Raw genomic sequence first — 57407 nt, forward strand, 5'->3', positions numbered from 1 at the left:
CTGGAAGCAGCGTCACCTGCTTGCGATCTTCGCCTTCTATGAATCGCTTCATCCGGTCACCCATGCTGAATGAGTTAATCCAGTCTAGGCGATCAACGCGTTTTCACACAAGCTCGACCCGAAGCGGACCATGGGCGTTGCGGAAAGCGGCCGTTCGAAGAGCATGGCTAGGAGCATATTTTCAACGTGATATCCGCCCCGGCAACGATGCGTCCGTTATCTGTCGCAAACGCATTTCTAACCGTCTGACCCGTAGCCCGCTCGACTAAAGAGACCCGCTTGCTCGATGACTGCAGATATGTTTGCCCCCAGTCCAATAGCATCAGCAACACTGGGCCAAGGCTCTCGCCCCTTTCTGTAAGAACGTATTCGTTACGTTCTCGCTCGCCCGGCTCTCGATACGGCCGTGCAAGCAAAATGCCGGAATTCGTCAATAGTTCCAGCCGACTGCTCAGGGCATGTTTTGAAGCGCCTATGTCTTCACGTATCTCCTCGAAGCGCGTCACTCCATAAAACGCTTCGCGAAGAATCAACAAGACCCAGCGATCGCCGACTAGGCTGGCCGCATGCGCAAGACCGCACTCGTTTATTGCAACGAGTGGGCGATTTCGTTTTCTCTCGGTGTTTCGCGATATTTGCTTTGACACAGGTTGCCTCGCAATGTTAGCGTGAGTCTGATTTTCAGACTCAGATGGATCTTAAACAACTTTTCTGGAGTGGTGTATGCCTTTTGTTCACGTGCAGACGATCGACGGCATTCTCTCGGATGACCAGAAGGCCGAGATGCTCAGGAGAATCACTGATTTGATGGTCGAAATTGAAGGGCGCGGTGATCCATCGTTTCGTTCTTCTGTGTGGGTGAGGATCGATGAACAGCGCCGTCTCATTGGAGCATTGGAGGAACAATTCCAACGCCTGAAATGATCGCTTTAAAATTTCCTCGGGTCGGTTAGGCGACTATTCTCGCTCTGGCTCGATTGTCCGTAGATGGCCGACTACAGCCTGTCCGCCAGCGTCCTTCCTGGAAATCCGCGAAAAACCATAAAGTAGCTGCCAGGAAGTTCCGCCTGGCGATGTAGGACGCAGGAGTACGGTAGCGGGACAACAACCCGGTTGGACGCTCAACGATCGGTCTGTACCGCCGCGAGTCCATCGAGCAGCGCCTTATGAAACGCGTCCGGATCTTGCATCTGCGGCGCGTGCCCAAGCTCTGCGAACTCGACGAGCGTCGCATGCGGAATCGCCTTCGCGGCCGCGCGGCCCAGTTCAGGATAATGGCCGAGCTTCTCTCGCACCTCGGGCGGCGCCGCATCCTTGCCGATCGCAGTGGTGTCCTTCTGACCGATCAACAGCAACGTCGGCATGCTGAGCTGCCCCAATTCATAAAAAACCGGCTGCGTGTAAATCATGTCATCCAGCAGCGCGGAATTCCACGCGACGATCTGCTTACCCGGCCCGCGATACATGCCCGCGAGCATCTGCACCCACGGCTCATAGTCCGCGCGCCATTGCCCCGCGTAATAAGTCGCCTGTTCGTAGCGGCGAATACCGTCGGCGCTGGTCTTCAGCTCACGCTGATACCACTGGTCGACCGATAGCGACGGCACGCCCTTCGCCTTCCAGTCCTCGAGTCCAATCGGGTTCACCAGCACCAGCTGCTGCGTTTCACGCGGATACATCAGCGCATAGCGAACCGCGAGCATGCCGCCCGTCGAATGGCCGACCACCGTCACGTAGCTGATGCCGAGCGACTCGAGCAGCGCATGCGTATTGCGCGCGAGCTGCTGGAAGCTGTACTGGTAATGCTCGGGCTTGCTCGATTTGCAAAACCCGATCTGATCCGGTGCGATCACGCGATAGCCGGCGCCACTCAGCCGGCGAATCGTCGTATCCCATGTTGCAGAACAGAAATTCTTTCCATGCAGCAACACCACGGTGCGGCCGTTCGCATGCGCGGGCTTCACGTCCATGTAGGCCATCTGCAAAGGCACCCCCTGCGACGTGAATTCGAAGCGCTCGACCGGCGCCGGATAGCTGAAGCCCTGCAGTTCCGGACCGTAGGCCGGGCTGGAATCGTCGAGTGAAGACGCGGCCGCGGCGCTCGCGGCGCCCGGGCTCTCCTCGCTCGCCCGCGTGGCGGCCACGGCAACAGACGCCGCGCCCAGCACGGCACAGGCGCAGACACTCGACAGGGCAAGCAGGAATGGATGGCGAAGATTCATCGGCATGGTCTGGAAGAAACGCAACAGGGATGCACGAGGCGTGAAGCGCACGATTCTACGATGCACCGCCGAACTCTGGCGCCAGTCGCGCAGCGCGGACACGGCGCGCGGCAGCACCGACGTGGCATGCATATTGCGCCCGACACGCTCGAGCATCGTCCGGACACGACCTCGTGGCCAATGTGCTGCGCCGCACCGAAAAATGCGCCATAGCAGGCGATCGTTACGGGATGGTCGGCCACGCGGCCCCCGCAACAAACATTTATTCACCCGAGTCCAATCGGTGCTAGAACTGACAAACCGACTCGCGAAAACAGGCAGCAAAGAACGGCAATGCGGTACGACTGCCAGGCAGCCCAAATCATCAGCGGAGAGGACGCGGCCAGATCATTCCGGGGGTATACCAATCAGGCAACCATCTTGCATGAGGTCGGCGTGAGTGCTGAAGGGCTCGCGCCGATCGACAGGAGACAAATATGAATACTCCGGCACGGCTGAACGACTTACAGCGCACTACTCTAGCGATCGTCCTCGCCGGCGGGCGCGGCACCCGGCTCGGGCCGCTGACGAACAAGCGTGTGAAGCCGGCGGTGCACTTCGGCGGCAAATACCGGATCATCGACTTTGCGCTTTCCAATTGCCTGAATTCCGGCATCCGACGCATCGCGGTGGTCACACAGTACAAGGCGCATTCGCTGCTGCGGCATCTCCAGCGCGGCTGGAGCTTCCTGCGCGGCGAGATGGGCGAGTTCATCGATCTGTGGCCCGCGCAGCAGCGCGTCGAAGGCGCGCACTGGTATCGCGGCACCGCCGACGCGGTGTTCCAGAACCTCGACATCATCCGCTCGATCCGTCCGAAGTATGTGGTCGTGCTCGCGGGCGACCACATCTACAAGATGGACTACACGCGCATGATCGCCGATCACGCGGACAGCGGCGCCGACTGCACGGTCGGCTGCATCGAGGTGCCGCGCATGGACGCGGTCGCGTTCGGCGTGATGGCGGTCGACGAAAACCGCCGCGTGACCGGCTTCGTCGAAAAACCGGCCGACCCGCCCGCGATACCCGGCCGTCCCGACACGGCGCTCGCGAGCATGGGCATCTACGTGTTCAACGCCGACTACCTGTACAAGCAGCTTGAAGAGAACATCGCCGCGATCGATACCGACCACGACTTCGGCAAGGACATCCTGCCGCGCGTGGTCACCCAGGGCGTGGCGATCGCGCATCCGTTCAGCATGTCGTGTGTGTCGTCGGACCCGAGCGTCGAGCCGTACTGGCGCGACGTCGGCACGATCGACGCGTACTGGGCCGCGAACCTCGACCTCGCCTCGACGATCCCGACCCTCGACCTGTACGACGAGTCGTGGCCGATCTGGACGTACCAGGAGCAGTTGCCGCCCGCGAAGTTCGTACGCGACATGAAGGGGCTGCAGGGTTCGGGCAACAACCTGCTCGTCTGCGGCGGCTGCGTGATCTCGGGCTCGCAGATTTCGCGCTCGGTGCTGTCGTCGAACGTGAAAGTGAGTTCGTTCTGTAATATCAATGAGGCAGTCTTGCTGCCGCAGGTCACGGTCGGCGCGAGTTGCCGCCTGCAGAAGGTGGTGATCGACCGCGGCTGCACGATTCCGGAAGGCACCGTGATCGGCGAAGACCCGGCGCGCGACGCCGAGCGCTTCTATCGCACCGACGATGGCGTCGTGCTGGTCACGCAGGAAGCGCTGCGCAAGCATCCGAAGTAGCGCGCCCGCCGCATGCATGCACCGGCGGCCACGGCGCCGCCGGCCATGCCTTTCCTCGCTTCATCCGGCTTCACCCGCGACACCGCTGACCTTTTACCAACCCGAGCAACCCTGCCAACCCGACAGAGACCCGGCCTATGACGATTCGCGCCCTGCACGTCGCAAGCGAGCTGTATCCCCTTCTCAAAACGGGCGGTCTCGCCGACGTCGCGGGCGCGCTGCCGTCCGCGCTGATCGAGCGCGGCGCCGACGTGCGCGTGCTGCTGCCCGGCTTTCCGGCGGTACTCGCCGGCTTGCACGATCTTCAGCCGCTCGCGCAACTGGGCAACCGCTTCGGCGCGCCGAACGTGACGCTCGAACGCGGCACGCTGCCCACCAACGGGCTCGCGGTCTACGTGATCCGGGCCGCGTCGCTGTACGACCGCCCCGGCAACCCGTATCTGAACGACGAACACGTGCCGTACGGCGACAACGCGCAGCGTTTCGCGCTGCTCGGCTGGGTCGCCGCCCAACTCGCGCAGCAAATGGACCCGACGTGGTCGCCGCAGATCGTCCACGCGCACGATTGGCACGCTGGGCTCGCGCCTGCCTACCTGAAAGCCGCCGAACGCGAGCACGGCCGCGCGCCGGCGCACAGCGTGTTCACGATCCACAACCTCGCGTACCAAGGGATCTTTCCCGCGCATCAGTTCGGCCTGCTCGGCCTGCCGCACGATTTCTTCAACATGCACGGCGTCGAATTCTACGGACAGCTGTCGTTCCTGAAGGCGGGGCTCTATTACGCCGACCGCATCACGACCGTCAGCCCGAACTATGCGCGCGAAATCCAGACGCTCGCGCACGGCGGCGGGCTCGATGCGCTGCTGCGCCATCGCGCGCACGATCTGAGCGGGATTCTGAACGGCGTCGACTACACGGTGTGGAATCCCGCCAGCGATACCCTGCTCGCAACGCGCTTCAGCTCGTCGCGGCTGGCCGGCAAGCTCGCCTGCAAGGAAGCGCTGCAAAAGCGCTTCGGCCTCGCGCAACGAAGCGACGCGCTGCTGTTCGGCGTGGTGAGCCGGCTGACCGAACAGAAAGGCCTCGATCTGCTGCTCGGCGCGGTGCCCGAGATCGTCAAGCGCGGAGGCCAACTGGTCGTATTCGGCACCGGCGATCCGGCGCTCGAGAATGGCCTGAGGATGGTCGCGCAGGCGCATCCCGAATCGGTCGCGGTCGAACTCGGTTTCGACGAAGCGCTCGCGCATACGATCATCGCCGGCAGCGACGTGGTCGCGGTGCCGTCACGCTTCGAGCCGTGCGGGCTCACGCAACTCTATGCACTCGCCTACGGGTCGCTGCCGCTCGTGCACAGCGTCGGCGGTCTCGCCGATACGGTCGCCGACGCATCGCTCGAAAACCTCGCCGACGATCTCGCCACCGGCTTCGTGTTCGACCGCTTCGATCCGACCGGACTCGCCGCAGCGATCCGCCGCGCATTTGCGCTGTACGGACGCCGCACCGAATGGAAAGCCGCGCAGCGGCGCGCAATGCGCCAGGACTTCGGCTGGGGCGCCTCGGCCGACCGCTATCTGGCTTTGTATCGCGAACTCGTCTGAAGCATCGGGCATGGGGGAAACTGTCAGATTTCGTTAATGTTCAGGCGCGTTTGATGGTTTGGCGCAACAGCACGGGGACGGATCAACTCGCGGCGGTCAAACTCCTGTATCGTTTGCTGACTTGCCGGCTATGCAGTTTGTGCGTTTTTCCTGCACCATCTGTATCAGGCATGTCTGCCGCGCGGCGCCGGGGCCATCTGCCCGCCCGCGCGAGACTCCCTTCCCGCTTTGTTGATCGCGCATGACCGGTTGCGCGAGCCTTACCATGACGAAAAACGTTCTGAGCATCCAGTCCCATGTCGTGTTCGGTCACGCCGGCAACAGCGCGGCCGTGTTTCCGATGTGCCGGCTCGGCGTCAACGTGTGGCCGCTGAATACGGTGCAGCTATCGAATCACACGCAATACGGGCACTGGAGCGGCAGCGCGATCGACGCATCGAAGATGGAAGATCTCGTCGACAGCATCGGCGCGATCGGCATGCTGCCGCGCTGCGACGCGGTGCTCTCCGGCTATCTCGGCACGACGGAACAGGCGCAGGCGGTGATCGACATCGTCAAGGCCGTGAAGGCGGCCAATCCCCGCGCCTGGTACTTTTGCGATCCGGTGATGGGCGCCATGGGCGGCTACAAGGTCGATCCCGGCATCCAGGAATTCCTCGTCAACGAAATGCCGCAGGTCGCCGACGGGATCGCGCCGAATCACATCGAATTGCAGCGCCTCGTCGGCCGCGAGATCGAGACGCTCGAGGAAGCCGTCACCGCGTGCCGCGAGGTGCTCGCGCGAGGGCCGAAGCTCGTGCTCGTCAAGCATCTGCTCGATCGCAACAGTCCCGCCGACCGCTTCAACATGCTCGTCGTCAGCGAACGCGAAGCGTGGATGGGACAGCGCCCGCTCTATCCGTTCGCGCGCCAGCCGGTCGGCGTCGGCGATCTGACGAGCGCGGTCTTCGTCGCGCGCACGCTGCTTGGCGATTCGATCCGCTCGGCCTTCGAGCACACGCTCGCCGCGGTCAACGCGGTGGTCAAGGCGACCTGGCAGGCCGGGCGCTATGAACTCGAACTCGTGGCGATGCAAAATGAAATCGCCCAGCCGCGCGAGTGGTTCGATGCGTGGGTTGCGGAGACGGCTTAGGTCGAGCTCAGGTCACTGACGGGAGTCACCCGTTGCTGGACGCCGCCACCAGCGTCGCGCCAGCAGCCGTCCTATAATGCGTGCCGCGTGGAACGGGGCTTGCGCCCGCATTCCACGGGATTTTTCAGCATTCCGCATTCAGCAGACGAGGCATTCGATGGACGGTCATATCCGCAGCGAGCGGGAAGAATTTTTTGAGCAGTTGTGCATCAGCGTCGACGCGGACGAAGCGCACGAACAGGAAGCGATCGAGTACTTCGAGAACCAGTTCGACCAGCCCGACTTCGATCCCGCGCAATGGCTCGATATCGCGCTGTACTACTCGCCTGCCGTCGCGCGCGGCATCGTCGAGATGGTGACGGCCGACGACAAGGCACGCAGCAACATCGCCGAAATCATCGCCGACAATCTCGACATCTCATACGGCGAGGACGAGTGCCAGCAATTCGCCGAAACGATCGAATTCGCACTGAACAACGGCGTGCCGGTCGATCTGGACGTGGTGCTCGACGGCTGCCAGCGCGCAATCGACGATCTCGACACGTGGGCCGACGAAGACACGAAGGCGCCGCTCCTGCGTCTGCGTGAGGAATTGCTGCGTCAGCAAGGCGAGCGCTAGGCGAAAGGCTCGAATCTCTCCGCGCCAACGCTAACTCCGCAACACCGCAACACCGGCCGGCGCGCTCGCGCCGGTTTCTTAAGCGTATGCCGCAATCCGCAGCCGCAGCGGAACTTCTCGCGGCCAGCCAGCCTGGATGCCTCACGCACGCTCCTTGTGGACGTGATGCGCACACGGCCCGCTATGCCGAAATGCTCATCCAAAACGCCACGAATTGCCAAGACGACGGCAATTTGGCTTTCTATATTCGCCCCAGATTGACCCGCGAACACGCTGCGAAGCGCAACGCCACTGCGTGTATTCCAGCATTGTGAGCGGCGACCGATCCTTCGTAGCCTTGCGATGCGCGAGGGCTTGCCTCGGCCTCACGTGTCGTACCGCTTTCGTCGCACCGCTTTCATAACAACCGTCGATGCAAGGAGAGACCATGAGTCTTCGCAACACGCTGAAACCGCTGGCCATGCTCGTGGGTGCGATGTTTGCCGTCGCGCCTGTTGCCAGTTTCGCCGACGACCTACCGGTCAAGATCGGTTTTGCCGCGCCGCTGACGGGCGCCAATGCCGGCTACGGCAAGGATCTGGAAAACGGTGTGCGGCTCGCGATCGACGAGGCCAACGCGCAGAAGATCAAGATCGGCGACAAGGTCGCACACTTCGAGATCGTCTCGCAGGACGACCAGGCCGACCCCCGCGTCGGCGTGCAGGCCGCGCAGAAGCTGGTCGACTCGGGCGTCGCGGTGGTGGTCGGCCACTTCAACTCGGGCACGACGATCCCGGCCTCGCAGGTCTACGAGCAGGCCGGCATTCCGGTGCTCGATCCCGCCGCGACGAATCCGATCATCACGGGCCGCGGCTTCGCGAACACCTTCATGGTGATTTCGACCGATGCGCAGAACGCCGGGAACGCAGGGATTTATGCGGTCGAGGTAACGAAGGCCAAGCGCATCGCGATCATCGACGATCGCACCGCGTTCGGCCAGGGCGAAGCCGACGAGTTCGAGAAGGCCGTGAAGGCGCACGGCGGCACGATCGTCGCGCGCGACTACACCGACAACCACGCGGTCGACTTCAGCACGCAGATCACCAAGTTCAAGGGCGCCAATGCGGACCTCGTGTTCTTCGCCGGCCTCGACAGCCAGGCGGCGGGCTTCGCGCGGCGCATGAAGCAGCTCGGCCTGAACGCGCAACTGGTCGGCGGCGGCGGCGTGATGGACGAAGACTTCATCAAGCTCGCGGGCGATGCGTCCGACGGCGCGATGGCCTGGGAATACGGCCGCCCGCTCGCGCAACTGCCGGGTGGCAAGGACTTCAACGCGAAGTTCAAGAAGCGCTTCGGCGCGGATGTGCTGTCGTATGCGCCGTTCGGTTATGACGGCGCATGGGTCGCGATCAAGGCGATGCAGCAGGCAAAATCCGACTCGCCGAACGTGTACCGCCCGGTGCTCAAGTCGATCGACTACGACGGCGTGACCGGCAAGATCTCGTTCGACAATACCGGCGCGTTGAAGAGCGGCGCCTCGACGCTGTATCAGGTGAAGAACGGCGCATGGGTGCCGGTCGTCACGAAGAGCGGCACCTGAGTTCGCCGTCCAGTGAATCGTAGCGGCCCTGCCCGGCTTACGGCCGGCGCGGGGCGCGCTACTGCGTCGCGGCCGCCGCCCTGACGATCACCTCGGCATCCAGATCGCGCTCGATGCGCACGAGGTCGTCGCGAATCGCCGCGAACTCGTTAGCCGTACACATCTGGTGGCCGAACGCGGCGCGCAGATGCCGGTTGACCTGCAACGTGCGCGTCGCCGCATCGAACACGTAGCGCGACGCAAACGAGAGCAACGGGTCCTCGACCGTGCTGTCGGTCGGCAGGTCCGTCACGCGCACGAAGCGCGGCAAACTCATTTCCAGCGTTTCATCGAACTCCCCGCCGATGCATGCCCACGGCTGCGTTCTGACGGGTTCCGCGAGCCACGCCTCGACCTGTGAGTTCATGCCGCCGGCGAGACTCGTCAGCGCCGGCACGGCGGTCGTGCCGTCTGGCCAGATCAGATGCGGCACGCTGCCCTGCATCGACGTCGCGAACGGTCCGCCGGTCACGGCGACGTCGTCGGTCTGCAACTGCGCGGTGCCATGCAAGCCCGTTTTCAGCAGACGGCTCGCGGCAATCTGCTGCGCGCCCTCGCGCGTCGCGCGTCGGAACGTGTTGCGTTCGATCTCCGCAGGATAGCCCCGGTCTTCGACGCGGTACGCGTAATGCGCGGTGCCGTTTTCATCGATGTCGATCTGCACGCGCGCGTTGCGTTCGTGCCGTTGAGTGGCGGGCGTGCGCGCGAGCACGCCGGCGTCGACGAGCAGCACCGGCCGGTCCATCACGCCGCCAGGCAGATAGCCGAACGCGGTGCCGCCCGCCGTCGTGTCCGCGAATTGCGCCAACTCGGGAATCCAGATGATCGCGTGATTGATCGCGCTCGCGCCGTAGCCCAGCACCTCGGGCAACGTGTAGTACGGGCCGAGATTCAGCAGCACCGGCTCGCTGCGAATGCCGACCGCCGCGAGCAACGCACCGTATAGCGCGACGTGGTCCTTGCAGTCGCCATAACGGTTGCGCAGGATATCGGCCGCCTTGTGCGGAATCGCCGCCGTCTCGCCGAGGAAAAGCGCGACGTAGCGGATATTCAGACGCATCCAGTCGTATAACACGCGGGCTTTGTCGCGCGGATCGCTGAGGCCGGCCGTCAGTTGCTGAGCAAGACTGACGATCGCGGGATCGTCGCGGGTCGCGTCGTTGTCGGCGGGACCGCGATAGCGCGCGGCGAAGCTCGCGAAGTCCGGCACCGTCGACACCATCAGCCGGTCGCCCCAGTTCGCATAGCCAACCGCGCCCGCTTCGACGCGCGGATACGGGCCGTGCCGATAGTCGAACTCGTAGCGGGTGCGGCCATTCGCGGTGACGGGCGGCACCGCGACGTAGCCGCGCGCGTCAGCGTAGAGCGGCACGTCGGCGGGCAGATCGAAGATCAGACGCTGCTCGTCGACGGGTTCGAGCGACGGCTCGACCAGATAACCGAAAGTGCCCGCCTGCAGCGGCTTCGCGCGGGTCTTGCGAAACGCCAGATGCACGCGCGAGCCGCTCGTGACGCCGGGGAAGATCACGGTGCGCAACACTCCGTCCTCGAAGCTCGGCGCACCGGACGAACGCGGCTCCTGCACGTCGCGGATCGCCTCGGGACCGACGGCATGCGCGGTGCCGTCGGGGTCGATCGTTTCGGCGGCCAGCAGTTGCACCTGCTCGATGTCCTTGTTGAACCACACGTAGCGTTGCGCGATTGCGTCGACACCGCTGGCCGTGTCCGCGCGCATCACCGTGTCGTCGTGTTCCTCGATGGAGCCGTCTTTCTGGATCACGAACAAATGGACGTCACGCTCGATCGTCGCAGGGGCGCGCTCGTTGGGGGAGGTAGCGATTTCGGCGGCGCTCGCGCGAAGGGGGAAAGCGATGCCGCTCGCGGCAGTTAGCGCCGCAAGCAGCGCCGCGGCGCGCACGCACCGCGCGAGCGACGCGTGCGCCAACCTGACGACGATGTTCCCCAAGATCCACCTCGGCAAGATTCGTGTCGTCGTTGTAGCACATCGCCGGCCCGCGCGTTTCGGACCGGGCCGCCGTCAGTCGCGATCACTCGCCGTCGTCGAGCTGGCTCAGCAGCGCCTGCAGTTTTTCCACGTGCCGCAGCAGCATGTGCCGGTGCTTGTCGATCTGTTCGAGCCGGCCCTCGAGATCGGCCTGAATGCGGTCGTCGAGTTCGGCCGCGGCCATCACGTCCTCGACCTTCGCACGCATCGACGCGAGTTCGACCGGCGCATGCAGCAGATGCCGCTCGAAGCGCCGCACTTCCTGCGTCGCGACATCGCGTACCTTGCGAAAATGCACATGCCGGCGGTGCGCTTCGACATCGAGCGTTTCTTCCTCGACGCGACGCGCGGGCCCCGGTTGTCCAAAAATCGGCTCGGGCCGCAGCACCGTCTTCTTGCGCACCGGATGCGCGGTGCCGCGAAAGCGCGCGAGCGGCTGTTCGTTGTCGATCGCCTCGCGCGCATTCGGCGGAATCTCGTGACCGCTGTGCGGCACGTTCATCCAGCCGCCCGGCAAACCAGTGACCGCCTCGACGCCGCGCACGAATTCCTCGCTGAATTCGCGTTGGCCGGACAGCATCAGCTTCAGGTAGCTCGCGGAAAACGTCATCATGCGCGCGAGCCGGGTCGCGGCGCCAACCTCGCTGGTCAGCAACACCAGGTTCGCGCGCCAGACTGGCAGCAGCAATTCGTCGGAATCTTCCATCGCTGGGTCTTCCATCTTTTCGCCTGATGAATCGATGACCGCGTCGCGCAGGTCATCGTTTTGAAAGGGTAGTCGTCTCGCGGTGTCGCGTGCAATGCAGCTATGCCGCCCTGCGTGCGGTGGGGCCCAGATGCCGAAGGTACACGCATGACATGGTACGCACCGGCCAATTCAGCGCAAAGCGCGCTAAAACAGGGCTTTCAACACATCGCGTGTTGCATTGACACACGTATTTGCGCACCGTTCCTATTCGCGGGCGCTCGATGTGGCATCCTTACACGCCGATGCGGCACGGGTCGTGCTGCATGGGTCGCTCCACAACATTGACTTAAGGTTTTGTAATGAAGAAAATCGTTCTCGCCATCGCCGCAGCCGTCGCCACCCTGAGCGCGATCGCTCCCGCTCAAGCTTATGAACGTCACCACGAGTGCCATAAGGTGAAGGTTCATCATCATTGGGAAAAGCGCTGCCACTAATGGCGGTGAGACCGTGTCCAACGGACGCGGTGCACATAAAAAGCCCCGCTTTCGCGGGGCTTTTTTTCATGGCGCGCCGCATCGTGAACCAACCGGCGCACGATACGCAGTGCGCGATCGACGCCCAAACCATTCCATATGATCGCGCCGATATGCAATCACGGACACATGCTGTTACACCTTCGCGATCCGCTAACCGATGCACGCCGACGCCGTCCTCGAGGCACCCGTCGGGTCACCTCGACGTCAGGCTGCTTTCACGCGAGCGAGAGCCGTCGTCACCAGCGCTTCGAGCAACGGCGCGACCTTCGCGGCGAGATCTTCATCGTATGCATAAGGCAAGCGCTCTTCCATATAAGTGATCTGCGACAGTTCGAGTTGCACCGCATGCACGCCCTGCTCCGGCTGACCATATTGGCGCGTGATATAGCCGCCCTTGAAGCGGCCATTCGCGACCGCCGTATAGCCACCGTGGCGCTCGACCAGCGCGGCCAGTTCGTCGCCTAGTCCCGGCGCCGCGCTCGCACCGTTCGACGTGCCGAAGTTGAAGTCCGGCAGACGTCCGTCGAAAAATCGCGGCACGCGCGAGCGGATCGAATGCGCTTCCCACAGCAGCACTTTGCCGTGCTTCGCCTTCAGCGCCGCGATCTCGCCGGTGAGCGCGTCGTGATACGGCTTCCAGTACGCGTCGCGCCGGCGCGCGACTTCGGCGTCGTCGGGCAGATGGCCGTCGCGATAGAGCGGTTCCTTGTCGAACGTATCGACCGGCAAGAGACCCGTGGTGTCCTGCCCCGGGTACAGGTTCGCGCCGTCGGGCGGACGGTTGAGGTCGATCACGTAGCGCGCGTAGGTCGGCGTCAGGAACGACGCGCCGAGAACCTTCGCGAATGCGTACAGCCGATCGAGATGCCAGTCGCAATCGTCGGTGCGTTGCGCGACCGGCGTCATCGTCGCGGCGATGTCGGCGGGGATTTGCGTGCCCAGATGCGGGATCGAGATCAGCAGCGGCAGGCTTCCCTGATGCAGCGAGAAAACCGGCGTGAGGTTCGAAGCAGTCATGTCAGTCCGGAATCAGTGGGATCGGAGAATCGGTTCGGCGCTCATCGCCGTTATTTGAGCAGTTCCGCGAGCGCCGCGCGATAGCGCGCATATGCGCGCTCTTCGTCGCGATGCCGGCGATCGTCGACGACCTTGATGCCGCCCGCATAGACGTCGCGGATCGGCGTATCGCCGTGCTCGCAGAATACAACGCCCGACAGCCACGCTTCTCGCTCGTGCTCCGCGATGCTCGAATGAGCGGCGTCGAGCACGAGCCAGTCCGCGCGATGGCCGGGCTGCAACGCGCCGACCGCGCGGCCGGTCGCGCGCGCGCCGCCGTCGAGCGCGGCCGCATACAGGCGATCCGCGACATGCGGAGCCTGCGCCGACGCCAGCACGTTGCGCTGCCGGCGCGTCAGACGCTGGCCGTATTCGAGCAGACGCAACTCGGCGCGCCAGTCGACGCCGATATGGCTATCCGAGCCGACGCCGATGCGGCCGTGCGCGTCCAGATAGTCGTGCGCGGGGAAAATGCCGTCGCCAAGATTGGCCTCGGTGGTCAGACACAGACCCGCGACCGCGCCGCTTTTCGCGAGCGCGAGCGTTTCATGCGGATCGACATGGGTCGCGTGCACGAGACACCAGCGGCTATCCACCTCGAAACGATCGAGCAGCCATTGCACCGGCCGCGCGCCTTCGGTTTCGAGGCACGCGTCCACCTCGGCGGTTTGCTCGGCGATATGGATATGCACGGGCGCGCTCGCATCGATGCCGCCAAGCAGCGCGCGCAACGATGCCTCCGATACCGCGCGCAGCGAATGCGGCGCCACACCGTAACGCAGTGCCGCATGTTCGGGGCGCGCGGCGCGCAGCGTGCCGAGCAGATCGAGCAGGCTCTCCGGCGTATTGATGAAGCGCCGTTGATCCTCGCGCGGCGCGCGCGCGCCGAATCCGCTGTACTGATACAGCACCGGCAGCATCGTGATGCCGATCCCGCTCGCCGCCGCCGCATCGACCACGCGCTCAGCAAGCTCGGCCTGATTCGCGTAGCGCTGGCCGTCCTGCGCGTGATGCACGTAGTGGAACTCGCACACCGACGTATAGCCCGCCTTCAGCATTTCGATGTAGAGCCACTGCGCGACGCTCGCGAGGCCTTCCGGCGTGATGCGCGCGGCGAAGCGATACATCAGGTCGCGCCAGGACCAGAAGTTATCGGTCGCGTTGGCGCGATATTCGGTGAGCCCCGCCATCGCGCGCTGAAACGCGTGCGAGTGAAGGTTGGGCATGCCAGGTATCAGCGGGCCAGCCGCTTTCGGCACACCGGCCGGCGCTTCGGGTCGATCCGGCGTGACGGCGCTCAGCGTGCCGCGCGCGTCCCATTCGAGCAGCACGTTGCGGCGCCAGCCCTCAGGCAGATACGCGTTGGCGGCGAACAGCGATTGATTGGATTGCGTCATCTGTCAGGTTCCGGTTCGGTTCAGGTCACACTCGACCCGCGCCGCGTATAAACGGTTTCGCCCGCGCGCACGACGCGCGCGCACAGCGGCCGGCCAATCCAGTAAGCGAGCTCGGCCAGCGAATCGACCGACCACACCGCGAAGTCGGCTGCGCGACCCACCTGCAGCGCGCCGTGCTCTCCGGCTTTGCCGAGCGCGCGCGCCGCATGCGTGGTCACGCCCTGCAGCACCTCGGGCACGGTCATGCGAAACAGCGTGCTCGCCATGTTCATCATCAGCAGCAACGAAGTCGCCGGCGACGTGCCCGGGTTGCTGTCGGTCGAGATCGCGATCGGCACCTCGTAGCGCCGCAGCAGTTCGAGCGGCGGCAACTGCGTCTCGCGGATGAAGTAGTACGCGCCCGGCAGCAGCACCGCGACGGTGCCCGCTTCCTTCATCGCGGCGACGCCGGCTTCGTCGAGAAACTCCAGGTGGTCCGCCGACAGCGCGCGGTGCCGCGCCGCGAGCGCGGCGCCGCCGCCGTTCGACAACTGCTCGGCGTGCATTTTGACCGGCAGCTTGTAGCGCGCGGCTGCGTTGAACACTCGCTCGCTTTGCGCCAGCGAAAAACCGATGCGCTCGCAAAACACGTCAACCGCATCGACGAGGCCTTCGTCCGCTAACGCGGGCAGCATCGTGTTGCAGACTTCGTCGATATACGCGTCGGCGCGGCCCGCGAATTCGGGCGGCAGCGCGTGCGCGCCGAGAAACGTCGTATAGACCGTGACCGGATAGCGCTCGCCGAGTTGTCTCGCGACGCGCAGCATCTTGCGCTCGCTCGCGAGATCGAGACCGTAGCCCGATTTGATTTCGATCGCCGTCACGCCTTCGGCGAGCAGCGGTTCGAGCCGCGCCGCCGCCTGCGTGAACAGCGACGCTTCGTCCGCCGCGCGCGTCGAGCGCACCGTCGATACGATCCCGCCGCCCTGTCGCGCGATTTCTTCGTAGCTGACGCCTGCTAGCCGCTGTGCGAATTCGTCGGCGCGCTGGCCGCCATACACGAGGTGCGTATGGCAATCGATCAGGCCCGGCGTCACCCACGCGCCGCGCAGATCTTCGCGCGGCCATCCGGCGAATTGCGCGGGTAACTCGGCGAACCCGCCGAGCCAGGCGATGCGGCCGTCTTCGACCGCGATCGCGGCATCGGCGTGCGTGTGGCGAGGATCGCCCTGCGGGCACAAATTCAGGTGATGCCAGACGGTTTGCTTCATCGCGTGCTCTTTGCCGCTCGTTGCGTGTCTGTGGATGGGTTGGCCGTGATGCAGCGCATGCAAAGCCCGATCATGATTGAATCGTCATCGCGTGTAGCGGATCGTGATTGCGAGCACCGCGCCGTCGCCCGTTAGCGTGCATGCGAGCGCGTTCGGCCCGTCGACGCGCAACGTATCGCCGGTGTCGAGCCGCACGGCTTGCGCGTGGTCCGCCGCCAGCGCGACCGTGACCGCGCCGCCCGCGCAAAACAGCAGCGCCACGTCGCCGTCGAGCACGCGCGGCGCGTCCTGCTTCGCGCCGGCACGCCACACGTCCAGCTCGCCCTGCGCCACGTCGCGCCGCACCATCAGGTTGAAGTCGCGCGTCGCGCCAGCGACGAGACGCGCGTCGATGCGCGTCTCGCCGTCAAAGCGCGCGACGTCGAGCGGCTGCCGCAACACATGCGTCGCGACGACGCCCGCGTCGCCGAGTTCATCGAGCAGCATGCCGGCGCCAGACAGCAGCACGAGCGTCCGGTCGACGCCGTCGAAGCGCGAGAACGGCCCGGCCTGCGCGACATCGGCGACGCTCACACGCCACACGAAGTCGGCGCCCGCGCCCTGCCCACCGACCGGCGACGGAAACGCCGCGACTTCGCGCGTAACGCCGCCGCCGTTTTTCCACGGCGCCGCCACGAGCTCGGCGCCGCGAATCAGCGTGACGCTTGCCATGTCGCCCGCGTGGTCGGCCCGGGTCACGATCAGCGGCCCAGCATCGGCAGATTGAGACCCGCCTCGCGTGCGGTCTGCTGCGCGAGTTCATAGCCCGCATCCGCGTGACGCATCACGCCGGTGGCCGGATCGTTCAGCAGCACACGGCCGAGGCGCTGGTGCGCGGCTTCGGTGCCGTCCGCGACGATCACGACGCCCGAGTGCTGCGAGAAGCCCATGCCGACGCCGCCGCCGTGATGCAGCGACACCCACGACGCGCCGCCCGCGGTATTGAGCAGCGCGTTCAGCAACGGCCAGTCGCTGACCGCGTCCGAGCCGTCCTTCATCGATTCGGTTTCGCGGTTCGGGCTCGCGACCGAACCGGTGTCGAGATGATCGCGGCCGATCACGATCGGCGCCTTCAGCTCGCCGTTCCTGACCATTTCGTTGAACGCCTGGCCGAGACGATAGCGATCCTTCACGCCGACCCAGCAGATCCGCGCCGGCAGACCCTGGAACGCGATGCGTTCGCGCGCCATGTCGAGCCAGTTGTGCAGATGCGGATCGTCGGGGATCAGCTCCTTGACCTTCGCATCGGTCTTGTAGATGTCCTCGGGGTCTCCGGACAGCGCGACCCAGCGGAACGGGCCCTTGCCTTCGCAGAACAGCGGGCGGATATACGCCGGCACGAAACCGGGGAAATCGAACGCGTTTTCCACGCCCATTTCGAGCGCCATCTGACGGATGTTGTTGCCGTAGTCGAGCGTGGCCGCGCCGCGTTCCTGCAGCGTCAGCATCGCCTGCACTTGCCTCGCCATCGACTGTTTGGCCGGCGTGACGATGCTGTCCGGCGCGGTCTTCTGACGCTCGCGCCAGTCTTCCACCGTCCAGCCCTGCGGCAGGTAGCCGTGGATCGGATCGTGCGCGCTGGTCTGGTCGGTCACGCAATCCGGCGTGATGCCGCGCGCGACGCACTCGGCGAACACGTCGGCGGCATTGCCGAGCAGGCCGACCGAGATCGGCTTGCCGGCCTTCTTCGCTTCGTCGAGCATCGCGAGCGCTTCATCGAGCGTCTTCGCTTTCCTGTCGACGTAGCGCGTCTTCAGACGGAAGTCGATGCGCGTCTCGTCGCATTCCACCGCGATCATCGAGAAACCCGCCATCGTCGCCGCGAGCGGCTGCGCGCCGCCCATGCCGCCGAGGCCGCCGGTCAGAATCCAGCGGCCCGCAGGCTCCCCTTCGAAGTGCTGGTTCGCGACCGCGAAGAAGGTCTCGTAGGTGCCCTGCACGATGCCTTGGCTGCCGATATAGATCCAGCTGCCCGCGGTCATCTGGCCGTACATCATCAGGCCCTTGCGGTCGAGTTCGTGGAAGTGTTCCCAGGTCGCCCAATGCGGCACGAGATTCGAATTCGCGAGCAGCACGCGCGGCGCGTCCGCATGGGTGCGAAACACGCCGACCGGCTTGCCCGATTGAATCAGCAGCGTTTCGTCTTCGTTCAGGTCCTTCAGCGACGCGAGGATCTGGTCGAAGCAATCCCAGTTGCGCGCGGCGCGGCCGATGCCGCCGTACACGACGAGCGCGTGCGGGTGCTCGGCGACCTCGGGGTCCAGATTGTTCTGGATCATCCGGTACGCGGCTTCCGCGATCCAGGTCTTGCAGGTCTTTTCCGCGCCGCGCGGTGCGCGGATCGTGCGAGTCGGATCAAGACGCGGATCGATGTGTTTCGGATTGTTCATGGTGTCCCTCGGAATGCGTGACGATGTTCGATAAAGATTCGGCGAAGACGAAAAAGCGCGAAAAAGCGCGAGAAGGCGCGAAAAAGCGAATTCAGAAATGCCCAGTGAAGCGGTAACGGGTGCCCGGATGCCACAGATTCGCGATCGAGGCGACCTCGCCTTGCGACCATGTACGCCGGTGCAGCACCAGACACGGCTCGCGTTCACTCATGTTCAACAGCTCGCGCGTGATGTCGTCGGCGGCGAGCGCCTCGATGCGGTACTCGACGCGCTGCAGCGGCGCGACGCGCACGAGGTACTGGTTCGGCGTGGTGTTCGTGAAGTCCTGCAGCCCGTATTCGGGCGCGACGGCCGGATTGACCCAGCGTTCCTCCAACTGCACCGGCTCGTCGTTTTCGAAATGCAGCAGACGCGAATGAAACACGGGGCTGCCCGCGCTCACCTGCATCTCTTCGGCGAGCGCCGCATCGGCGATGCTGGCGCCGATGTTCAGCACCTTCGCCTGATAGCGGTGACCGCGCGCGACGATCTCATCGGAGATGCTGCGGATCGCCACCAGGGTCGACTCGTACTTGGGCCGGGCGACGAACGTGCCCGAGCCTTGTACGCGTGTGAGCACCTGCTCCGAGGTCAGCTCGCGCAACGCGCGGTTGACCGTCATGCGCGCGACGCTGAACTCGCGCGCAAGCTCGTTCTCGGAGGGCACCTGGTCGCCTTCGGCCCACTCGCCCGCATGAATGCGCGCGAGGATGAAGTCCTTGATGCCCTGATAAGCGGGTGCGTTCATTGTCGTGATCCGCGCTCTCGACGACTCATTGTTCCGACACGAACGAGAACGGGCTCAGCTTCGCGACCGCGCCGGCTTGCACGAGCTTCGTGACCGCCGCGATATCCGGTGCGAAGTAGTGATCGAGCTCGTAGTGCGCGACGTCCTTGCGCACGAGGTCCATCACCTTCTGCAAGCTCGGGCTGGTCTTGTGCGGCGCGCGCAGATCGACGCCCTGGGCGGCGGCGAGCAATTCGATCGACAGGATGTTCGCGGTGTTCTCGGCGATATCGCCGAGCTTGCGTGCGGCGAACGTCGCCATCGACACATGGTCTTCCTGGTTCGCCGATGTCGGCAGCGAATCGACGGAGGCCGGATGCGCGAGCGTCTTGTTCTCCGACGCGAGCGCGGCAGCCGTCACGTGCGCGATCATGAAGCCGGAGTTCACGCCGCCATCCTTGACGAGGAACGGCGGCAGGCCCGACAGCGTCGCGTCGATCAGGAGCGCGATGCGGCGCTCGGCGAGCGCGCCGATTTCCGCCGCGGCGAGCGCGAGGTTGTCCGCCGCGAACGCGACCGGCTCGGCGTGGAAGTTGCCGCCCGACAGCACTTCGCCGGTGTCCGGGAAAATCAGCGGATTGTCGGAAACCGCGTTCGCTTCCCTCAGCAGCGTTTCGGCGGCCTGACGCATCTGGTCGAGACATGCGCCCATCACCTGCGGCTGGCAGCGCAGGCTGTACGGGTCCTGCACCTTGTCGCAATCGGCGTGCGACACGTTGATCGCCGAGCCTTGCAGCAGCGACCGATATGCGGCCGCCGCGTCGATCTGGCCTTGATGGCCGCGCAGTTCGTGGATGCGCGCATCGAACGGCTTGACAGAGCCCATCGCCGCATCGACCGACAGCGCGCCGGCGACGAGCGCGGTGCGGAACAGGTCTTCGATCGCGAACATGTTGTAGAGCGCGAGCGCGGCCGACGCCTGGGTGCCGTTCAGCAGCGCGAGACCTTCCTTCGCTTGCAGCGTGAGCGGCTTCAGGCCGACGAGCGCGAGGCCTTCGGTGGCCGGCATGCGCTCGCCCTTCGCGAACACTTCGCCGACGCCGAGCAGGATCGCCGACATATGCGCGAGCGGCGCGAGGTCGCCCGATGCGCCGACCGAACCCTTGACCGGGATCACCGGCAGCACGTCGGCGTTGAACAGCGCGATCAGCGCTTCCATCACTTCACGGCGGATGCCCGAGTGGCCGCGGCCGAGGCTCGAGAGCTTCAGCGCCATCAGCAGACGCACGACCGGGCGCGACATCGGCTCGCCGACGCCGACGGCGTGCGACAGCACCAGATTGCGTTGCAGCAATTCGAGCTGATCCCGCGGAATGTGGGTGCTGGCGAGGCGGCCAAAGCCCGTGTTGATGCCATAAGCCGGCTCGCCCTTGGCGGTGATGTCGGCGACGGCCTGCGCACACGCGTCGATGGCGGCGTGGCTCGCGGGATCGAGTTGCAGGGTGACCTGCTCGCGTGCGATCTGGCGCAGTTGCGGGAGGGTCAGGTAGCCGGGCTTCAGAATCATGGTTGTCGTCCTGTCTATACAAGTTCAAATAAGTCTAGCCCGCGGGCCTTGTATATACAACTTCTTTTTCGAGATTCCGTGCCTGGGGATTTCCATTATTTGCCGCAGGATTCCGCGCAAGATCGGCAGGTTTGGCCGCGCGTCGGCATGCGGCGGATGCAGGACCCATGGGTCGGCGCGGGCTCTGCGGCTTAAACCACAGTTGTATATACACCTTTGCGGCGCGGCTCGGCCGATATCTGAGTTATAGGAGAGAAGGCGCCGCGACGCGGATCAGAGCTCGACCCGCGCCGCGATGAAATCGAGGAAGCACTGCACGCGCCCCGCGAGCGATGCGCTCTGGTAGTACACCGCATGCACGGGTTGCCGTTCGTCGACGAGCATCACGGTGACGAACACCAGCAATTCGTCGGTGGAGGTTTTCATTGTTGATTTCAAATCAAGATTGATTTGAGACTAACACGCTTTTTGCGAGAATCCGCGCGAGCGATACTGCGCACTTGTCCCAGCATTTCCCTCAGGAGAAGGTCTTGAAGATTTTCGTTACTGGCGCAAGCGGTTTTATCGGCGGCTCCATCGCGGCGCATCTGGCGCGCGCCGGCCATCAGGTGCGCGGGCTGATCCGCAAGCCCGAACACAGCGCCGAGTTGAAGCGGCTCGGGATCGAGCCGGTCATCGGCACGCTCGACGACCGCGCGTTGCTGATCGCCGAAGCGCAAGCGGCCGACGCCGTGATCAACGCCGCGAGCAGCGATCACGAAGGCGCGGTGCGCGCGCTGATCGACGGACTCGCGGGTTCGGGCAATGTGTTCCTGCACACGAGCGGGTCGAGCATCGTCGGCGATGCGTCGGGCGGCGAAGCCGGTGAAGCACGCATCTATCACGAAGACGCGCTGCCCACCCCGAGCGCCGACAAGGCCGCGCGCGTCGCAATCGATCAGCTGGTGCTCGACGCCGCGCAACGCAACGTGCGCTCGGCCGTGCTGTGCAACACGCTGATCTACGGTCACGGCGCGGTGGCCGGCAGCGCGAGCGTGCAGTTGCCGCGGCTCGTGCGCCAGGCGCAAAAGAGCGGCGTCGTGCGTCATGTGGGCAGCGGCGGCAACATCTGGTCGAACGTGCATATCGACGACGTCGCCGAGCTGTATCGTCTCGCGCTCGATAAAACCCCTGCCGGCACGTTCTATTTCGTCGAAAGCGGCGAAGCGTCGTTTAGCGACATGAGCACCGCAATTGCTCGCGCGATGAAGCTCGGCGCGCCGCAAAACTGGCCGCTCGAAGACGCGAAACAGGAATGGGGCTACGAAATGGCCTCGTACGGTCTCGGCTCGAATAGCCGCGTGCGCGGCGAGCGCGCGCGCAGGCTGCTTGGCTGGCAGCCGCGGCGCACGTCGGTGATCGAATGGATCGAACGCGACATGATGGTGCCGCAAGCTGTGTAAGCGCGGCCGTTGCGAATCCGTAAGCTCGTTTCGATAGAATCGCGTCGACCCGACGGCGCGATTCGTACCGTCGCCCATGAGCCTGGATTCGACCGATGACGCTCGCGCTGAACTTCTACTGGCTGACGAACTTCCTGGCGATTCTGTTCGTCGTCGCGTGCCTGTACGACACCCGCTACGACGAATACGGCGTATTGACGCTCTCCGCCGCGGCGATGAGTCTCATCGTGATGGCGATCGAGGTGTTTCTCAAACCCGCCTTCGAGATGGCGCTGTAGCGCGCCCCCGCCGTTCTCTCTGCGTCACCTTCACCACTTCACACCGTAAACGAGCCGGACTCCGCGCAGCCGCCGTGCGCCTCGTCGCCATAGCGGTCGTGAAGCCTGACCCAGTCGGTCAGATTGCTCTTCTCGTTGCGGCCTTTCGGCGTGATGTCCAAGAGCGCGTAGGTGTTCACGAAGCGCTCGTCGCCGCGCGCATAGCACGAGTACGTGTGATACACGTCGCCGTTTTCGTCCTTGTAGAACACGCTGTGGCCGTGCTGCTCGTCGACGCCGACGTCCTGTTCGGTGAAGTTGTAGAACGCCTTTTTGCTCGCCAGCTGCTCGGGCGTGAACGACACGTGGTAGTCGAAATTGAAATCGCTGCCGCTCGACGACACCCACGGAAAGGTCCATCCCATGCGCCGCTTGAACGCGTCGATTTTCTCGAGCGGCGCGTGCGATACGGTCACATAGCTGACGTCGTGATGGACGAGATGCGTGAGAATCCCGCTCATATGGTCCGACAGGAACGAGCAGCCGACGCAGCCCTCCTGCCAGTCCGGCCCCAGCATGAAGTGATAAACGATCAGCTGGCTGCGGCCGTCGAACAGCTCCGCGAGCGTTTTGCGGCCGTCGGGCGTGTCGAACGTATAAAGCTTCTCGACCTTGACCCACGGCAATTCGCGACGCCTGCGCGCGAGTTCGTCGCCAGCGCGCATATGCGCTTTTTCGTCGGCGAGCAGCGCGCGGCTCGCGGCAAGCCACTCCTGCTCGCTGGCGATACGATGTTGCGGTTCCATCTGCGTCTCCTTTCCTGCGGATGCAGGGCTTGACCATACAGCTACGGTTTAGAAACGCGGTGGGGAAAGTCAAGGACAAACACTCAGATCGCCCAGCCGCCGAGATAAAACCCGACCAGCACCACCGCGATCGCCACGGTGCCGACATTGAGCTTGCGATACTCGCCGCTGACGACGCGCCCGATCACGAGCGTCGCGAAGCCGAGCATGATGCCGGTCACGATGTTCGCGGTCAGCACGATGAACACCGCGCACACGAGTCCCGCCATCGCGTCGACCATGTCGTCCATATGCAGCTTGCTGACGTTCGACAGCATCAGCAGCCCCACGTACATCAGCGCGGGCGCGGTCGCGTACGAAGGCACCAGCGCGGCGAGCGGCGAGAAGAACATCACGACCAGAAACAGCAGACCGACGACCGCGGCCGCCATCCCGGTCTTCGCGCCCGCCGCGACCCCGACCGTCGATTCGATATACGCGGCCGCCGGCGCGCCGCCGAGCAGGCCCGAGAAGATAGAACTCAGCGAATCGGCGGTCAGCGCGCGGCCGCCGTTGATGATGCGGCCGTTCTCGTCGAGTTGCCCCGCCTGGCCGGCGACCGCGCGGATCGTGCCGGTCGCGTCGAACACCGCGGTCATCACGAGCGCGAGCACGCTCGGCAGCACCGCCATCGACAGCGCGCCCTTCACGTCCATCGCGCCGATCAGCGACGCATGCCCCGGCGCGCTCAACGACGGCACCGCGAACACGCCGTGAAACGCCACGGCCGGATCGATCGCGAGCCCGATCGCCGAGATCGCGACGATCACGATCAGGATCGAGCCCGGCACGCGCCGCCGCACCAGCCCGAAGATCGCGGCGAGTCCGGCCACCGACATCAGCGCCGGCAACGCCGTGATATTGCCGAGCGACACCGGCAGCCCCGCGCCCGGATTCTTGACGACGAGGCCGACGTCGTTCGCGGCGATCAGCAGCAGGAACAGGCCGATGCCGATGCCGGTGCCGTGCGCGATGCCGGTCGGCAGATTGCGCAGTATCCACGAGCGCACGCCGGTCACCGAAATCGTCGTGAACACGACGCCCATCAGGAACACCGCGCCGAGCGCGACGTTCGGATGCAGGCCCTTGCCGAGCACGAGGCCGAACGCAGTGAACGCGGTCAGCGAGATCGCGCAGCCGATCGCGATCGGCAGACGCGCCCACACGCCCATCAGCAGCGAGCCGAACGCCGTGGTCAGACACACGGCGACGAACACCGCGCTGGTATCGAAGCCCGCCTTGCCGAACATGCCCGGCACGACGAATACCGAATAAACCATCGCGAGGAAGGTCGTGATGCCCGCGACGATCTCCTGACGCTGCGTGCTGCCGCGCGCGGAAATGTCGAAGTAGCGGTCGATAAAGCCCTTTCCGCGGAATGATTCGGTGTCGAAGGATTCGCTCGCGACGTCGGAATTCGCGAGGGCCTGGGGTTCCATCATGATGAGTGCCTCCTTTATCAGCGCGCTGAAACGGCCGCCTGCGCGGCCGTCATCAGGTTCGTCTCGTGGATTTGTTGGTGTGGGTAACGCTTTTCTGAGTCGAAATGTAGGTGAAGAGAACTATGCGTCCAATCGCATGTATGGCATGCCGGACATGTCGCGCAACTTATAACTTTTGCGCGACGGTCGCTCGCGCCAGCACTGCGCGCGTTTACACCTACGGCATTCGAGCGGCCGCGAAACGCGCCGAACCCGCTTCGGCGATCGCGTTGCAGGCAGGCGGCGTGCAGCGCAATATCTCCGGAGCATCGGCGAAACGCCTGCAAGCCAGTCCGTGAAAGCCTGCCCGCGCGGCAGCGCAGGTTAAACTCTGGGCCGTACCCCATTCCAACCGCGGCGGCTCATCGCGCCCGTCCGCACCTGCCCGTGGAGTTTTTCCTGATGACTGGCGGTTTTCCGCGCCCCGCCGGGCGCCTGCCGATTGTCCCGTTCGGACCGCTTGGATCGTTTGGCCCGCTCGATTCGCCTGATTCGCTGGAGATGCTTCGACTGTTTCGCTGGCTATGCACCGTGGCCGCGCTGTTCGCGCTCGCCGCGCTGTCCGGTTGCAGCAGCCTGCTGTGGGGTACACAGCAGGCGCCGATCGTCGACGCGCGGGTGATGCCGGTCGAGCCGGCGAGCGCGCCGGTCGCCGCGTCCGCGCCCGAGCCGGTCGAGACCGAGGCGAACGAGGGGCCCGAGGAGCCGAAGAAGCCGAAGAAGCCGGTCGTCAAGCCGCACAAGGTCGAACCGCCGCCGCCCGTCGTCGTGCCGGCTCCGCCGCCGCCGCCCCCGCCACCGCCGCCGCTGATCGTGCTGCGCACAATCGAGCGCAGCGACGCGCGCGCGCTGCTCGACAGCCCGGTGCAGAAGCCCGACGGCAAGGTGGTCGGCCGCGCGATCGACATGACCACCGACGCGGCCGGCAAGCCGCGCGAGATGGTCGTCAATCTGCAGGGCTTCCTCGGCGTCGGCGATCGCAAGGTGAACTTCCCGTGGGGCACGTTCCACTTCACGCCGACGGCGAAGGGCGCGCCGATCACACTCACCGCGACGGCCGTGCCGGCCGCCGCGAACAAGACGAACGCGCTGGAGCTGGCGCTGCTCGATGCGACCGTCGAGCGCGCGAACGGCGCCAAGGTGGGCCGCGTCGTCGACGTGCTGATCGACGGCAACGCGCAGCCGCAGGCGGTCGTGCTCGACGTCGGCGGCATCGTCAGCACCGACCGGCGCACGATCGCCGCGAACTGGTCGGCGCTGCGCTTCGTCACGCGCGACAAGGAGCTGCATCCGCAGCTCGAGCTGAGCGATGCGCAGATCAACGCGACGCCGCCCTATGTGGCCGACAAGCCGATCCGCGCGGTGTCGCCCGCGCCGCCGCCCGCCCCGCCTGCGCAGCCTGCCGCGAGCGCCGCGCCGGCGGCCTCGGCGCCGCCGGCCGCTTCGGCCGTCGCGGTTTCCAACGCACGGGCGGTCCGATGACGGTCCGCACTCAGGTCACGGCGCGAAGTCTGCGCGCGCTCGATTGGCTCAACTTCTTCGTCGCCAACGTGCAGACGGGCTTCGGGCCGTTCATCGCGTCTTATCTCGCGTCGCACAAGTGGACCCAAGGCGAGATCGGCATGGTGCTGTCGGTCGGCACGATCAGCGCGATGGTCAGCCAGGTGCCCGGCGGCGCCGCGGTCGACGCGCTGCGCAACAAGAAAGCTGCGGCCGCATGGGCGATCACCGCGATCATCCTGAGCGCGATGCTGCTCGCGATGAGCCCGACCCTGCTGCCGGTGATAGCCGCCGAGGTGTTCCACGGCTTCGCGAGCTGCATGCTGACGCCCGCGCTCGCGGCGATCTCGTTCGCGCTGGTGGGTCGCGCGAATCTCGGCGACCGGCTCGGCCGCAATGCGCGCTGGGCGTCGATCGGCAGCGCGGTCGCGGCCGGTCTGATGGGTCTGTTCGGCGAGTACTACTCGCCGCGCGCGGTGTTTTTTCTGACCGCCGGTCTTGCGGTTCCCGCGCTGATCGCGCTCTCTATGATCCAGCGCACCGACACCATCGAGCTGCCGCAAGCGCTGCCCACCCCTGAGCAGCTCGAGCGCCGCGAAAGCCTGCGCGAGCTGCTGCGCGACCGGCGCATGCTGCTGTTCGCCGCGTGCATCGTGCTGTTCCATCTGTCGAACGCGGCGATGCTGAACCTCGCAGCCGGCGAAGTGACGGCCAGCATGGGCGACAACGTGCAGCTCGTGATCGCGGCGTGCATCATCGTGCCGCAGGCGATCGTCGCGATTTTGTCGCCGTGGGTCGGACGCTCGGCCGAACGCTGGGGCCGCCGCCCGATCCTGCTGCTCGGCTTCTCCGCACTGCCGATCCGAGCGCTGCTGTTCGCGGGCATCAGCAGCCCTTATCTGCTGGTACCGGTGCAAATGCTCGACGGCTTGAGCGCCGCGGTATTCGGCGTGATGCTGCCGCTGATCGCCGCCGACGTCGCCGGCGACAAGGGCCGCTACAACCTGTGTATCGGCCTGTTCGGACTCGCGGCCGGCATCGGCGCGACGCTGAGCACGACGGCGGCGGGCTTCGTCGCCGATCGCTTCGGCAACATGGTGAGCTTCTTCTGCCTCGCGGCGGCCGGTGCCCTCGCGGTGCTGCTGGTGTGGGCGGCGATGCCCGAGACGCGCGTGGCGGCGGCTAGCAACGGCGATGGCAATGGCGCGGCGGTGCCGGGGCGTGGGAAGTCGGCGGCGCGGTGAGGTGCGTCGGGTGTATCAGTCGGGGCGTGAGCTGACCTGGGCGGCAAGGTTCATGGCTGTCCGGAACGTGACGAAACAAGGCTGCGGCTCCCCTTCTTGCAAACCTCACGGTTCCCCTCTGAAGGCTTCACTGCAAGGGGCACCGATGGCCTCGTCTCGACTGCTTCTCAGGGGAAGATCGGGGTCGTCGGCTCCGCACCTTCGAGATCGGCCTTCGGAAAATGATGCGCGACCATCTGCTCGATCTCCTGTTCGCGCGATCCAGGCACGTCGGCCATGATCAGGATCTGGCCGTCACGTATGGCGCCGCGAAAGCGCTCGAGCCGTGCGTTCGGTTCGTCGACGCCGATCATAGTGGCGGTCCAGGCCCCGAAGCCGGCACCTGTCAACGTCAATGCGACGACGGCTCCGCCCGCAATCGTGAGCCCCGCGGGAGGAAACACCAGTGCCACGAGGCCGAGAAGCGCGCCGGTGGCACCGCCGAGCGCCACGCCGCGTTCGAGCGAGTGCACGACGTCGCTGCTTTGCAGTAACGATGCCTCGGGTAACTGTTCGAGTGCGACACTGTGATTCGCGAGGACATGGATATGTCGCCATGTGATCCGCGCCCGCAGCAAGTCGTCTACGATCGCCTTCGCCGTCGTCGTGTCAGGTACGAGGAAATAAAGACGTCTCATGTCGGCTCTCCATCAATCAAGGAGTCCCCCAACGGGTCGATGCTGTTTATCGTACCCCTGCCGCGTGCCATCAGGAGGCGTAGGTGGCCTGGGAAATCGATGCAGGAGGCGGCCGTCTTACATTGCATCGCAGCAAGCGACTCCTCCATTCATCCGCCCTATACATGGGGCGCACTTCCCCCTTGCGCAGCCTTGCACGATGCAGAGGAGAGGACTACCTTTGGTCTAAAGACGTGCCGGCGCGGACAGTACCGAAGTACGGCAAGGCGGCGCCGAGGCCTGGAGCCTTTTGTTAGCGGCCGCCAGCGAGTGACGCGCAGCGAGGTGACCTATGTCGCTTGCGATTGCCCTGTTCCTGATCATCGTATTGGCGGTGGGGTTTCACTTTGCCAGCCCGTGGTGGACCACGCCGATCGCCTCGAACTGGGTGCGCATGGACGACATGCTGACGATCACGCTCGTCATTACCGGCGTGTTCTTCATCGCGATCAACCTGTTCATCGTGATCGCATTGCTGCGCTACCGCCACCGCAGGGGTCATCGCGCTGTTTACGAGCCGCACAACAGGCGCCTGGAATGGTGGCTGATCGGCCTGACCTCGGTAGGCGTGGCAGCGTTGCTGGCACCGGGACTCTTCGTCTACGCGGACTACATACGGCCGCCGCGCAACGTGCTGCAGATGGAAGTGTTCGCCCAGCAATGGCAATGGCGTTTCCGCTTTGCCGGTCCCGGTGGCAAGCTGGGCACGACGGACGTGCGCTACATCAGCAACGACAACCCCTTCGGCATGAACCCCGGCGACCCCAACGGCCGTGACAACTACCTGATCGAGACACCCGAGGTACACCTGCCGTTGAACCGGCCGATCCAGGTCCTGACACGGTCGCGCGACGTGCTGCATGACTTCTACGTACCGCCGTTCCGCGCGCGCATGAACATAGTGCCCGGCATGGTGACCACCTTCTGGTTCACGCCGACCAAGGCCGGGCGTTACGACATTCTGTGCGCGCAGCTTTGCGGTCTCGGGCACGCCAACATGCGCGGCGTGGTGGTAGTGGAAGACGAAGCATCGTTCTCGCGCTGGCTGACGCAGCAAAGCACGTTCGCGCAGCAGCAGGCCAGGGTGCAGGCCGCGACCGCCGCTGCAGGCGGCGGCGCCCAGGCGCTCGCTACCCAGGGCAAGACGCTCGCGGAGGCCAAGGGCTGCTTCGCCTGCCATACCGTGGACGGCAGTCCGCGCGTGGGCCCCACCTGGAAGGGCCTGTACGGCAAAACCGAAACGATGGCCGACGGCAGCACCGCGAAGGTGGACGAGGCCTATCTGCGCGCCTTCATCCGCAACCCCACGGCCCGCGTCGTGAAGGGCTTCGCACCCATCATGCCGAAGTTCGACCTGAGCGAGCAGGAGCTGACCACGCTGGTGACCTACATCCAATCGCTGGGCGGCTCGGCCGCCACCAGCGCAGCCCAACCCTAGCGGAGCAGACCCAATGACCTACGCGCACCCCGACCACGGCCCGCAAAGCTTCTGGACCCGCTATGTCTGGAGCCAGGACCACAAGGTCATCGCCGTGCAGTACTCGCTGACGGCCATCGCCATCGGCCTCGTCGGCCTTGTCCTGTCGAACCTGATGCGCTTGCAGCTCGGCTTTCCGGGCAAGTTCAGCTTCATCGACGCCAACCACTACTACCAGTTCGTCACGATGCACGGGATGATCATGGTGATCTACCTGCTGACGGCGCTGTTTCTGGGGGGCTTCGGCAACTACCTGATCCCGCTGATGCTGGGCGCGCGCGACATGGTGTTCCCGTTTCTCAACATGCTGAGCTACTGGGTCTACCTGCTGGCCGTGCTGGTGCTGGTGTCGAGCTTCTTCGTGCCAGGCGGGCCGACCGGCGCGGGCTGGACGCTGTATCCACCCCAGGCGATCCTGCCGGGCACGCCGGGCGTGGAATGGGGCATCGTGTTGATGCTGGTGTCGCTGGCGATCTTCATCGTCGCGGCAACGATGGGCGGCTTGAATTACGTCACCACCACGCTGCAGGCGCGCACGCGCGGCATGACGCTCATGCGCATGCCGCTCACGGTGTGGGGCATCTTCACCGCGACCATCCTGGCGCTGCTGGCGTTTCCGGCGCTGTTCGTGTCGGCGGTGATGATGCTGCTCGACAGGACACTCGGCACCAGCTTCTTTGTGCCGGCCGTGGTGTCGATGGGGCAGACGCTCAAGTATGCCGGCGGCAGCCCGCTGCTGTTCCAGCACCTGTTCTGGTTCTTCGGGCATCCGGAGGTCTACATCGTCGCGCTGCCAGCCTTTGGCATCGCATCGGACCTGATCAGCACGCACGCGCGCAAGAGCATCTTCGGCTACAAGATGATGGTGTGGGCGATCGTCGCCATCGGTGCGCTGAGCTTCGTGGTCTGGGCGCACCACATGTTCATCGCCGGCATGAATCCGTACTTCGGCTTCTTCTTTGCCACGACCACGCTCATCATCGCCGTTCCGACCGCTCTCAAAGTCTACAACTGGGTGCTAACGCTGTGGCGCGGCGATATCCACCTGACCGTGCCGATGCTGTTTGCCATCGGCTTCATCAGCACCTTCGTCCTCGGTGGGCTGACCGGGCTCTATCTCGGCAACGTGAGCGTGGACATTCCGCTGTCGAACACGTACTTCGTGGTGGCGCACTTCCATATGGTGATGGCCGTGTCGCCGATCCTGGTGGTGTTTGGCGGCATCTACCATTGGTATCCGAAGGTGACGGGCCGCATGCTCAACGACACGATCGGGCGCGTGCACTTCTGGGTTACCTTCGTCGGCACCTATGCGATCTACTTCCCGATGCACTATCTCGGCATCCTCGGCATGCCGCGGCGGTATTACCAGTATGAGGGCTACAGCTTCATTCCACATTCGGCGCAGACGCTCAACACGTTCATCACCGTCGTTGCGCTGATCGTTGCGGCGGCGCAGTTGCTGTTCCTGTACAACCTGGCGTGGAGCCTCGCGCGCGGCAAGCGTGCCGACGGCAACCCGTGGCGGGCCACCACGCTGGAATGGCAGACGCCGCAAACGCCGCCCGTGCACGGCAACTGGGGCGCCGCGCTGCCCGTCGTCTACCGCTGGGCGTACGAATACAGCCCGGCGGGGCACGAGGAAGACTTCGTCCCGCAAAACCAGCCGCCTGAGACGGCGCCTGAACCGGCACCGGCCCACCCGACGCTGCAACCCGGCGAGGCAAGCGAATGACTACACTGCGCCGCTCCTTCGTTCCTGACGCGCCACCTGTCTTGCCGAATGCGAGCCGCATCGGCCTGGTCATCTTCATGGCGGTGGCAACGACATTGTTTTCACTGCTGCTGCTCGCCTATGCGATGCGCATGCGCGAGCCCGACTGGCTGCCGATCCCGCATCCGGCTCTGCTGTGGTGGAACACCGGCGCGCTGGTGCTGGCAAGCATCGCCATGCAGCGCGCCCGGCGGATTACCATGCACCGCGCGGCATGGCTGCTGTTCGGCGGTGTGCTCGCGGCCGTGTTCGTGATCGGACAACTGAGCGCGTGGCGCATGCTGTCGGCGGCGGGGCAGACTGTCACTGTCAATCCTTCCAATAGCTTCCTCTACCTGCTCACCGGCCTGCACGGGTTGCATGTGCTGGGCGGGCTGGTGGCCTGGGCCGTAACGATCGCGCGTCTCCAGCGTGGGAACCCGTTCCGGACCCAGCGTGCCATCGCGCTGTGCGCCATCTACTGGCATTTCCTGCTGGCTGTCTGGCTCGTGCTGCTGGCGGCGATGTGGTGGATCACCCCTGGGTTCGTCGCCGCCATCTGCGGGCCGCTGTATGGAGCTGCGCCATGACCACGCCCACGCTCCCGACCGAATCCGCTGTCACCCCGCCCCCCGACGCCGGGCCTGACGGCTGGCGCGGCATCGTCACCGACTGGTCGGCCGACCGCCAGGCCTTCAAGGTGCCGTGGGGCAAGGCGATGATGTGGATCTTCCTGCTGTCGGACACCTTCATCTTCAGCAGTTTTCTGATCGGCTACATGACGGTGCGCATGTCGACCACCGTGCCGTGGCCCGACCCTTCCAAGGTGTTCGGGCTCACTGTCTTCGGCGTGGATGTGCCCTTGCTGCTGATCGCCATCATGACGTTCATCCTGATCAGCAGCAGCGGCACCATGGCGATGGCTGTCAACTTTGGCTACCGGCGCAACGCCAGGCGCGCCGCCCAACTGTTGCTGGCGACCGCGCTGCTGGGCGCGACCTTCGTGTCGATGCAGGCCTTCGAATGGACCAAGCTGATCGTCCATGAAGGCATCCGCCCCTGGGGTAACCCGCTGGGCGCGGCGCAGTTTGGCGCGTGCTTTTTCATGATCACCGGGTTCCACGGCTTTCACGTGAGTTGCGGTGTGATCTACCTGCTGCTGATAAGACGCAAGATCCTGCAGCCGGGGTTCACCGAGCACGGCAACTTCCAGATCGTGGAGATTGCCGGCTTGTACTGGCACTTCGTCGACCTGGTGTGGGTGTTCATCTTTGCGCTGTTCTATTTGTGGTGAGGCAGACCATGGACCACACCGATCTCGCCCATCGACCCGACGCCGCGCACGGCCAGCAGCATCCGATCGGCATTTACCTGAAGATCTGGGGCCTGCTGTTCGTACTGAGCACGTTGTCGTACATGGTGGATTACTTCCACGTGCAGGGCCTGCTGCGCTGGACGCTGATTATCGTGCTGATGATCGCCAAGGCTGGGCTGATCGTGTCGATCTTCATGCACATGATGTGGGAGCGGCTGGCGCTGGTGTACGCGATCCTGATACCGCCCCTGTGCCTGCTGGTGCTGCTGGTGCTGATGGCTGCCGAAGCGCATCACACCTTCGGCATGCGCGAACTCTTCTTCCATTGATCTCTTCGCCGACCCTTCCTCACGTGGCAGGCGTTGCGTCCGGCGCCCGGGTAGTAGACGCGCGCCACCGTGGGGGGCGCCGCCAGCGCGAGCGCATTGCTGCCGATGCGTTCCGCGCGCAGCGCCAGCACGGGGGCGCGCCTGGAACGCACCGCTTCAAATACAAAACGGCCCGACAAATGCCGGGCCGTTCATGTTTCCTCGCTCGCTGAAAATTTCGGCGAAAAACACCTTCGAATCAGGCGTGCTTCTCACTGAATTCGCTGAGCGGCACAGGCTGCTTGAGCGGATCGAAGTCGGCCCACCGCCCTTGTTGCCAGTTGCCGGTCGCGCGTTCGATCGCCGCGCCTCCCGCATCGCGCAGCACCCGTGCGGCGTCCAACTGGTTGTCCGGCGACACGTGTACGGCCACCAGCACGCCGGAACCACGGATTTCTTCGTCGCTGGCTTCCTGCGTGCGCATCATCGCGCCGACCAATGCACCGACATATGCACTCACCCCGGCTGCGATCAGCGACACGATGAGCGGCGCCGAAAACACCGCGAAGATCCCGACGCCGAGCACGGCGCCAACCGCTGCGCCAATCGTGACGCCTATCTCGGCACCCTTCGGCGCCTCTCTCGCGTTTGCGTCGGTGCTGGTACCACCGCCGGGCTGAAAACGTGCGTGCTGGCCGGGCGGATTGACGAAAAACAGGGTGACGTCCTCCTCGACGAAACCGGCATTGAAGAGCCGTTGAACAGCGTCTTCAGCGGCGGGGAATGTCGTAAAGCGTGCTGCGACGATGAGTGACATGTGGCCTCCTTCCATCATTGACTAGCGGTAGCAGACTCTGCCGCCCCAACCTCACCCGTGCCGAGGCAAAGGTGCACGCGGTGGCACGCACCGGGACTATGCCATGGTGCCGCGATCGGGTTCCATTCCGTCCACTCTGAACAGTCCGCTATATAACACTACGCCTTTGCCGCCGTTCTGGTTGATCACTTTCGCGCACACCGAACGGATACGCTTGCGGCCGTTGCCGAAAGCAGACATCAAGGCATTTGATCCTCCACTGCGAGTTAAAAGATTAATTATCGATCCGCTGACACGCTGCACGCCACGTGGTCGCCAGAACGAAGATCATTCCTCGGGATGACGATAGTCACGCGGCGCTATCAATCTCGCGACACAGAGAACTAGAATGAATTATCCGAATCAATCGGGAGAAAAATCGTGCAACTTCACATGGGTTCCCATCAATTCACACACGGCCAGCCCGACTGGCGGGCAGCCGTGCTGGCAGGCGTCATCGCGGGGGCTGTGTTCCTGGCGTTAGGAGTTGTCCTGATGGCAGTGATGACGGGCGGAAGTCTGCTGGAGCCCCCACGCATGGTCGCCGCGATCATGCTGGGACGAGGCGCATTGCAATCGCCGCAATCATTCTCAATTGGCATCGTGCTCGCGGCCTTTGTGGTGCATTTTGGCCTTGCCATCGTATTGGCGCTAATCCTCGGTCTGATCATGACGTCATTCAAGCTTGACTCGAGCATGGGAATGGCTTCACTGGCGGGTGGCGCTTTCGCTGTAGTCGTTTACCTGATCAATTTCTACGGCATGACACAGTTTTTTCCGTGGTTTGCAGAAGCGCGCAACGGCGCGAGCCTCTTCGTTCACATCGTCTTCGGGATCTGCGTCGCGAACCTATACATGAGACTGGAGCGCAACAGGGTCAGGGCGGACGCGGGCGGCCCGTCGTAGTCCGGTCGTAATTCGTATTGACACCGCGGTGCGCAAATGACAAAAGAGGCGCGATCGAAAATAATCACGCCTCTTTTTTCAGCCGACCGCAGTCCCCGTCACGTCAATCGATCGCCCTGCCCGCGGTCTCGCGCATGAACGGCAGCGGCAGCAACGACACGACGCCGCAGCCGATCAGGTACCACGCCGGCGCGAGATTGCTGCCCGAAATCTGGATCAGCCAGGTCGCGAAGAACTGCGCGAAGCCGCCGAAAATCGACACGCCGAGGCAGTACACGATCGACATGCCGGTCGCGCGAATCGCGCGCGGAAACAGCTCGGGCAGCATCACGATGTTCGGCACCGCGGTGAACGTGACGAGCAGCGCAAGGCCCGCGACCACCGCGAGCAGCACCGGCACCGTCGGCGAAGCATTGATCGTCATGAACGCCGGATAGACGGCGAAAATCAGCAACACGCGCGATACCCACAGCACGCGCTTGCGGCCGACCCGATCGGACAGCGCGCCCGCGAACGGCGAACAGATCACCGTGACCACCGCGCCGGTCCACGCGGCCCATAGCGCGGTCGCCATCGGCAGATGCAGGATGCGGATCGCGTAGGTCGACAGATAGAACAGCACGATGTAGTTCGCCGCGGTGCCGCCGATCGTCGTCAGCACGCCGGTCGTGATCGAGCGTGCGTGGTCGCGAAACAGGTCGCGGACCGGCAGCGACGGAGTTTGCGCCACGGGCTGCGCACCCATTTCACCAGCCGCTGCCGCGCCATCTTCGATACCCGGCAGCGTCTCTTCCAGATGCCGCCGGATGTAGATGCCGATCGGCCCCATCGCCATGCCGATCACGAACGGCACGCGCCAGCCCCAGCTTTCGAGCGCGGCCGGCGACAGCGTCGCGGCCAACGCGACGCCGAGCAGCGACCCCACCACCGTGTTCATCCCCTGGCTCACGAACTGCCAGCTGCCGTAAAAACCGCGCGTTCGATCGCTGCCGTATTCGAGCAGCAGCGCCGTCGATGCGCCCACCTCGCCGCCCAGCGCAAAGCCCTGGATCAGCCGCGCGAGAATCACGAGCAGCGGCGCCGCGACGCCGATCGCCGCATAGATGGGCGCGAACGCGATGATCGCCGAACCGAGCGTCATCAGCCACAGCGTCAGGCTCATTGCGGCCTTGCGTCCGGCGCGGTCCGCGTAGCCGCCCAGCACGATGCCGCCCACCGGCCGCATGATGAAGCCGACGCCGAACGTGCCGACCGCGAGCATCAGTTGCACGAGTTGTCCCTCGACCGGGAAATACAGTTTGCCGATGATCGTCGTGAAGAAGCTGTAGATCGTGAAGTCGAAAAACTCGAGGCCGTTGCCGAGCGTGATCGCGGCGATCGCCTTTGCGTGGCCGACGCGCTTTTGAGGTTGATCGGCGAGGCGCGCCGCATCGAGCGCATCGAGTCCGTTCGCGCTCGCGGGCCGCGGTGTGGCGGAATAGTCCATTTGTGTCTCCATCGTTATCCTTGTGCTGCCAGGGCAACGCGCTCGCGCGCCGCCGCGTCAAACGAGGAACGTCTGCGCGAGCTTGACCCAGTAGGCCGCGCCGGTCGCGAGGCATGCGTCGTTGAAGTCGTAGCCGGGGTTGTGGACCATGCAGCCGCCCTCGCCGTCACCGTTGCCGATGATCAGATAGCTGCCCGCGCAGCGTTCGAGCAGGAACGCGAAGTCCTCGCTGCCGGTCAGCGGCTGCATGTCGCGAATCAGCCCGTCTTCGCCGAGCCAATCGAGCGCAACCTGGCGCGCGAGCGCGGTCATAGCCGCATCGTTGAGGAGCACCGGGTAGCGGCGCTGATAGTCGACCTCGGCGCGCGCGCCGAATACGGCCGCCTGGCCGGTCGCGACCTCGGTGATGCGCTGCTGCAGTTGGTCGCGGACCTCGGGCCGCAGCGCGCGCACCGACAGGCGCATCTCGGCGGTTTCGGGAATCACGTTCGGCGCTTCGCCGGCGTGAATCGCGCCGACCGTGATGATCGACATATCGAGCGGCGCGATATTGCGCGACACGATGGACTGCAGCGCGAGCACGATCTGCGCGCACACGACGACCGGATCGACCGCCTTGTGCGGCACCGCGCCATGACCGCCGCGGCCGATCACCTTGATGATCACCGTATCCGACGACGCCATGAACGATCCCGGCATGAAGCCCAGCTTGCCAGTGGGAAAGCCCGGCATGTTGTGCATCGCGAACACGGCGTCGCAGGGAAACCGCTCGAACAGGCCGTCGTCGAGCATTTTCTTCGCGCCGGCGAGCCCTTCCTCGGCCGGCTGGAAGATCAGATTCAGCGTGCCGTCGAAACTCTTTTCATGCGCCAGATACCTGGCGGCGGCGAGCAGCATCGCCGTGTGGCCGTCGTGACCGCATGCGTGCATCTTGCCGGGCCGCTTGCTCGCGTATGGCAGGCCGGTGGTTTCGTGGATCGGCAGCGCGTCCATGTCGGCGCGCAAGCCGAGCCGGCGCGTGCCGTGGCCGAGCTTCAGTTGACCGACCACGCCGGTCTGCCCCAAGCCGCGATGCACGGTATAGCCCCACTCCCGAAGGCGTTCGGCGACCAGATCACCGGTCGCGAACTCCTCGTAGGCGAGCTCCGGATGCGCGTGGATGCTGTGTCGCAGCGCGACCATTTCCTGCTCGATTTCGGCGATGCCCGCCGGAATGACCATCGTGTTCATGCCGTCTGTCTCCATGTCAGCGTGAACCGAGCATAGCCGCGCCGAATTTCGAGAGGCAGGCGTAGAATCGTTGCGGGTGCCAACCACTGGTTGCCCCCTTTCATACTCCCGATTCGCATGAAACTGCATCAGCTCAATACCTTGGCCGCGATCGCGGATACTGGAAGTATCCGGGCCGCCGCCCGCTCGCTGGAGTTGTCGCCGGCCGCCGTGACCAAGGCGATGCGCGAACTCGAAGCCGACCTGCACGCGCCGCTGATCGTGCGCAGCGCGAGCGGCGTCGCGTTCACCGAGTTCGGCCGCGCGCTCGTCGTGCATGCGCGGCTCGTGCTCGGCCAGTTGCAGCGCGCGCAAGCCGAGATCGAGGCATTGCGCGGAGCCGCGGCCGGCAAGCTGTCGATCGGCGTCACGCCGTGGGTCGCGCTGACCTTTCTGCCGCCCGCCGTGCGGCGTTTTCGCGAACGGATGCCGGACGTGCAACTGGAATTTTTCGAAGGCCTGCTCGCGGTCGTGCAGCCGCGTCTGCGCGACGGCAGCCTCGATTTTTCGATCGGTCGGCCGCCGCCCGCGTCGCCGCAGTCGGAGTTTCAGAACGCGCCGCTCTTTTCGACGCACGCGGCCGTGGTCGCGCGGCGCGACCATCCGAAGGCCGGATGCCGCACGCTGCTCGACCTTCAAAACGAGGAATGGATCCTCAACTGGGACCCGGCGAGCCGCGAGTCGATGTCGAACAATCTGTTCGTCAAGCGCGGCATGCGGGTGCCGCACACGATCGTGCTAGCGCATTCGCTCGCGATCGTGCTGGGACTGCTCGCGCACACGGACATGGTCAGCATCTTTCCGTGGCCGCTCGTCGAGGCGATACGCGCGAAGGAAAACCTGTGGGCGCTGCCGCTGCGCGAAACGCTCGACGAAACCATCATCAGCATCACGTCGCGGCGCGGTGCGCCGACGAGCCCGGCGGCCGCCTGCTTTCTCGACTGCCTGCGCGAGACGATCGACGAAGGCGCGCGCTCGCAGAACCCCGAACAGCGCCGGCTGTTTCATTCGATCGAACTGATGCTGTAGCGCTCGGAGCGTTCCTGCATGAGTCTTCGCTGTGTCGTCAATCGAGGAACTCGCCGGCCCGCTTCCTGAGCATCGCGCTGAAATCGTCGAGCCAGCCGATCGACAGCCGCCAGCTCTGCCAGTACAGATCGACGTCGATATGCTTGCCCGGCGCGACCTCGACCAGTTCGCCGCGCTGCAGATGCCCGGCGACCATCCGCTCCGGGCACATGCCCCAGCCGAGGTTCATCACGCACGCGCGCATAAAGCCGGCGACGTGCGGAATCCAGTGCAGCGGCGGATCGATCTCCGCGCGTGTGATGCGCCGCATGAAGCGCTTTTGCAGCTGATCCTTGGGGTTGAAGTCGACGCACGGTGTGCGCCGCAGGCTGTCGCGCGTGACGCCGTCGGCGAAATAGCGCGCGAAAAACGCCGGTGAGCACACCGCGAGGTATCGCATGCGGCCGAGGCGCGTCGAGCGGCAGCCCTGCACCGGTTCGGCCTGCGTCGTGATCGCGCCCTGCACGCTGCCGTCGCGGATGCGCTGCGCGGTGTAGTCCTGGTCGTCGATCACGAGGTCGAGCAGCATCTCGCGTTCGACGCAGAACGGCGCGACCGCGTCGATGAACCAGGTGCCGACGCTGTCGTCATTGACGGCGACGCGCAGCGCCGGCCACTGCTCGACGAGCGCGCCGGGCAGTGTCGGCAGGCGGCCGTTCAGCTCCGCTTCGAGCAATTGCACGCGCTCGGTGTGGCGGCACAGCAGCGCGCCCGAGGTCGTCGCGACGCACGGCTGACCGCGCTTCACCAGCACGCTGCCGACGCGCTCCTCGAGCAGCTTGACCCGCTGCGACACCGCGGACGCAGTGATATTCAGCTCGCCTGCAGCACGGTCGAACGAGCCGTGACGGACCACGGCGGCCAGCGCATCGAGCAAGGCATAGTCGAGCATTAGCGTTCCTTAATCCGCATTAAGTAAATTAGGTTTTCTTATGTGACGCAATCACGCAGACTAGCGCGGCTGGAATATCCCGTCTATCCCTACTCTTCCATTTTTCGGACCATTTATGAACTGGCTGTCTTTCTCCCACGGCGCGGCGCTGTGCGCATCACTGATCGTGACGATCGGCGCGCAGAATGCGTTCGTGCTGCGGCAGGGCATCATGCGCTCGCACGTCGGCAAGATCGTGCTGTTGTGCACGTTATCGGATTTCATTCTGATCGGCGCAGGCGTCGGCGGCGCCGCGGTGCTGATGGAGCGCTACCCGCGCTTCGTGCACGCGATGCTCTACGTCGGGCTCGCGTATCTGGCCTGGTTCGGCATCAGCGCGCTGCGCCGCGCGGTACGGCCGGGACACGCGGTGCTCGACGGTTCGAGCGGCGCCTCCGCCGATCAAGCCCCGCCCACGCAACGCGCGCTGCCGATCATCCTGATGACGCTCGCGTTCACGTGGCTCAATCCGCACGTCTATCTGGACACGTTCCTGTTGATCGGCACGGCCGGCGCGCGCGAACCGCAAGGCGCGCGGGTCGCCTTCGCGCTCGGCGCGATGACGGTCAGCGCGGTGTGGTTCGTCGCGCTCGGCTATGGCGCGCGCATGCTGGCGCCGCTGTTTCGCCGCGCGACTGCGTGGCGTGTGCTGGATGGCGCGATCGGCAGCATGGTGCTGCTGCTGGCGGTTACGCAGTTGCGTTGAGCGTTCGACGCGGGCCTTATTCCACGCCCGATTCTTGCCGCGCATCTTGCGCGGCCTGCACTTCGGCTTCGTCGCGCGGCACGAGGTTCATCAGCCGCGCGAGCACCGGCCACTTCAGCAGCGACTGCTCGTAAGCTTCCTTCGCCTGGGCATCGAAATAGCGGCCCACCTCGAGCTCCGGCAGACGCAGTGCGAGGCCGCTGATATCGTCGACGGGCCAGCCGCCGCGCGCGGCGTTTTTCGACGTATTGCGCGCGTTCGTCATTTGCCGTCTACCCATACGCCGTCCGGCGTCTTCACCACATAGCCGGACGCGGTCTTCATCGTCACCGTCCCTTCGTTTTCGCCTACCATCTGCGTTTGCGGCAGACTCGTCGCGTACTGCGACAGGCTCACACCCGGCTTGAACGGGCTGTTCGACACCAGATTCGACAGCAGCTGCGCGAGCGCGAGGAAGCTCGACGGATCGTCGATCACCGTGGTCGGCCCATGATTGCCCTGGAAGCCGACCACGCGCACGCCGACCGGCCCGTGCACGATGCGTGGCGTCGGAATCTCGCGCAGGCCCGCGACCTGGTTCGTGTCGCCGCGCAGCGCCGCGCCGTGCTCGGGCACGAACACGATCACCGCGCGCCGCCCGGACGATGCGATCAAATCGGCGAAGCGGTCGAAGTCGCTCATCAGCTTGTTCACGCGCAGCGGATACGAATCGATACTCGTCAGGCTGCTATTCGGCAGCCGGTTGCCGTCGTGCAAGCTGATCGTGTTGTAGTACAGCGCGACCGGCCCCGCGATGCTCGCGCGCTGCGCGTACCACGCGGCGAGCGTCTCGTAGTCGTCGCGAATCGGCGAGCCGTCGAACGCATGCATCGCGACCGGTACGCTCGTGTTCGGAATCAGCGGCACGTTCGGTACGCCGGCGTTGTCGTGGATCAGTTCCAGGAAATTGTCGAAGTGACCGTCGTGGTTCAGCATCGTCTGCGGCGTGTAGCCGGCCTGCGCGAGATCGGCGAGCAGATAACACTGCTGTGGCGCGTTCTTGTACAGGTCCGCGTGCGCCTGCTGGCCGCAGCTTGCGCGCAGCACGCGAATCGCGGCCGGCCCGCTATAGCTCGCCGCGGTGCTGAAGTTCGTGAACAGATAGTCGAAGCGGGACAGCAGCGGATGATTGCGCGCCTTCGCGACATCGAGGTCGTCCCACGACAGCGAGCAGATGTGCAGCACGATCACGTCGAACTGCGCGTTCGGATCGGCGGCCAGATGGCCGAAGCTGACCTGCCGTTGCGACTCCTGCGTGCGGAACGCGGCGAGCGCAGCGTTATGGTCGAGCGGCTGCGCGGCGAGCGGGTTGTTCGCTCCATTCGGGCCGGCATTCGCCGCTGCGTTCGCCGACGCTCCACGCAGTTGCGCGAGCACCACGCCGCCCTCGTGCCACAGCGGAATCGCGACCAGCGCGATCAGCACGAAGGTCGCGACGCGCACCCAGCGATTCACGATCAGATAGCCGACGAGCGCGCCGAGCGCGGCGAGCAGCAGCATCGGCGGCAGGAAGCGCTGCGCCAGTTCCAGCCAGTAGCCGTAGCTGAACGTGGTCAGATTGCCGAACTCCTCGGTCAGACGCGAGAACGGCGGCACGTTCGCCTCGTGGTACATCAGGGGCACGCCGAGCGCGAGACCGGCCAGGTTGCGCACGATGCGCAGCGCGCGCCGGCGCAGCGTCGAAGTCACGACGAGCGCGAGCGCGAAGCCGAGATTCGCGAGCCACAGCGGCTGCAGATGGCCGCCCGCGAACAGGTACAGCTTGAGGATGAAGTACAGGTTCCACAAAGTCATCGACAGGTTCTCTCATTGGCCTGCGCGCGACACGATGCGCGCAGGCTGTATCAATAGCGGGTGCGGTCGAGCGCGAGCAGTGTCTCGCAGGCACGAGCGAGCCCGCCCCACAGTCGCGAATAGCCTTCGACGCCCATCGCGAGCACTTCCTTCAAACCAAGCAGCGGCGTGTCCTCGCTCGTTTGCTCCTGCCAGTCGAGCCACGCGTCGGCGCGGCCGAACGTGCATTGCACGAGCTGCCGTTGCTGTTCGAGCGTGAGGCCGTCGAAGCGCACGCCGAGGTGCCGGCCGACGCAGCGGCTCACGTACACCGGAAAATGAAACTGGCGATCACCGCGGCTCAGGCACACGCCGAGGCTGTCGCCCGGCGCCAGGTTCAAACCCGGCTCGACATCGAGACCGAGGCCGCCGGTCGAATAGTCGCTGGTCGTGCAGGCGAGCGTCGAGCCGTCCGCGAGCAGCAGCGTCGCCGCCGCGCGCATCGCGATGCGATGCGTGACGCGCACCTGCTTCGCCTCACGCGCAACGCTCGAGGCCGCGCCGAGCATCACGAGGTTGTAGAGCGTCCAGAACACGTTCATCAGAATCGTCGCCGTTTCGCCGCTCTGTCCGAACATCAGCCGGTACACGCCGGCCGCGAGCGCGCCGCTGTTCAGTGCGAGCAGCACCAGATACGGCTTCGACGTCGACCAGTCGAAGTAGCCCTCGCTGATGCGCCCGCCCTTGTCGGTCACGTTGAACTTGCCGTGCTTCGGGCTGAAGAACGCGATGGTGGTCGGCAGCACGATGTACCACGCGAGCACCGACTCGTAGACTTCGGCCCAGAACGAGTGACGGTACTTGCCCTGCATGCGCGAGTTCGCGAGGTTCGCGAGCACGATGTACGGCAGCACGAATCCGGCGATCGTCGTCGCCGATGCGTTGATGAAGTACATCTGGAAGAACAGGTACGCCATCGGCATCGTCAGGAACACGAGCCGCGGCACGCCGTAGAAGAAATGCAGCATCGCGTTGCCGTAGCAGAGCCGCTGGAAAAAGCCCAGCCCGCGGCCGATGAACGGATTGTCGATGCGAAAGATCTGCGCCATGCCGCGCGCCCAGCGGGTGCGCTGCTGGATGTGGCCCGCGAGGCTCTCGGTCGCGAGACCGGCGGCCTGCACGGTCGGCAGATAGGCGGTCGTGTAGCCGCGCCGATGCAGCTTGAGCGCGGTGTGCGCGTCTTCGGTGACGGTCTCCACCGCGATGCCGCCCACTTCTTCGAGCGCATCGCGTTTGAGGATCGCGCACGAACCGCAAAAGAACGATGCGTTCCACAGATCGTTGCCCGACTGCACGAGCCCGTAGAACAGATTGCCCTCGTTCGGCACGCGGCGGAACGTGCCGAGGTTGCGCTCGAACGGGTCCGGCGAAAAGAAGTGATGCGGCGTCTGCACCATCGCGCAGCGCGCGTCGCGCAGGAACATGCCCATCGTCGTTTGCAGGAACGAGCGCGTCGGCACGTGATCGCAATCGAAGATCGCGACGTACTCGCCCTGCGTGCGGGCGAGCGCGCTATTGATGTTGCCGGCTTTCGCATGACGGTTGTCGTCGCGCGTCAGATAGTCGATGCCGCAGGCGTGCGCGAAGGCTCTGAATTCCTCGCGGCGGCCATCGTCGAGCAGATACACGCGCAGCTTGTCGGCGGGCCAGTCAATGCCTTGCGCGGCGAACACGGTGGGTCGCACGACGGCCAGGGGCTCGTTATAAGTCGGGATGTAGATGTCGACGCTCGGCCAGCTCGAGGTGTCGGTGGGCAGCGCCGCGACCGCGCGCTTCAGCGGCCACGCGGTCTGCACGAAACCGAGCAGCAGAATCACCCATGTATACGCTTCCGCGCCGAACAGCAGATAACCGAGAATCGCCTCCCCTGGCGTCTGGAACGACAGCGTCTGGGTGACGCGCCACCACACGTAGCGCACCATCGCGAGCATCGCGAGCGTGGTCAGGATCAGCACCGGCATGCGCCCCGGAAAGCGTCGCACGATCAGCGCGATGAATACGAGCACGGCGAAGAACTCGAACTGACCGTCGGACTGCAGCGGCGACGTGCCGATCACCGCCCACAAACCGATACCCGCGACAACCATCAACGGCAGCAGCCAGCGAATATGGCCGATGCGCTGCGTCGCGTCTTCGAGCCGCGTGCCCCAGCGCTGCCACGGCAAGCTCGCCAGCAGCGCGTCGACGCGCTCGCGCCCGCGCCGCCCGAGCAGCCAGAGCGGCAGGAGCCAACGGTCGATCCAGGCGGCCAGCGCCCGCACTGTCGCCGCCGCGCTACGTGACGACGAACGCGGCGCGCGCATGAACGCGCGCCACAGCCATGCGCGCAGTCGATGCGGTTCGAGCACGCCCCATTGCAGCGCGAAATGCAGCACGGCCGCGCGCATCCAGCGGCGCGCGTAATCGGATTTGCCCGGCGCGGGCGGCTGGAAGAACAGCCGCACGAACCAGTCGAGCGGCGTGCGAGTCGCGGGCACGCCAAGGCCGCGCGCGACCCAGTCGAGCGCTCGCGTACGCAACGAACGCGTTTCCCGTTCGCTCATGACCCGCCGTCCCGCCGATCGAGCGGCGCCGTGGCCTCGGTGAGCCACGCATCGAGCCAATTCGCGAGCCCCTGCAGATCGTGCGACGCCTGCGAATGCGGGGCGTCGTCGAACAGCCACGTGCCGCGCGCGAACGACTCGGGCAACGCGACATCGAGATGCACGCGCTGCGCGAGCGGCAGCTTGTCGCCGAGCGCCGCGCCGAGCATCGCCAGCACGTCGCGCTGCATGTCGCGCGCGGGGTTCAGCCGGTTCACGATGATGCGCAGCTGCGCGCATGTATCGCGCAGCGCCGCGAGCCGCGCGACCAGCGTCGCGCACGCGGCCGGTTCGGGCGGGGTCACGCACAGCGCGAGGTCCGCGCAACGCAGCGCGTGCTCGGCCTGCTGCGACGGATAGCGCGCGGTGTCGATCAGCACGACGCCATCGCGCGGCAGATCGAGCTCGGCGAGCGCGTCGGCGAGCCAGTGCGGCTCGGCGGCGAGGCGTGCGTCGCACTGCGTGCTTTGCGCGGTGGACACCGCGCCGTACGGCACGAACAGCACACCGTCCGCGTTGCGCCACGTGGATGCATGCCATGCGGTGTCCGCATCGAGCAGCGCCTGGGACAGACCGGAAGCCGCGAGACCGTCGATGCCTAGCTGCGCGCCGAGCATGTTCTGCGGATCGAAGTCGAGCGCGACGACTTGGCGGCCGCGGCGCGCGAGCAATACCGCGAGCACGGCGGTCAAGGTGGTGCGGCCGGTGCCGCCCGCGGTCGAGACGACGGCGATCGTTTTCATCGCGCCACCTCATCCTGGGTCGTATCGAGCGCGGGCAGCAGACGGGCGCGCAGCGCGACCGGCTCGATCTCGCACGGCACCGCGTCGCGCGGATCGAAGCCGCGCATGGCCGCAAGAGCGCGCCGCGCGCCAACGCGCTGCCAGACGATCCACACCGGCAGCGCGACGACCATGCCGGCCACGAAACACATCAGAACCAGTTCGATCATTCGATGCTCCTCGCGCGCACCGGCATCGCGCTGGGTTCGGCGCGACGACGCGGTGGCATGGGGTGGGGTCGGCGGCGCTCAGGAGCGAGCGGTTTCGCTTCGGCTGATCCGGCAGGCCGGGTTGGCGCAGACGTTGGCGCGGCATCGACTTCGAGCTCGGCACGCGCATGAACCAACGCCACTTCCACTTGCGCGAGTTGCACGGCGGCCACGTGCGCCGCTTCGCCCGCGGCTTCGTGCAGCGCTGCGGCGAGCGGTGAGCTCAAAGGCGCGCCATCACGCATCGACGCCGCGAACATATCGCTGTAATCGGCGATCCGGTTGCGCCGGTTGGCCGCGTCCAGCGCGTCGAGTTCGGCGCCGATGCTCTGCTCCGCCAGGTGCACGAGCGAATCGGCGAGCTGTTCGACCGGCACATCGATGATCCGTGCCAGCGCGGCGTCCGCATCGGCGAGCCGGCAGGCGAACAGGAACACGTACAGATGCGACGCGTCGACGGTCAGCACGTCGCCCGCGCGGCGCGGCACACAGTGCTTCAGCGCATCGACGTGCGCGCATTGCGGCAGCAGCGTCAGCTTCACGAGCACATGCGGCAGTTGCAGCACGCCGCTGCGTGCGAGCACGAGGCGCACGCGCTCGCAGAACGCGCCGGCCGGCAGATAGCCGCGCACGTCGTCGCTCAACGCGGCGCTCAGTGCGCTGCGGTAGTCGGCGGCGACCGGCCGCGTATGGAGTTGCCCCTGCAGCGACTGCAGCAGCGACTGCATGCGCGAGAACGGCAGGTCGCGGCCGAGCACGAGGTTCGCGCCGAGCGTCAGCACGAGCAGCTCGTATTGATGGCGCAGCACTTCGCCCCGCTCGACGACGACGATCTTCAGCGCGCGCCCGGCCTGGCGGCGCAGCGCATGAACCGTCGCGCACAACGCATCGAGCTGCGCGCCGCCCGCGTAATCGACCACCACGGTCGCGGCCTGCGCATGGGCGCACGCGCTCAGCACCGCGGCCTGATCGGCGCACACTTCCCAATGCGGCGGCAGCCACGCCTCGTGACCTCGCACCACCGCGCGGCTCACGACGACCCGCTGCTCGTCGCGCGCGAGCAGGCGTTCGCCGCGCGCGACGCTGCTGGCCAGCGCATCGGGCGCGACGCTGAGGTGGCCGCTGTCGGTAAAGCGCAGGGAGCGGACTTCGCCCGTCACCAGCGTGCGATCCGCGCGCCAGAAGTCGGCATGCCACAGCAGCTCGCCGTGCGTGCGCTCCATCCGTGCGACGCCCGCGCATGCCGCATGGAACGCGTTGCGGCGTGATGCATCGATGACGCCATCCGGCGCGCCGCGTGTATCGAGTGAATCGTCTTCGCCATTTCCATCGACGCTAAGCAGCAGCACCAGCGTGATACGACGTGCCGCGCACCAGTTCGCGAGCATCCGGCCTTCGTGCGCGAGCGCGGCGGCGTCGTGCCAGTTGAACCAGCGTTCGGCGCCTTCGATGAAATACAGCGAGCCTGCACGAAAACCGAAGCGCTTCAGCGCGCGCAGACCGCCGAACAGTTTGCCGTGCGTCGCGGCGCTGTCGGCTTGCTGCTCCGACTCTTGCGCATCATCGACTGCCGGCATCGCCAGCACGTTCAGATTGCGCGGCCAGCCTGCGGCCGGCGCGTTGGCGCTAAAGCCCCGCTCGCGCAAACGCTGGGCAACGGCCGCGCGTTCACGCGCGAGCACGACCGTCACGTCGCGGGTGAGCGCGGTGCGCGCGCTTTCCCAGATCAGCGTATCGACGCCCGGCGTGTCGCCCCCCGGCGTGCGCGGCGCCGCATAGATCGCATACAGCTTGCCCGCTTCGAGCGCGGCCCATTCGCCCGGCAAGGCCTCGATCGCGAGACGGCCGACCTGCCGTGCGCGACGCTGCCCACCGGTGCCGCCGAACATGCGCAGCCAGCGTCGCATGAAAGTGCGCCCAGGAGTTTGGGTTGGATTCGAATCGGTGTTCACGTCTGCTGTCCCAGGTCTCGTTGCATCGCCGTTCAATAGCTCGAATAAAGCCGTACCGGCTGCGGCGACAGACGGTTGTCCTGCCTGCGCGCATCGAACGTGTAGCGCAGATAGACGAGCGCGGCGCTCGGTGCGTAGTCGTGCGAGCGATCGATGCTCAACTGCGCGCCCAACACCAGATGCGGATCGGCGCGATACTCGACGACGCCCGCGAGCCCATACGAAAACGCGACGCCCCGCGTCGAGCTGCCCGCATTGACGAGACCGTCGAGCCCCGGCGCCGCGCCGAGACCGGCGGGCAGACCGTTCGGGTAGTACGGCGAATCCCGCTCGTACGAATTCGACACGCCGACGGTCGCGCTCAGATCCCACTTCAGCGCGCCATGCCGCCCCAGCCATTCGAGCGGCACGCCGAGCGACAGATAGCGCTGCGGACTGTAGTAGCCGCCCTGCCCGAACGAATAGAAGCGCAGGTTGTTCGTGTAGTGCCATGCGTTGCCGACGAGGCCGGTGCTCACCAGTGAATTCGCGCGCCGGTAGACCGGCATCGTGAAGCCGGTGCGCAGCGTGAATTCCTGATTGCTCGCGACGTTGCGCCCGGTCAGCTCGCCCGCGCCGAGATCGGCGAACAGGTTCGCCGCACCGAGATCGAACGATGAATGCAGGTCGATGCCATCGCGGCGCACGCCGCCCCACACGGTGCCGGTCACCGGATCGTGCATGCCGGCATACGACAGCTGGCTGCCGGTTTCCGGACGGCGCGAGCCGCTGACCGAAAAGCTCGCCGGTCCCGCGTCGAAGCGGTAGCGCACCCCGCCGACGAGGTAAGACACGGGGAATCCGAGCGGCGTCGTGCCGAAGTCGAAGCGCCACGCGTCGGACGTGTAGCCCGCGCCGAGCGCGACCCCGGTGGCCGACTGATGCAGATACGGCAAGCCCGCGGCCAGCGTGGCGAGTTGCTGCGGCGACAGGCCGAGCGACGTGCCGAGCTTGTCGGCCGCGCCGAAGCTGCCGAAGGTATCGCGCGTGAACGCGTTGGCGTCGCTGACATCCAGGGTGCCCGCGTCGAGATGCACGGTATCGATGTGCGCGAAGAAATGGCCGTCATAGCGATACGGGATCTGCACGTACACCGGCACCTGCCACGCGCGCAGCTGCGAGATGCCCGCGTCGCCGGACTTATACGCGGGCAGCCAGCCGGTCTCGATCGACGGATTGCGGCGCTGTTCGAGATCGTCGAGCGCGGCTCGCGCGGGCGTGCCATCGGGTCCCGCGCGCACACCCGCCGAGCGTTCCTGCGCGAGCGACAAACGGTACAGCGAAGCCGCATCCTCGTACTGTCCGAGGTCTTCGGCGATGCGGCCGCTTTGCACCGTCACGTCCGGCCGCGTCGGATACGCGGCGCGCAGTGCCGTCGTGATCTGCTGCGCGTCGCGCGCTTGGTTCAACGCGGCGAGCCGGCGCGCGGCCGAGAGCCGGGTGTCGACGTCGTCGGGCGCGGCGCCGTCAAGCACATCGTGCACGACGCGCAGCGCGGCGCCGCGCTGGCCGCTCTGCTCCAGCACGCGGGCCAGCGCGAGCTGCGCTTCCGGATCGTTGGGCTGTGCGGCGAGCAGTGGCGCCAAGGTCGCCCGCGCGGCCGCGTAGTGGCCCTGCACGCGCTGCAGATCGGCGAGTTCGAGCGTGTAGCGTTTGTCGCGCCGACCGGCGGCGCTCACCGCCGCGAGTCGCTGCTCGGCCGCTTCGTAATCCCCATGATCGATCGCTTCGTCGGTTTGCCGTAAGGCCGCCCGCAGCGCCTGATCCTCGAGGCGCGCGTGTTGCGCAGCGTCCAGCTTCAGCCGCGGATCGTCACGCAACTGCTGAAGCCATGCGGACAGCTCCGCGTCGCGTCGCGCGCCGCCGAGCAGATCGCCGTAACGCAGCCGCACGTCCGCGTCGGCCTCGCCCGGATGCGCGTCGATCCAGTCGCGCAGCAACGCGAGGCCGCGTGCGGCGTCGCCCGCGTCGATCCACTGCGCGCCGACCGACGCGAGCAGATTCGGATCGTCGCCGGCCAAAGCGCGTGCGTCGTCGAGCAGGCGGAGCGCGCTTGCGCGATCGTCGCGGGCGAATGCGGCGCGCGCGTCGGCAAGCTTTCGTTGCGTTTGCAGATTGCGATCGAGCGCCCGCATACCCTCGGTGCGGTCCTGCTCCGGGATCAGCGCGAGCGCCGCTTGCGCGCCGCTCAGGTCATCGAGCGAATTGCGGTAAAGCGCGCTCGCATAGCGCATCTCGGCCGATGGCGCGAGCGCGAGCCCCTCGTCCATCACGTTGCGGCCGAGTTGCGGCAGGCCGAGATCGCGGTACAGACGCGCGAGCGCGAAACGCGTCCACGCTGCGTCGGGCTCGCTGCGCAAGGCGGCTTCATAGCGTTGCGCGGCGGGACCGCGCTCGCCGCCGGCGAGCAACTGGTCCGCCTGTTTGGCAAGCAGATCGGCACGCAGACGAGCGAGGCTCTGACGATCGTCGGCGGCGGTGAAGCGGCTTTGCAACGCGTCGATCAACGGCTCGACCTGCGCCGCGCGGCCGGTGTTTTCGAAGAGCGTCTGGGTGCTGCGCAGCGCTGCCACGCTCGGCGCATGCCCGCTCAGCATGTCGCGCAAGAGCGGCTCGGCCGCGCTCCAGTCGTGCTGCGCGAGCAGCGCGTCGGCGAGCATCAGCTTCGCGTCCGCGTTGTCCGGCTCCATCGCGAGCGCCGCGCGCGCCGCCCGCTCCGCCTCCTGCGCGTGGCCCGCCGCGGCAGCCGCGCGTCCTTGCGCGAGCGTGCCCCAGAATTGGGCGGTGCGCGCGAGGCTCTGCCATTTCGCGCGATTGTCGGGCGCGAGTGCGGCCGCGCGCAGAAACAGCGTGCGCGCTTCGTCCTGCCGCCCCGCCCGCATGCGCGCGATGCCGAGACCGCCGACTGCGTCGGCATCGTCGGGACGCGCGCTCGCGGCGCGCGCGAGCAGCGGCTCGGCGGCCGCGACATCGTTGCGCTCGAGCGCCCGCAGACCGCGCTGCTGGGCGATGTAGTCAGGGTTGTGTTCGAGTTGCCGTTGCGCGTCGAGGCGCGCTTCGAGCGTCGCGACCCGCTCGCGGAATTCGGTGTCGTCCGGCACGAGTTGCAGATAGGCGCGCAACGCCGGCAGATACGCGAGGTCCACCCCCGCCGATTGCAGCACGTGACGCCACGTGTCGAGCGAGGCCGTGCGATCGGAGTCGGGCCGCGTCGCCAGATTCCACGCGATGCGGTTGGCTTCCGCGCGCGTATCGCCGCGCGCGTTCAGCAGATTCGCGAGCACCAGCGCGGCATCGACGTCGGACGGATCGGCGGCGATCCGCCGATGCAGTGCGACCAGCGCCTGCTCGCGGCCCTCGGGCGTACCCGCGAGAATCTGGTAGTACTCGGCGCCGAGCGAGCCCGACGGCGCGCCGTGCGGAAACAGCAGTTGCAAGCGCCGCACCGCTTCGGCGGACTGGCCGCTACGCGCGAGCAGACGCACGGTCGCGAATTCCTCGCGGCCGTTGGTGGCGACGCGGAATTCGTCGTCGAGCTGCTGGATCGGCGCGCTGTCTGGCGCTTTGGCGCGCAAGCGTGCGAGCGTCGCCTGCGCGGCTTGCGCTTTCCCGAGACGCAATTCGATACGCACCTGCTCGGCAAGCAACACCGGATCGCCCGGCGCGGCTAGCAGCGCCTTGTTGATTGCCTGCAACGCAAGGTCGTCGCGATGTTTGGTCGACCACATGCGCGCGGTCGCGAGCAGGCGTTGCGCGGCGGGATTTTGCGGCGGCGCTATGCTCGGCTGAGCAGCGGGTGCCGCCAGCGTACCGATGGCAGCCGTGCGCGCGGCAGTCGTGCGCATCGCTTCGGCTTGCCCGGTGTTGCCGTACGCGTGACCCGTGATCGCCGCGGCGCATCCGCACGCGAGCACGCCGAAGCGCGCCACGCGCGTCACTGCGGCGCGGCGCGGCACGACGTGCTCCAGTGCGGATCGAGGGTGCCGTCGGCGGCGAAACGATAGCGGCCTTCGCGCCAGCCGAGCGCGAACAGGCTCAGCACGCTCGTGTAGTAACCGGCGGCCGTCTCGCTATCGAGCGCGGCGACGCGTGCGATCTGCGCATCGGCGAGCGCGCGCTGGCCGCGCGCATCGAGAAACGGCACGGCCGCCGCCGAAAAACCGGCGTTGCCCATGTTGATGCCGGCACGGCCATTCGTCGCGTCGACTTTCTCGGGCGGTGCGCCGTGCGCGGCGATGAAGTCCGCGAACGGCGCGAAGCGCGCGAGCAGCGTCGGCGCAAGCGGATCGCTCCGGTCGAGCATGCCGGCCCACAGGTACACGCGAATCGCGTTATAGGCGCTCTCGGCGTGGGTCTCGGCGTCGGGTGCGAAGCCGCGGTTCGCGCGGTACAGCGCCCAATCCGGCGAGAAGCCATGCGGCGCGGTATCGACCAGGATGCGGCTCGTGCTCGCGAGCAAACGCGGCCAGCGCGGATCGTCGGGCAGCCGCGTGGCGAGGCCGCGCAGCACCTGCGGCGGCATGTAGCTCGGATTGACGCGCCACAGGTCCGGGTCCGGATGAAAGCCGACCGGGCCCGGCAGCAAGGTCAAGCCGAGCCCCGGCGCGTTGGCCGTTTCCTCGTCGAGCACACGGCGGGCGAGCACGGCGCCGCGCGCCGTGTAGCTGCGCTCGCGCCAAGCGTCGCCCGCTTCGAGCAGCGCATAGGCGATCCACAGGTCCGCATCCGACGATGCATTCGCGTCGAGCACGGCCCAGTTGCCGTCGGACGAGCGGCCCCACAGCCATGCTGGCAGACGCGCGGTCAGGTCGCCCTGCGCAAGATGCTGCTCGGTCCAGCGCAGGATCGTGTCGAAGGCCGGGCGGTCATTCGCGACCAGCGCGAAAAACAGTGCATACGATTGGCCCTCCGACACCGTTCGCTCGTCGGACGAACCGACGTCGATCACGCGGCCATCGGCGGAAAGGAAGTCGCGCTTGAATTGCTGCCAGCGCGGCCAGGGCGCGGCGGTGCAAGCTGTGATGTCGGCGTGGCTCGGCAGCGGCGCTTGCGTGGCGAACGCGTTGTGGCTGCTCGCGAGCGTCAGCATCGTGGTCAGCACCGTTGCTGAAACGCTCGCCGTTGTTCGCACGAGCCTGCTCGCGAACCTCGCGTGCAGGTCTGCGCCACTTTCAACGCCCACCCCGTCGCGCACTGCCCGCCATAGCGCCCCGCCCTTCGACTGACTCATCGATCAGACTCCCCGGCGCCGCGCGGCCAGTTCCTGCAACGCGGTGAACGCGCCGATCGCGAGCAGCAAGCCGGCGAGCGCACCGAGCACGCCGAGCAGCACCGGATGCTGGATCGCCTTGCTCCACAGCCGCGCATACCAGGGCACATAGCCGACCAGATAGGTGTCGCCGACGCGCATGCTGTCCACCTTGCCATCGCGCAGCAAAGCGACGTCGCCCTGCAATTGCGCGACGCGGTCCGGCTTTTCGAGCATGTCGAGCAGTTGCGACAACTGCTGCTGATCGGTGGCGCTCAGCGCGACGACGCTGCGTCCATGGCTGTCCGGCAATTCGAAGCCCATCAGCGCGGCCAGCGGTCCGTCGCGTTCGATGCGCGCGCCACCGTCCGGCCGATGCGCGTCGCTGTGCGCGGCACCGTCGCGCCGGGCGGCGCTGTGCCACTGCTCGTCGACCGCGAACGAGGCGCGCGCGAGCGGGCTCGACGCAGCGGCACCCGACGCAGCGGCGGCGTCGCCCGCCTGGGCGCCGATCGTCAGCGGCAACGCATGCGGCCAGCGCGCGAGCCACGGCGCAGAGCCGTTGCCGCCGATCACGAGCAGATCCTTGCCGCTCAGCTGCGCGAGCTCGCGCGGCCGCGCGACCTGCACGCGCAGCGCCGGATAGCCGGTCCATTGCCCCATGTGGCCGAGCATCGTCAGCAGGCTTTCGAGCTCCTGCGGCGCGGGATGCTCGGGAATCACGACGGCCGTTTGCGACAGGTCCGCGTAACGCGTGAACGGAAAGCCGCTGTTCGCGAAGAACGCGAGGTTCGGCATCCGTGCGTAGTGAACGAAATCCGAGAAGTCGATCGTCGAGTCGGGATCGACCGCGGCCTGCACCGGGTTCGTCGCGACGCCCTGGCAGAGCCCGGTCTTCTGCGAATCGAGATTGAAGCGCAGCTGCAACTGGTTCGAGCTGCCGACGCGGAATGCCGGAATATCGAGCGCGCTCGTCGCACGATTGGCGTTGTTCGACAGCACCGGCAATTGCAGGCGGCCTTGCGCGTCGTCGGCGCTCGCGAGCGCGAGCCGGTACGACTTGACCAGCTGATCGTTGATCTGCACCGCGAGCGCCGAGTTGTTCTGCACGGTCGGCGCCGTGTAGCGGTACTTCAGATTCAGCGGCACGCCCGCGCCGTTCCACGAGTACAGATCGGCGGGCACGCGCAGGTTCAAGCGGATCGCGTCGGGCGTGCTGCCGCGCACCTCCAGTTGCGACGGATCGTCGATCAGTTCCTTGAACGAGACCGGCCGGTCGACCGGCAGCCAGCGCGGCGCGTCGTAGGGCTTCCTCGGCGCGCCGGCGGCGAGCTGCGTGATGCGCACCGCGGGACCCGCGAGCGCGGTCGTGCCGAGCACCAGCGCGGTGCTCGCTTCATCGACTTCGGTGGCGCTGCGGCCGGTCACGATCAGCAGCTTGCGGTTGGGCGCGACGGGATTGTCGGCGACGATCAGCATCGGACCGTTGATCGGCGGCAGCGTGAGGCCGGCGGGCAACTGCTCGCTGCGCGCGACGACGACCGCGTGGGAGTCGGTAGGCAACGTCGAGAGCGCCGGAAAGCGCGCCTGCCGGTAATCCGCCTGCGCACCGAACCACGAAGCGAGTACGCCCGCGCTGCGCAGCGTCGCGTTGTCGGCGGCGGCCGGCAGCACGAACGGCAGACGCAGCCGGTTCGCGTCGCGGTGATCGAAGAACGGCGCGGGCAGCAGCGCGAGATCATCGGGCAAACGGATCGGCGCGGTATCGACGATGAATTCGCTCGTCGGACTCACGTCGGCCCACAGCGCCGAGTTCTCAGGGTCTTCGCAATGCTCGAGCGTGTAATGCGCGATCAGGCGCAGACCGACCTGGTTGTAGTCGGTCAGAAAGCGCGGATCGAGCGGGATGTCCTGCGTGACGAGCTTGCCGGCGTGCTCGCGATCGAACGGCACGGTCGCGATCACTTCGTTGTTGACCGACACCTTCAGATGCGACATCGCGAACACCAGCGATGGCGAATACGTGTAGCGCAAGCGCAGTCGCGCGGCCGTGACCAGGCGATCGAGCCGCACGCCGAGATTGACGGTGCGCGCGTCTTCGACACCGCGTAGCGTCAGCGGCTGATACGCGCCCAGGGTCGCGAATGAAACGCGCGATGTGCTGGAGCCGGATGCGGGCGTCGGGACGCCGGCATCATTGTCGAGGTAGTTGGCGCTGGGATTGGTCTTGGCGGCACTCGCGCTCGCGACAGTGGGGGCGGCCGGCGCAATCGCCGCGGCGGCGACGACAGGCACCGATGGCGCGGCGCCCGACGCGACGGCATACAACGCGCCGACAACGGCGCTCAGCGAAACGCACAACGACACAACTGGTTTCATGAACAGCTCAGCTTGTTGGACCTGGACCGTGCGCGCGCGAGTGCGCCACTTACGGTGCGAATCCGGTCTGCCGCGCGAACGCGCGAAGTGGGAAAACGGACTGCCGGCACGCACGGGAGAAACACGCGGCGCACCATTCCTCGTATACGGAAAAATCCGGCGAAACCTTGAGCGGAACGAGCAACGGGGGTGACCAACATTTGAGATTTGAACGCAATTGGCAGCAGCCCTAACCGGTTATGCGTTCCTTTCATTTTTCCGAAGCCGGTCGGTCAGGCGAGAAGGTGCCACATGCCTGCCGCTGTTGGGCGGCGCAAAGATATCACAATTTGCAACGTCATTGATATCTTGTAACATCGACGGTCATTTGTTGCACATCAAACATCATCCCGAAACATGCCTGATCCGGCCGACTCCTCCGCTCACTCGACCATAGCGCCGGCCGCGAAGCGCAGCGGTCCGCTGCGCGGTTTGTTCGCGTTGCGGCATTCGTACGCTGGCATCGTCGCGACATTGCACGCCGAAAGCGCGTTCCGTCAGGAAGCTGCGCTCGCGGCGATCCTCGTGCCGGCGGCGTTCCTGATGCCGGTCGACGCCATCGCGCGCGTGCTGCTGATCGGCTCGGTGCTGCTCGTGCTGCTGGTGGAGTTATTGAATTCGGCGATCGAGGCCGCCATCGACCGGATCTCGTTCGAGCGACATGAATTGTCGAAGCGCGCGAAGGACTGCGGCAGCGCGGCCGTGACCATTGCGCTGCTGATGTGTGTGCTGACCTGGGGCATGTTGTGCGGGCCGCTGGCGTATCACTGGCTGCGTGGATGACGCGTGACGGGTTCTACGTACTCCGCACCATGGTTGGCACATTGCTGGCCTGGCGAGAGGGAATGCAAACGTTAGCGCCGGCTCGACGGCAATTTCGCGTGCCGCGAAATATTCGTCACGCAAACGTTGGCGTCAATGAAACGATGGCACATGTATTGCTGAATTCCGCTCGCCGGCATCTCACCCGTGAAGCCGCGTGACGTACGCAACGGGGCGCCGTTCAAACGTCATTTCAACAATCCACCGGTGGAGGCACCATGCTTCGATACGCTGTGATTTTCTTCATCATCGCCATCATCGCCGCAGTGTTCGGCTTTGGAGGCATTGCCGCGGGCGCAACCGAAATCGCCAAGGTATTGTTCTTCATCTTCCTGGTGATCTTCCTCGTCACCTTGCTGATGGGCGTGATCCGACGCTGACGGCTGCACACAGCGTTCGGTGAATTCACCCCTCGCCCGATGCGAACCGGCGACGCTGCGTTGGTGCCGCGTTCAGGATTGCACCGCTGCGGTCGCCGTGGCCGCCGTTGCAATACTTGCCGCAGCATATTGCAATAGTTGCCGAAGCATCGGGCGCTTCAACTCCGCTTTTCTTCCGCTTCTCTTGCGCTGCTGTTCCACTGCTTTTGTCCGCATGCCTCGGACGTATGCGGCATTGCTTCAGGCCGCATGCGCGATCTGCGGCGTCGCATGCAGACGCCGCGACCAGTTCGCGAGCGTGCGCATCGCTACCGGCGGCTTGCTCAGAATCGCGCTGTCGTAGCACCTGTGCGCGAAGCGCATGAAGTCGACGATGCGAAACCCCTGCCCGCGATAGAACGCAATCTGCTGCGTGGCCGGTTGCGGGGTATCGAGTGCGAGTTGCGCATAGCCGCGGGTTGCGGCCCAGTGTTCGGCGAACGCGATCAGCAACGTGCCGATGCCTCGGCCCTGCCACGCGGGATCGACTTCGAACTGGCGCAAGCTCGCAACATCGTCGTGCCTGTATAGCTCGCATGATGCTTCGCCATCCGAAGCATAAAGCGTCATCGTGCCGACGATCTGTCCGTCGCATACCGCGACATGGCAATCGCCGCGCAGCACGCGCAAGCGGGTCGCTTCGATGGTCTGATCCACGCACGTGCAATTGAGCCCCTGCGCGCCGAGCGGCGCGAACGCGCGATGCAGCAGCGCAGTCAACGCAACGAACGAATCGCGCGACGCGTCGAAGCGCCTGAGTTCGACGTGGCCGGCACGACATGCATAGTGCACCGGAACGGATTGCGGACGGCTTGCGCGACGCTTCACGTTGAGCACCTCGTACTGACTGGATGCCCGAAGTGTAGGGTTGGCCCGTGA

General features: G+C 65.8%; 49 protein-coding genes and 1 pseudogene. 21 read left to right on the forward strand and 29 right to left on the reverse strand.

The window, feature by feature from the left end; all coding sequences use genetic code 11:
* Positions 1-167: 167 nt before the first annotated feature.
* Positions 168-647 carry a winged helix-turn-helix transcriptional regulator gene (locus AB3X86_RS30520; RefSeq protein ID WP_368598827.1) on the reverse strand — a complete coding sequence of 160 codons (480 nt, stop codon included), beginning with the start codon at positions 645-647 and terminating at the stop codon, positions 168-170.
* A gap of 76 nt (positions 648-723) precedes the next feature.
* Here AB3X86_RS30520 and AB3X86_RS30525 point away from each other — a divergent pair, with 76 nt between their 5' ends.
* Positions 724-924: a 4-oxalocrotonate tautomerase family protein gene (locus tag AB3X86_RS30525; RefSeq protein WP_368598828.1), complete on the forward strand. Its 201-nt coding sequence runs from the start codon at positions 724-726 to the stop codon at positions 922-924.
* 197 nt (positions 925-1121) lie between these two features.
* Here the strand turns inward: AB3X86_RS30525 and AB3X86_RS30530 are convergent, their stop codons facing one another.
* On the reverse strand, positions 1122-2228 hold the full coding sequence (locus AB3X86_RS30530; RefSeq protein WP_368598911.1) for an alpha/beta fold hydrolase: 1107 nt from the start codon (positions 2226-2228) through the stop codon (positions 1122-1124).
* A 470-nt stretch (positions 2229-2698) separates the two neighbouring features.
* Between AB3X86_RS30530 and glgC the strand changes: the two genes are divergently transcribed.
* The 5 genes from glgC (at position 2699) to AB3X86_RS30555 (ending at position 8892) form a co-directional block, all read left to right on the forward strand.
* Positions 2699-3964, forward strand: a complete 1266-nt coding sequence (glgC, locus tag AB3X86_RS30535) for a glucose-1-phosphate adenylyltransferase (RefSeq protein WP_176378046.1) — start codon at positions 2699-2701, stop codon at positions 3962-3964.
* Between the two features lie 137 nt (positions 3965-4101).
* Positions 4102-5562 (forward strand): glycogen synthase GlgA, encoded by a 1461-nt coding sequence (gene glgA, locus AB3X86_RS30540; RefSeq protein WP_368598829.1) that lies wholly within the window; start codon positions 4102-4104, stop codon positions 5560-5562.
* A 265-nt stretch (positions 5563-5827) separates the two neighbouring features.
* On the forward strand, positions 5828-6694 hold the full coding sequence (gene pdxY / locus AB3X86_RS30545) for a pyridoxal kinase PdxY (protein ID WP_368598830.1): 867 nt from the start codon (positions 5828-5830) through the stop codon (positions 6692-6694).
* A 157-nt stretch (positions 6695-6851) separates the two neighbouring features.
* A complete protein-coding gene (locus tag AB3X86_RS30550) occupies positions 6852-7313 on the forward strand; it encodes a hypothetical protein (RefSeq protein ID WP_176108976.1) in 462 nt (153 codons plus the stop codon).
* Positions 7314-7740: 427 nt separating this feature from the next.
* Entirely contained in the window at positions 7741-8892 is a 1152-nt protein-coding gene (locus AB3X86_RS30555; protein WP_176378048.1) for a branched-chain amino acid ABC transporter substrate-binding protein, read from the forward strand.
* A 58-nt stretch (positions 8893-8950) separates the two neighbouring features.
* Here the strand turns inward: AB3X86_RS30555 and AB3X86_RS30560 are convergent, their stop codons facing one another.
* Positions 8951-10897 (reverse strand): DUF3857 domain-containing transglutaminase family protein, encoded by a 1947-nt coding sequence (locus tag AB3X86_RS30560; RefSeq protein ID WP_368598831.1) that lies wholly within the window; start codon positions 10895-10897, stop codon positions 8951-8953.
* An 82-nt stretch (positions 10898-10979) separates the two neighbouring features.
* On the reverse strand, positions 10980-11642 hold the full coding sequence (locus AB3X86_RS30565) for a hypothetical protein (protein WP_176108979.1): 663 nt from the start codon (positions 11640-11642) through the stop codon (positions 10980-10982).
* 341 nt (positions 11643-11983) lie between these two features.
* On the opposite strand from AB3X86_RS30565, the gene AB3X86_RS30570 reads away from it, so the two are divergent.
* Positions 11984-12118 (forward strand): hypothetical protein, encoded by a 135-nt coding sequence (locus AB3X86_RS30570; RefSeq protein ID WP_368598832.1) that lies wholly within the window; start codon positions 11984-11986, stop codon positions 12116-12118.
* Positions 12119-12364: 246 nt separating this feature from the next.
* Here AB3X86_RS30570 and hutG read toward each other — a convergent pair whose 3' ends face one another.
* From hutG to AB3X86_RS30610, 8 genes and pseudogenes are all read right to left on the reverse strand, one after another.
* On the reverse strand, positions 12365-13177 hold the full coding sequence (hutG, locus tag AB3X86_RS30575) for an N-formylglutamate deformylase (RefSeq protein ID WP_176120098.1): 813 nt from the start codon (positions 13175-13177) through the stop codon (positions 12365-12367).
* A 50-nt stretch (positions 13178-13227) separates the two neighbouring features.
* A complete protein-coding gene (locus AB3X86_RS30580; RefSeq protein ID WP_368598833.1) occupies positions 13228-14613 on the reverse strand; it encodes a formimidoylglutamate deiminase in 1386 nt (461 codons plus the stop codon).
* Between the two features lie 20 nt (positions 14614-14633).
* Positions 14634-15863: an imidazolonepropionase gene (gene hutI / locus AB3X86_RS30585; RefSeq protein WP_368598834.1), complete on the reverse strand. Its 1230-nt coding sequence runs from the start codon at positions 15861-15863 to the stop codon at positions 14634-14636.
* 84 nt (positions 15864-15947) lie between these two features.
* Entirely contained in the window at positions 15948-16574 is a 627-nt protein-coding gene (locus AB3X86_RS30590) for a HutD family protein (protein ID WP_368598835.1), read from the reverse strand.
* 29 nt (positions 16575-16603) lie between these two features.
* On the reverse strand, positions 16604-18292 hold the full coding sequence (hutU, locus tag AB3X86_RS30595) for a urocanate hydratase (protein WP_368598836.1): 1689 nt from the start codon (positions 18290-18292) through the stop codon (positions 16604-16606).
* A gap of 91 nt (positions 18293-18383) precedes the next feature.
* Positions 18384-19079: a histidine utilization repressor gene (hutC, locus tag AB3X86_RS30600; protein WP_176108985.1), complete on the reverse strand. Its 696-nt coding sequence runs from the start codon at positions 19077-19079 to the stop codon at positions 18384-18386.
* 25 nt (positions 19080-19104) lie between these two features.
* Positions 19105-20625 carry a histidine ammonia-lyase gene (gene hutH / locus AB3X86_RS30605; RefSeq protein WP_176365713.1) on the reverse strand — a complete coding sequence of 507 codons (1521 nt, stop codon included), beginning with the start codon at positions 20623-20625 and terminating at the stop codon, positions 19105-19107.
* Between the two features lie 273 nt (positions 20626-20898).
* Positions 20899-21009, reverse strand: a pseudogene (locus AB3X86_RS30610) (LysR family transcriptional regulator); the annotation flags it as partial.
* A gap of 146 nt (positions 21010-21155) precedes the next feature.
* Here AB3X86_RS30610 and AB3X86_RS30615 point away from each other — a divergent pair.
* Together AB3X86_RS30615 and AB3X86_RS30620 are read left to right on the forward strand one after the other, a co-directional pair.
* A complete protein-coding gene (locus AB3X86_RS30615) occupies positions 21156-22067 on the forward strand; it encodes an NAD-dependent epimerase/dehydratase family protein (protein WP_368598837.1) in 912 nt (303 codons plus the stop codon).
* Positions 22068-22162: 95 nt separating this feature from the next.
* Positions 22163-22345: a hypothetical protein gene (locus AB3X86_RS30620; RefSeq protein WP_129956541.1), complete on the forward strand. Its 183-nt coding sequence runs from the start codon at positions 22163-22165 to the stop codon at positions 22343-22345.
* Positions 22346-22383: 38 nt separating this feature from the next.
* Here the strand turns inward: AB3X86_RS30620 and AB3X86_RS30625 are convergent, their stop codons facing one another.
* Together AB3X86_RS30625 and AB3X86_RS30630 are read right to left on the reverse strand one after the other, a co-directional pair.
* Positions 22384-23130, reverse strand: coding sequence for a DUF899 domain-containing protein (locus tag AB3X86_RS30625; protein ID WP_368598838.1), 747 nt, complete (start codon positions 23128-23130; stop codon positions 22384-22386).
* An 83-nt stretch (positions 23131-23213) separates the two neighbouring features.
* Positions 23214-24611: an NCS2 family permease gene (locus AB3X86_RS30630; RefSeq protein ID WP_368598839.1), complete on the reverse strand. Its 1398-nt coding sequence runs from the start codon at positions 24609-24611 to the stop codon at positions 23214-23216.
* A 540-nt stretch (positions 24612-25151) separates the two neighbouring features.
* Between AB3X86_RS30630 and AB3X86_RS30635 the strand changes: the two genes are divergently transcribed.
* Positions 25152-26132: a PRC-barrel domain containing protein gene (locus tag AB3X86_RS30635; RefSeq protein WP_368598912.1), complete on the forward strand. Its 981-nt coding sequence runs from the start codon at positions 25152-25154 to the stop codon at positions 26130-26132.
* A complete protein-coding gene (locus AB3X86_RS30640; protein ID WP_368598840.1) occupies positions 26129-27394 on the forward strand; it encodes an MFS transporter in 1266 nt (421 codons plus the stop codon). Before AB3X86_RS30635 ends, AB3X86_RS30640 begins: the two co-directional genes overlap by 4 nt.
* Before the next feature lie 167 nt (positions 27395-27561).
* Here the strand turns inward: AB3X86_RS30640 and AB3X86_RS30645 are convergent, their stop codons facing one another.
* Positions 27562-28071 (reverse strand): hypothetical protein, encoded by a 510-nt coding sequence (locus AB3X86_RS30645; RefSeq protein ID WP_013089052.1) that lies wholly within the window; start codon positions 28069-28071, stop codon positions 27562-27564.
* 331 nt (positions 28072-28402) lie between these two features.
* Here AB3X86_RS30645 and AB3X86_RS30650 point away from each other — a divergent pair, with 331 nt between their 5' ends.
* Genes AB3X86_RS30650 through AB3X86_RS30670 form a run of 5 tightly spaced genes read left to right on the forward strand, consistent with a single transcriptional unit; the run spans position 28403 to position 32984 of the window.
* A complete protein-coding gene (locus AB3X86_RS30650; RefSeq protein WP_368598841.1) occupies positions 28403-29548 on the forward strand; it encodes a c-type cytochrome in 1146 nt (381 codons plus the stop codon).
* A 13-nt stretch (positions 29549-29561) separates the two neighbouring features.
* Positions 29562-31322 carry a cytochrome c oxidase subunit I gene (gene ctaD / locus AB3X86_RS30655; protein WP_368598842.1) on the forward strand — a complete coding sequence of 587 codons (1761 nt, stop codon included), beginning with the start codon at positions 29562-29564 and terminating at the stop codon, positions 31320-31322.
* The gene (locus AB3X86_RS30660; RefSeq protein ID WP_368598843.1) at positions 31319-31930 is read left to right on the forward strand and encodes a cytochrome c oxidase subunit 3; all 612 of its coding nucleotides are present in this window, start codon (positions 31319-31321) and stop codon (positions 31928-31930) included. Before ctaD ends, AB3X86_RS30660 begins: the two co-directional genes overlap by 4 nt.
* Positions 31927-32634 (forward strand): heme-copper oxidase subunit III family protein, encoded by a 708-nt coding sequence (locus AB3X86_RS30665; RefSeq protein ID WP_368598844.1) that lies wholly within the window; start codon positions 31927-31929, stop codon positions 32632-32634. Before AB3X86_RS30660 ends, AB3X86_RS30665 begins: the two co-directional genes overlap by 4 nt.
* 8 nt (positions 32635-32642) lie before the next feature.
* Positions 32643-32984 carry a cytochrome C oxidase subunit IV family protein gene (locus AB3X86_RS30670; RefSeq protein ID WP_013089047.1) on the forward strand — a complete coding sequence of 114 codons (342 nt, stop codon included), beginning with the start codon at positions 32643-32645 and terminating at the stop codon, positions 32982-32984.
* A 238-nt stretch (positions 32985-33222) separates the two neighbouring features.
* On the opposite strand, the gene AB3X86_RS30675 is transcribed toward AB3X86_RS30670, so the two are convergent.
* Positions 33223-33780 carry a glycine zipper domain-containing protein gene (locus tag AB3X86_RS30675; RefSeq protein ID WP_176378067.1) on the reverse strand — a complete coding sequence of 186 codons (558 nt, stop codon included), beginning with the start codon at positions 33778-33780 and terminating at the stop codon, positions 33223-33225.
* 420 nt (positions 33781-34200) lie between these two features.
* Between AB3X86_RS30675 and AB3X86_RS30680 the strand changes: the two genes are divergently transcribed.
* A complete protein-coding gene (locus AB3X86_RS30680; protein ID WP_176123389.1) occupies positions 34201-34725 on the forward strand; it encodes a hypothetical protein in 525 nt (174 codons plus the stop codon).
* 103 nt (positions 34726-34828) lie between these two features.
* Here AB3X86_RS30680 and AB3X86_RS30685 read toward each other — a convergent pair whose 3' ends face one another.
* Positions 34829-36211: an MFS transporter gene (locus tag AB3X86_RS30685; protein WP_368598845.1), complete on the reverse strand. Its 1383-nt coding sequence runs from the start codon at positions 36209-36211 to the stop codon at positions 34829-34831.
* 57 nt (positions 36212-36268) lie between these two features.
* Positions 36269-37441 carry a M20 aminoacylase family protein gene (locus tag AB3X86_RS30690; protein ID WP_368598846.1) on the reverse strand — a complete coding sequence of 391 codons (1173 nt, stop codon included), beginning with the start codon at positions 37439-37441 and terminating at the stop codon, positions 36269-36271.
* A 117-nt stretch (positions 37442-37558) separates the two neighbouring features.
* Here AB3X86_RS30690 and AB3X86_RS30695 point away from each other — a divergent pair, with 117 nt between their 5' ends.
* Entirely contained in the window at positions 37559-38509 is a 951-nt protein-coding gene (locus AB3X86_RS30695; protein WP_368598847.1) for a LysR substrate-binding domain-containing protein, read from the forward strand.
* 37 nt (positions 38510-38546) lie between these two features.
* On the opposite strand, the gene AB3X86_RS30700 is transcribed toward AB3X86_RS30695, so the two are convergent.
* Positions 38547-39440, reverse strand: coding sequence for a LysR family transcriptional regulator ArgP (locus AB3X86_RS30700; protein ID WP_368598848.1), 894 nt, complete (start codon positions 39438-39440; stop codon positions 38547-38549).
* 115 nt (positions 39441-39555) lie between these two features.
* Between AB3X86_RS30700 and AB3X86_RS30705 the strand changes: the two genes are divergently transcribed.
* A complete protein-coding gene (locus AB3X86_RS30705) occupies positions 39556-40185 on the forward strand; it encodes a LysE/ArgO family amino acid transporter (RefSeq protein ID WP_018432355.1) in 630 nt (209 codons plus the stop codon).
* Positions 40186-40201: 16 nt separating this feature from the next.
* On the opposite strand, the gene AB3X86_RS30710 is transcribed toward AB3X86_RS30705, so the two are convergent.
* The 9 genes from AB3X86_RS30710 to bcsB form a co-directional block, all read right to left on the reverse strand.
* Positions 40202-40465, reverse strand: coding sequence for a hypothetical protein (locus AB3X86_RS30710; protein ID WP_368598849.1), 264 nt, complete (start codon positions 40463-40465; stop codon positions 40202-40204).
* Positions 40447-42018 (reverse strand): cellulose biosynthesis protein BcsG, encoded by a 1572-nt coding sequence (gene bcsG / locus AB3X86_RS30715; protein ID WP_368598850.1) that lies wholly within the window; start codon positions 42016-42018, stop codon positions 40447-40449. The genes AB3X86_RS30710 and bcsG overlap by 19 nt, the downstream gene beginning before the upstream one ends.
* Positions 42019-42068: 50 nt before the next feature.
* Entirely contained in the window at positions 42069-44600 is a 2532-nt protein-coding gene (gene bcsA, locus AB3X86_RS30720) for a UDP-forming cellulose synthase catalytic subunit (protein ID WP_368598851.1), read from the reverse strand.
* Entirely contained in the window at positions 44597-45382 is a 786-nt protein-coding gene (bcsQ, locus tag AB3X86_RS30725; protein ID WP_368598852.1) for a cellulose biosynthesis protein BcsQ, read from the reverse strand. The genes bcsA and bcsQ overlap by 4 nt, the downstream gene beginning before the upstream one ends.
* Positions 45379-45591 carry a hypothetical protein gene (locus tag AB3X86_RS30730; RefSeq protein ID WP_176123397.1) on the reverse strand — a complete coding sequence of 71 codons (213 nt, stop codon included), beginning with the start codon at positions 45589-45591 and terminating at the stop codon, positions 45379-45381. Before AB3X86_RS30730 ends, bcsQ begins: the two co-directional genes overlap by 4 nt.
* Positions 45588-47537 (reverse strand): cellulose biosynthesis protein BcsE, encoded by a 1950-nt coding sequence (gene bcsE / locus AB3X86_RS30735; protein ID WP_368598853.1) that lies wholly within the window; start codon positions 47535-47537, stop codon positions 45588-45590. Before bcsE ends, AB3X86_RS30730 begins: the two co-directional genes overlap by 4 nt.
* Before the next feature lie 77 nt (positions 47538-47614).
* Entirely contained in the window at positions 47615-51577 is a 3963-nt protein-coding gene (locus AB3X86_RS30740) for a cellulose synthase subunit BcsC-related outer membrane protein (RefSeq protein WP_368598854.1), read from the reverse strand.
* Positions 51556-52851 carry a cellulose synthase complex periplasmic endoglucanase BcsZ gene (bcsZ, locus tag AB3X86_RS30745; protein ID WP_368598855.1) on the reverse strand — a complete coding sequence of 432 codons (1296 nt, stop codon included), beginning with the start codon at positions 52849-52851 and terminating at the stop codon, positions 51556-51558. The genes AB3X86_RS30740 and bcsZ overlap by 22 nt, the downstream gene beginning before the upstream one ends.
* A 3-nt stretch (positions 52852-52854) precedes the next feature.
* A complete protein-coding gene (bcsB, locus tag AB3X86_RS30750; RefSeq protein ID WP_368598856.1) occupies positions 52855-55248 on the reverse strand; it encodes a cellulose biosynthesis cyclic di-GMP-binding regulatory protein BcsB in 2394 nt (797 codons plus the stop codon).
* Positions 55249-55644: 396 nt separating this feature from the next.
* Here bcsB and AB3X86_RS30755 point away from each other — a divergent pair, with 396 nt between their 5' ends.
* Both AB3X86_RS30755 and AB3X86_RS30760 read left to right on the forward strand, forming a co-directional pair.
* Positions 55645-56070 (forward strand): diacylglycerol kinase, encoded by a 426-nt coding sequence (locus AB3X86_RS30755; protein ID WP_368598857.1) that lies wholly within the window; start codon positions 55645-55647, stop codon positions 56068-56070.
* Positions 56071-56327: 257 nt separating this feature from the next.
* Complete coding sequence (locus AB3X86_RS30760) at positions 56328-56489, forward strand: DUF1328 domain-containing protein (protein WP_013089029.1); 162 nt, start codon at positions 56328-56330, stop codon at positions 56487-56489.
* Between the two features lie 240 nt (positions 56490-56729).
* Here the strand turns inward: AB3X86_RS30760 and AB3X86_RS30765 are convergent, their stop codons facing one another.
* Positions 56730-57356: a GNAT family N-acetyltransferase gene (locus AB3X86_RS30765; RefSeq protein WP_368598858.1), complete on the reverse strand. Its 627-nt coding sequence runs from the start codon at positions 57354-57356 to the stop codon at positions 56730-56732.
* Between the last annotated feature and the right edge of the window lie 51 nt (positions 57357-57407).

It is taken from the genome of Paraburkholderia sp. BR14374 (assembly GCF_040948685.1).
Classification (GTDB): domain Bacteria; phylum Pseudomonadota; class Gammaproteobacteria; order Burkholderiales; family Burkholderiaceae; genus Paraburkholderia; species Paraburkholderia youngii.

Bases quoted from the DNA above. Each gene is read 5' to 3' on its own strand.
- AB3X86_RS30525 (WP_368598828.1), top strand. From the start codon at position 724: ATGCCTTTTGTTCACGTGCAGACGATCGACGGCATTCTCTCGGATGAC.
- AB3X86_RS30530 (WP_368598911.1), bottom strand. From the start codon at position 2,228: ATGCCGATGAATCTTCGCCATCCATTCCTGCTTGCCCTGTCGAGTGTC.
- glgC (WP_176378046.1), top strand. From the start codon at position 2,699: ATGAATACTCCGGCACGGCTGAACGACTTACAGCGCACTACTCTAGCG.
- glgA (WP_368598829.1), top strand. From the start codon at position 4,102: ATGACGATTCGCGCCCTGCACGTCGCAAGCGAGCTGTATCCCCTTCTC.
- pdxY (WP_368598830.1), top strand. From the start codon at position 5,828: ATGACGAAAAACGTTCTGAGCATCCAGTCCCATGTCGTGTTCGGTCAC.
- AB3X86_RS30550 (WP_176108976.1), top strand. From the start codon at position 6,852: ATGGACGGTCATATCCGCAGCGAGCGGGAAGAATTTTTTGAGCAGTTG.
- AB3X86_RS30555 (WP_176378048.1), top strand. From the start codon at position 7,741: ATGAGTCTTCGCAACACGCTGAAACCGCTGGCCATGCTCGTGGGTGCG.
- AB3X86_RS30565 (WP_176108979.1), bottom strand. From the start codon at position 11,642: ATGGAAGATTCCGACGAATTGCTGCTGCCAGTCTGGCGCGCGAACCTG.
- AB3X86_RS30570 (WP_368598832.1), top strand. From the start codon at position 11,984: ATGAAGAAAATCGTTCTCGCCATCGCCGCAGCCGTCGCCACCCTGAGC.
- hutG (WP_176120098.1), bottom strand. From the start codon at position 13,177: ATGACTGCTTCGAACCTCACGCCGGTTTTCTCGCTGCATCAGGGAAGC.
- AB3X86_RS30580 (WP_368598833.1), bottom strand. From the start codon at position 14,613: ATGACGCAATCCAATCAATCGCTGTTCGCCGCCAACGCGTATCTGCCT.
- hutI (WP_368598834.1), bottom strand. From the start codon at position 15,863: ATGAAGCAAACCGTCTGGCATCACCTGAATTTGTGCCCGCAGGGCGAT.
- AB3X86_RS30590 (WP_368598835.1), bottom strand. From the start codon at position 16,574: ATGGCAAGCGTCACGCTGATTCGCGGCGCCGAGCTCGTGGCGGCGCCG.
- hutU (WP_368598836.1), bottom strand. From the start codon at position 18,292: ATGAACAATCCGAAACACATCGATCCGCGTCTTGATCCGACTCGCACG.
- hutC (WP_176108985.1), bottom strand. From the start codon at position 19,079: ATGAACGCACCCGCTTATCAGGGCATCAAGGACTTCATCCTCGCGCGC.
- hutH (WP_176365713.1), bottom strand. From the start codon at position 20,625: ATGATTCTGAAGCCCGGCTACCTGACCCTCCCGCAACTGCGCCAGATC.
- AB3X86_RS30620 (WP_129956541.1), top strand. From the start codon at position 22,163: ATGACGCTCGCGCTGAACTTCTACTGGCTGACGAACTTCCTGGCGATT.
- AB3X86_RS30625 (WP_368598838.1), bottom strand. From the start codon at position 23,130: ATGGAACCGCAACATCGTATCGCCAGCGAGCAGGAGTGGCTTGCCGCG.
- AB3X86_RS30630 (WP_368598839.1), bottom strand. From the start codon at position 24,611: ATGATGGAACCCCAGGCCCTCGCGAATTCCGACGTCGCGAGCGAATCC.
- AB3X86_RS30635 (WP_368598912.1), top strand. From the start codon at position 25,152: ATGCTTCGACTGTTTCGCTGGCTATGCACCGTGGCCGCGCTGTTCGCG.
- AB3X86_RS30640 (WP_368598840.1), top strand. From the start codon at position 26,129: ATGACGGTCCGCACTCAGGTCACGGCGCGAAGTCTGCGCGCGCTCGAT.
- AB3X86_RS30645 (WP_013089052.1), bottom strand. From the start codon at position 28,071: ATGAGACGTCTTTATTTCCTCGTACCTGACACGACGACGGCGAAGGCG.
- AB3X86_RS30650 (WP_368598841.1), top strand. From the start codon at position 28,403: ATGTCGCTTGCGATTGCCCTGTTCCTGATCATCGTATTGGCGGTGGGG.
- ctaD (WP_368598842.1), top strand. From the start codon at position 29,562: ATGACCTACGCGCACCCCGACCACGGCCCGCAAAGCTTCTGGACCCGC.
- AB3X86_RS30660 (WP_368598843.1), top strand. From the start codon at position 31,319: ATGACTACACTGCGCCGCTCCTTCGTTCCTGACGCGCCACCTGTCTTG.
- AB3X86_RS30665 (WP_368598844.1), top strand. From the start codon at position 31,927: ATGACCACGCCCACGCTCCCGACCGAATCCGCTGTCACCCCGCCCCCC.
- AB3X86_RS30670 (WP_013089047.1), top strand. From the start codon at position 32,643: ATGGACCACACCGATCTCGCCCATCGACCCGACGCCGCGCACGGCCAG.
- AB3X86_RS30675 (WP_176378067.1), bottom strand. From the start codon at position 33,780: ATGTCACTCATCGTCGCAGCACGCTTTACGACATTCCCCGCCGCTGAA.
- AB3X86_RS30685 (WP_368598845.1), bottom strand. From the start codon at position 36,211: ATGGACTATTCCGCCACACCGCGGCCCGCGAGCGCGAACGGACTCGAT.
- AB3X86_RS30690 (WP_368598846.1), bottom strand. From the start codon at position 37,441: ATGAACACGATGGTCATTCCGGCGGGCATCGCCGAAATCGAGCAGGAA.
- AB3X86_RS30695 (WP_368598847.1), top strand. From the start codon at position 37,559: ATGAAACTGCATCAGCTCAATACCTTGGCCGCGATCGCGGATACTGGA.
- AB3X86_RS30700 (WP_368598848.1), bottom strand. From the start codon at position 39,440: ATGCTCGACTATGCCTTGCTCGATGCGCTGGCCGCCGTGGTCCGTCAC.
- AB3X86_RS30705 (WP_018432355.1), top strand. From the start codon at position 39,556: ATGAACTGGCTGTCTTTCTCCCACGGCGCGGCGCTGTGCGCATCACTG.
- AB3X86_RS30710 (WP_368598849.1), bottom strand. From the start codon at position 40,465: ATGGGTAGACGGCAAATGACGAACGCGCGCAATACGTCGAAAAACGCC.
- bcsG (WP_368598850.1), bottom strand. From the start codon at position 42,018: ATGACTTTGTGGAACCTGTACTTCATCCTCAAGCTGTACCTGTTCGCG.
- bcsA (WP_368598851.1), bottom strand. From the start codon at position 44,600: ATGAGCGAACGGGAAACGCGTTCGTTGCGTACGCGAGCGCTCGACTGG.
- bcsQ (WP_368598852.1), bottom strand. From the start codon at position 45,382: ATGAAAACGATCGCCGTCGTCTCGACCGCGGGCGGCACCGGCCGCACC.
- AB3X86_RS30730 (WP_176123397.1), bottom strand. From the start codon at position 45,591: ATGATCGAACTGGTTCTGATGTGTTTCGTGGCCGGCATGGTCGTCGCG.
- bcsE (WP_368598853.1), bottom strand. From the start codon at position 47,537: ATGCGACGCTGGCTGCGCATGTTCGGCGGCACCGGTGGGCAGCGTCGC.
- bcsZ (WP_368598855.1), bottom strand. From the start codon at position 52,851: ATGAGTCAGTCGAAGGGCGGGGCGCTATGGCGGGCAGTGCGCGACGGG.
- bcsB (WP_368598856.1), bottom strand. From the start codon at position 55,248: ATGAAACCAGTTGTGTCGTTGTGCGTTTCGCTGAGCGCCGTTGTCGGC.
- AB3X86_RS30755 (WP_368598857.1), top strand. From the start codon at position 55,645: ATGCCTGATCCGGCCGACTCCTCCGCTCACTCGACCATAGCGCCGGCC.
- AB3X86_RS30760 (WP_013089029.1), top strand. From the start codon at position 56,328: ATGCTTCGATACGCTGTGATTTTCTTCATCATCGCCATCATCGCCGCA.